We start from the raw sequence: 45360 nt of genomic DNA, 5'->3' as shown, positions 1-45360 counted from the left end.
CCCCGGGGGTGCGGGAGGTCGCGGCGGCTCTTCCATGGGCCAGGTCGAACGGCGGAGAGGGAGGGGAGCGCCGCCCGGCCGGCCCGTCAGGCTGCGCCGTTGCAGCGCGCCAGATCTTCGGCCTCGAGCGCCTTGCCGTCGGCGATGAAGCCCTTCACTTCGCCGGCCTCCTTGGCCAGGCCGGCGCACATCATCAGCGGGCGGCTGGTGCCGCGCGCGCCGACGCATTGGGTGCCTTCGCACGACCAGACGATGCCGCGGGCGACGAACTTGCCCTTGGGGGCCGGGCTCGACAGCTCGGCGCGGTAATAAGCGCCGCCGGCGGCATTCGCGATCGCGGGCAGGGCAAGGCTGCCGCCGGCAACGGCGACGCCGAGCAACGGCAGGGCGGAAAGCTTGAACATGGGGAGGTCTCCTTTTTTGCACCTTAATTAGGTTGCAAAAGGAAATTTAGTGAGTGGGTTGCGAAATGCAACTCGGGCCATATATTTTTTTGTGCGGGGACCGATTTTACGTTAGGGCTGGGCCTATGGGAAAATTACGCGAACCGCTGAACATGCTTTACGGGGACAATTGCGCCCTGCCGCTCGCGCTCGAGGCGATGGGCGAGCGCTGGTCGTTTATGATCCTGCGCGCTGCGTTCAACGGCGTCCATCATTTCGAGGAGTTCCAGCAGGAACTCAGCATCGCGCGCAACATATTGTCGAACCGGCTGTCGAAGCTGGTCGACCATGGCATCATGGCGCGCGAGGTGATGGCCGAGGATCGCCGCAAGGTGCGCTACGAACTCACCGAAAAGGGCCTCGAACTGCTGCCCGCGATGATCGCGCTCCGGCAATGGGGCGAAAAATGGGGCGCCGGTGTGCCCTCGACCCCGGTGCTCGTCGACGTCCGCGACGAACAGCCGATCGGCCCGGTGACGATGACCGCGCACGACGGCCGCTCGCTCGGCTACAAGGAGCTGGTGTGGAAGCATCGGTCCGAACTGCAACCGCTGGGACAGGCCCGCGCGCGCGCCGACGAACGGATGGCGCCGGTTGCCGCCGAATGATCGACGCGGCGCCGTTTCGCCGTTTCCCGCACCGCTGACCGCAACCCAAAGCCACCCGATGCCCTTGTTCGGTCTCTCCTCGCCAGGCCCGTTTTTCGACAACAAGGTCCGCGCCTTCTGGAATCTCCAGATCCTGGGGTGGCTCGCCTGGCTCGGACTGCGCGGCGTTTCGGGGCTCGCCAACGGTCAGGCGCTGGCCTTTCTGGTCCCGCAAACGGTGTCGGCGATCACCGGCTTCTCGCTCTCGCTGATCCTGTCGGTTTGCTACCGCACCCTGATCAGCCGCCGGCCGCTCTTGATGTGGGGGGTCAGTTTCGGCCTCGCGGGCCTCGCCACCGCGCTGTGGGCGTTCATCGACGCCTGGGTTGCGCAGATCCAGAATCCGGCGAGCGAGGCGGGTTTCACCAGCCTGCTGCTCGGCGCCGTCTATATCGACGCGACCTCGCTCGGGGCCTGGTCGGCGCTTTATTTCGCGATCAACTATTTCCTCCAGCTCGAGGAACAGAATGACCGGATGCTGAGGCTCGAGGCGCAGGCTGCTTCGGCGCAGCTTGCGATGTTGCGCTACCAGCTCAACCCGCATTTCCTGTTCAACACGCTCAACAGCATTTCGACCCTGGTGCTGCTCAAACAGTCCGAACCGGCGAACGCGATGCTCTCGCGCCTGTCGGCCTTCCTGCGCTACACGCTCGCCAACGAACCCACTGCGCAGGTGACGCTGGCGCAGGAAATCGAGACGCTGAAACTCTATCTCGACATTGAAAAGATGCGTTTCGAGGAAAGATTGCGCCCGCATTTCGCGATCGACCCCGCCGTCGCCCGCGCGCGCCTGCCCTCGCTCCTGCTCCAGCCGCTGATCGAAAATGCGATCAAATATGCCGTCACCCCGCAGGAGGATGGCGCCGACATCACCATTTCGGCTCAATTGGCCGGTCAAAATGTTCGGATTACCGTGTCGGACACCGGGTCGGGATTGTCAGTCGATGGCGCGGACCCCACCACTGGCGTCATTGCAACGGAATCGACCGGTGTGGGTTTAGCCAATATCAGAGACCGGTTGGCGCAGGCTTTCGGCGACCAGCACCGGTTCGATGCCCAATCGGGCGCTGACGGCGGATTCACGGTGATCATCGAGTTTCCGTTTCAGCCCGATGGGCAAATGACGATTGGAACCGAACGGACATGACGATCAGAACCATCCTGGTGGATGACGAAAAATTGGCGACCCAGGGCCTGCAATTGCGGCTCGAAGCGCATGGCGATGTCGAAATTGTCGACACCGCGCAAAATGGCCGCGAGGCCATCCGCAAGATCAAGACGCACAAGCCCGACCTCGTCTTCCTCGACATCCAGATGCCCGGTTTCGACGGCTTTTCGGTGATCCAGGGGCTGATGGAGGTCGAACCGCCGCTGGTGGTGTTCGTCACCGCCTATTCGGACCATGCGATCCGGGCGTTCGAGGCGCAGGCAGTCGATTATCTGGTCAAGCCGGTCGAACCCGAACGCCTCGCCGACGCGCTCGACCGCGTCCGCCAGCGCCTGACCGAAAAACGCGGCGCGGCCGAGGTCGAGCGGCTGAAGACGGTGCTCGCCGAGGTCGCCCCCGAGGCCGCCGACGATTATGACGCCGAAATCGCTCCCGACTCGCACGCCGCCGACCGCTATGAAAAGATGATCAACATCAAGGATCGCGGCCAGATCTTCCGCGTCGACGTCGACAGCATCGAACGCATCGACGCGGCGGGCGATTATATGTGCATCTACACCGCCGACAACAGCCTGATCCTGCGCGAAACGATGAAGGATCTCGAAAAGCGGCTCGACCCGCGCAATTTTCAGCGCGTCCATCGCTCGACGATCGTCAACCTCAGCCAGGTCAAGCAGGTCAAGCCGCACACCAACGGCGAATGCTTCCTCGTCCTCGGCTCGGGTGCGCAGGTTAAGGTCAGCCGCAGCTACCGCGACGTGGTGGCGCGGTTCGTGCACTGATTTTATCGTCGCCCCCGCGAAGGCGGGGGCCGCTATCGGCTTAGCGCTAGGCTGCTTGCGGCCCCCGCCTGCGCGGGGGCGACGTGCAATTAAAGCTGGTGCCCGGTCTTGTCCCGCTTCGTCGCGAGATATTGTTCGTTATATTTGTTCGTCGGCAGCGCGAGCGGGATGCGCTCGACGACCTCGACGCCTTCCTTCTCGAGCCGCGCGACCTTCTCGGGATTGTTGGTCATCAGCCGGATGCGCGGGATGCTCAGCAACTCCAGCATCCGCCCCGCGATCGCGAAATCGCGCGCCTCGACCGGGAAGCCGAGCCTGAGGTTTGCGTCGACGGTATCGAAACCCTGGTCCTGCAGCGCATAGGCGCGCAGCTTATTGACCAGCCCGATCCCGCGCCCCTCCTGCCGCAGGTAGAGCAGCACCCCCCAGGGCGCATCGGCCATCGCGTGCAGCGCGGCGTGAAGCTGCGGCCCGCAATCGCATTTCAGGCTGCCGAGCACATCGCCGGTCAGGCACTCGCTGTGCAGCCGCACCACCGGCGGATTGCCGTCGCGCTTGCCGATGACCAGCGCGACATGGTCCGATGCCTCTTCGGGCGTCCGGAAGGCGACGATTTCGGCGCTCTCGCTCGCCTCGACCGGCAGCCGCGCGCGCGCCGCGATATGCAGCCGCGCCGGGTCGAGCAACGCATCGACGTCGGCGGCGTCGCACTGGGTTTCGGCACCGCCCGCCGCGTCGCGCACGAAAAAGGCGGGGAGCAGACCCGCGTGGCGCGCCATCACCATCGCCGCGCTCGCCGCCGCGTCGCCGCCGGGCGCCACCGTCCGGAACGGCCCCTTCCACGGGTTGGCAAGGTCGAGCGCCGGATCGGCGATCGCCAGCGCCGCGGCGATGCCGCCCGCCGCCTCGCTCAGCCGCACCGGCCCGGGCGCGGCGGCGGCGCGCTGGTTGGTGAGTTTCAGCGTCACCGCGCGCTCGCCCGACAGCAGCACGTCGGTCGATGCGAAGTTGGCCAGCGCCGTATCGCTAGCGCTTTCGATCGCCAGCAGATCCAGCGCGCCGCCGTCGCCGGTCACGCGCACCGGCCACCCGCGCCGCAGGGCATCGACCGCGCGCGCCGCCCGGCGGGCGCCCCCGTCGCGGCTTGCGGCGTCGCTCAAAAATCGAACTCGGTGATCAGCGGGATATGGTCCGATGGCCGTTCCCAGCTGCGCGCCGGCTGGACGGTGCGATGCGCCACCGCTTTCGCCAGCAGGTCGGGGGTCACCCACATATGGTCGAGCCGCCGTCCGCGGTTCGACAGCTCCCAATCCTTGGCGCGGTAGCTCCACCAGGTGTAGAGCGGGGTCGGCGCCGCGATGAAGTGGCGGCCAAGGTCAACCCACTGCGACGCGGCCTGCAATTTCGCCAACGTCTCGACCTCGATCGGGGTGTGGCTGACGACGTCGAGCAGCGCCTTATGGTTCCACACATCGCTTTCGAGCGGCGCGACGTTGAAATCGCCGGTCAGCACCGTCGGCTGGTCGAGCGCGCCCGACCACTCGGTCATCCGCGCATAGAAATCGAGCTTCTGTCCGAATTTCGGATTGATCTCGCGGTCGGCGATGTCGCCGCCGGCGGGGATATAGACGTTGTCGAGCCGCACGCCTGACGGCAGGGTGACGCCGACATGGCGCGCCTCGCCATTGGCCTGCCAGTCATATTTGCGCACCTCGGTCAGCGGCACCTTGCTGACGATCGCGACGCCATGGTGCATGCGCTGGCCGTGGGTGACGATATGGGTATAGCCGAGCGACCGGAACATGTCGGGCGGAAAGGACACGCATTCGACCTTGGTTTCCTGCAGGCATAATATGTCGGGCGCTTCTTCGCGCAGGAATTTTTCGACGATGCCGATGCGGGCGCGGACGCTGTTGATGTTCCACGAAGCGATGCTGGTTGTCATGCGGTGGCTCTATCGGTGCGCGCGAGGGCGCGCAACGGCGCGGCGGCGGAATCTTCCGGCCGCAAAAACTAAACCCCCGTTCCAGGGGCGGTGGAACGGGGGTTCAAGGTCAGCGTTCGTCACGCTCTTGAATGAAGGTGCCTGGCGATCCGGTTGGGGCAACAGGGGGAAACCCAGAACCGGGAGCCGTGTTGGCGCCTTCGAGAGTTGAAATAGCCTCGCCTCCCTGTCGCCAAGCTGAACGAAAATTCGCGGCTATCGGTCGCTTTTGCAGTTCGTCGATGCTGGGCGGCGGTTGGTCCGAAAAACGGCGCCGAATCCGCGTCCCAGGATTCGGCGCCGTTCATCTTCGGCGGTAGATAAATCTATCTTAGCTGCCACGACCCCGCGAGCGGGCGCGCGGGTCGGTCCATTTGAACGCCGAATCGGCGACCGCGACGTTGAATTTCTGGTTGCTGAGGTCGATCCGCGTCCGGTTGTTCTGCGAATCGAGCGCAACCCAGCCGCGCAGGCGCAGCCCGGCGGGCGCGCTGCCGTCGCGCACGAACACCATCGTGATCGTGCCATATTCGGGGCGCTTCGGGTCCTTGACCTCGACGCTCACGACATCGTCGCTGCCCGTCGGCAACATCTTGGCATATTTGGTCAGGTCGCGGTCGGGGTCGAGCAGCGCGCCGAGCGGCGAATTTTTCACCGGCCAGCGTTGCACCTGCTTCACCTCATAATCGATCATCGTCAGCGAACTGCCGTCGCCGACGATCAGCAGCGGCACGCCCTTCTGATACTGGAACCGGATCTTGCCGGGGCGCTTGAGGGTGAGCTGGCCGGTCAGCCGCTGGCCGTTGCGGTCGGTCTGGGTGAAATCGGCGGTCATCGAGCTTGTCGCGCGCAGGTGTGACTGCACCGACGACAGCGTGGTCGACGCCGATTGCGCGATCGCCGGGGCGGCAACGCTCAGCGTCGCGACGGCGGCCGGGGCAAGCGCCAGCGCGGCGGCGCGCGTCAGGGTCAGGCGGGGGAAGGTCAAAGTCATATTGCTCTCATTCTGCCATAAGGACGGTCCGGTTCTGCCGATTCGGCGTTGAACCCGCTGTGAACCCGGCGTTCGGATGCTGTTCAAGTCGCGAGCATCGGCTTTGGTTCCGCCGATGCCCTATCGTTGCTGCCCATATTGGTCGGTCAGCACATCGCGTCGCCCGACATGATTGGGGGGGCTGACCAATCCCTCCTCCTCCATGCGCTCGATCAGCCGCGCGGCGCTGTTATAGCCGATGCGCAGCTGGCGCTGCAGCCAGCTGGTCGAGGCTTTCTGGCTCTCGACGACGATCTGGCACGCCTTGGCATACATGCGGTCCTCGGCGCTGTCGCCGCCCGCAGGGGCGCCCTCCATCGCGAAACCGCCGTCCTCGGGGTCCTCGGTGACGCTCTCGATATAGTCGGGCTGGCCCTGGCCGCGCCAATGGTCGGCGACCGCGCGGACCTCGTCGTCGGACACGAAGGGCCCGTGGATACGCGTGATCTGCTTGCCGCCGGGGACATAGAGCATATCGCCCTTGCCGAGCAGCTGCTCGGCGCCCGCCTCGCCGAGGATGGTGCGGCTGTCGATCTTGCTGGTGACGTTGAAACTGATGCGCGTCGGCAGATTCGCCTTGATGACGCCGGTGATGACGTCGACCGACGGCCGCTGGGTCGCGAGGATCAGGTGGATGCCCGCCGCGCGCGCTTTCTGCGCCAGCCGCTGGATCAAAAATTCGACTTCCTTGCCCGCGGTCATCATCAGGTCGGCGAGCTCGTCGACCACCACCACGATCTGCGGCAGCGGCGCATAGTCGAGCGTCTCTTCCTCATAGAGCGGCTGGCCGGTTTCGGGGTCGTAACCGACCTGCACGCGCCGCCCGAGCGACTTGCCCTTCGACAGCGCGGTGCGGACCTTGTCGTTATAGCTCGCCAGGTTGCGCACCGACAGCGACGACATCATCCGATAACGGTCCTCCATCTGCTCGACCGCCCATTTCAGCGCGCGGATCGCCTTCTTGGGCTCGGTCACCACGGGGGCGAGCAGGTGCGGGATGCCGTCATAGACGCTGAGCTCGAGCATCTTGGGATCGATCATAATCAGCTTCACCTGATCGGGACCGAGCCGGTAGAGCAGCGACAAGATCATCGCGTTCAGGCCGACCGACTTACCCGACCCGGTGGTGCCCGCGATCAGCAGATGCGGCATCGGCGCGAGGTCGGCGATCACCGGATCGCCGCTGATATTCTTGCCGAGGATGATCGGCAAAGCGCCGGTCTGCTCCTGGAACAGCGCGCTGCCGATCATTTCGTGCAGCACCACCGCCTCGCGATGCGCGTTGGGCAGTTCGATGCCGATCACGGTGCGGCCGGGGATCGGTGCGATGCGCGCCGACAGCGCCGACATGTTGCGCGCGATATCGTCGGCCAGGTTCGACACCCGGCTCGCCTTGGTGCCCGGCGCGGGTTCGAGTTCGTACATGGTGACGACCGGGCCGGGGCGCACCGCGGTGATCACGCCCTTGACCTGGAAATCCTCGAGCACCGATTCGAGCAGCCGCGCATTGCGCTCGAGCCCCGCCTTGTCGATCTGCCCGGTCGGGGCGGGTGGCGGTGCGGCGAGCAGGTCGAGCGACGGCATCTGATAATGGGTGAACAGCTCGGTCTGCGGCTTGGGCCGGGGTTTCGACGGCTGGGCGCGCGTCGCGGGATCGGCGATCTCGGGCGGCGCGCGATCGCTCGGTTCGGCGCGGGCGCGCGGTCGGATCACCCGCTCCATCAGGTTCGGCGCCTTGGTCGCGGTGGCGGCGGCCGGCGCCGGGGCGACGATGCGTCCGCCCTCGGCGGCGGGCAGCCGGAAGCGTGACCACCAGCCGGGCTCGAGCCGCAGCGCGCGCCAGGCGAGCCACAGGCCGGTTCCGATCAGCGTCAGAATCGCCGCAAAGCGGACCAGCGCCGCACCCGGTTCGCCGATCCGGTCGAACAGCGGGTCGATCGCGCCGCCGACGATCAGCGCGATGATCCCGCCCCAGCCTGCGGGCAGCGGCGCATTGCTGTCGGGCGTCCACAATTGCGCCCCCAGCCCGACAAGCAGGACCGCGATGAAGACAAAGGCGAGCTGGCGTTTCCAATAGGGTTGCGCCTCGCCCGTCCACAGCCGCCAGGCGATCACGCCGAGCAAGGGCAGCAACAGGGTGATGGCGACCCCGCCGACGAACAGCAGCAGGTCGGCGAACCACGCCCCCGCGCCGCCCATCCAGTTCGACGGACTGCCGCCCGCCGCCGTATGGATCGCCGCGTCGGTGCCGTCGTGGGTGATCAGCGCGAGGGTCAGGAACAGCGTGAAAGCGCCCAGCGCCACCGCGGCGCCGATCACCAGCGATCGCGCGATACTTGCCCGGAAAACGGTGCGCCAATCGGCCTTTGCGGCGACGGGCTTGCGGCTGGCCATGCTGAAATCTGTCCCCACTGGATTAACCACGGCGATATGCACATGCGCCGGACTCGCCGTCAAGCGCGGGGCGGAACGCGACTGTGGGTTATGGAAAGGGTTTCGCGCAAAGACGCGAAGAAGAAGCTTTGGGCCGACAGGCCCCTCATCCTTTCGATGGTGCGGCGGATACAGCGGTCGAATGGAATGCCGCTTCGCGGCTGGCGCAACATCTTCATGTCTTTGCGTCTGTGCGCGAAACAAAACAGAACCGACCGTGCGGCCCTGCTCCGCCGCTTTTCAAGCGCATCAATGCGGTCTAGGGCGAAAAGCCATGACCGATATCCAGCGCAGCGACGTCCTCATCTCCGGCGGCGGCCTCGTCGGCCAGACGCTCGCCCTCGCGCTCGCGCATCATGGCCTCTCCAGCATCACCGTCGATCCCGCCGATCCGCTGGCGACGATCGCCCCCGGTTTCGACGGCCGCGCCTCGGCCATCGCCAGCGCCACCTGGCAGATGTTCGAGGTGCTGGGCCTCGCCGATCGCCTCGCCGGCCACGGCTGCCCGATCCGCGCGATCAAGGTCAGCGACGGCGGCCAGTCGGGCGAACTCGACTTCGAAACCGGAGCCGACGATCCGGCGCTCGGCACGATGATCGAGAACCGCCAGCTTCGCATCGCGCTCCGCGACGCGCTCGCCGACGCCCCGCTCGCGAAGCTTATCATGCCCGCGCGGGTGGTCGACCGCGACATCGGCCCGCACGGCGTCACGCTGACGCTTGCCGACGGCAGCCGGCTCGCGGCGCCGCTGCTGATCGTCGCCGAGGGGCGCCGCTCGCCGACCCGCGACGCCGCCGGGTTCAGCATCGCGGGCTGGTCGTACCACCATCATGCGATGATCGGCGCGGTCACGCACAGCAAGCCGCACGACCGCGTCGCGCACGAAATCTTCTTCCCGTCGGGCCCCTTCGCGCTCTTGCCGCTCGTCGACGATGCCGAGGGGCGCCACCGCTCGGCCTTCGTCTGGACCGTGGCCGAAAAGGATGGCCCGGGTTTCGCCAAGCTGGGGACACGCGGCTTCGTCGCCGAACTCGAAAAACGCGCCGGCGACTTGCTCGGCACGATGGAGCTGGTCGCACCGCGCATGACCTATCCGCTCGGTTTCCACCACAGCGCGTCGATCGTCGCCGACCGGCTCGTGCTCGTCGGCGACGCCGCGCACGGCATCCATCCGATCGCCGGGCAGGGGCTCAACCTCGGCCTCCGCGATGTCGCGGCGCTCACCGAGGTGGTCGTCGAGGGCGCCCGGCTCGGGCTCGACCTCGGCGACGCGGCGCTGCTCGCGCGCTATCAGCGCTGGCGCGGGCTCGACAGCCTGATGGTCAGCCTTGCGACCGACGGCCTCACCCGCCTGTTCGGTATCCCCGGCCGCACCGCCTCGGCGGTCCGCCGCGCGGGGCTCGGCGCGGTCCAGCGCCTGCCGATGCTCAAACGCTTCTTCATGGACGAGGCGCGGGGCGAAGCGGGGGATTTGCCGCGCCTGCTGGCGGGGGCTGAGGTCTAAAGTCGCCTTCTCAACCCCGTTCGTGTCGAGCGAAGTCGAGACACCGGGCTTGGGAGCGCTACCGATGGGCATCTCGACTTCGCTTGATGCGAACGGATGGGTGGTTTGGATCGTTGCCTATTGCAGCGTCGAGCGCCCGTCTTCGCCGTCGAATCGCCCGAAAAACTGCATCAACTGCACCACCAGCTCGGCGCGCTGGTCGATCGACGTCGTTTCCAGCAAGGCCTGCTTCGCCGCCGCGTCGAACGGCGCGACCTGCGCGATGCCGTTGACGAGCGTCGCATCGTCCAGCTGGCCGACCGCGTTCCAGTCGACGACATAACCCTGCCGTTCGGCAAAGCGCTTCGCTTCGCGTTCGAGCGACGCCCGCTCGATGCTCGCAAGCGCGGCATCATCCTCGATCTCGCTCTCGATCTCGGCCTCGACCTGGCGGAATGGTGTCGTCACGTCGAGCTCGCGGCGGACGCGGAACCGCGCGACGCCTTCGAGCACCAGGTTGAAACGCCCGTCGTCGAGCGCCTCGACGTCGATGATCTTGCCGACGCAGCCGACATCATAGAGCGCGGGCGGTTCGCGATCCTCTTCGCCGGGCAGCACGCGCGGCTGGATCATTCCGATCCGCCGGTCGCGCACCAGCACCTCCTGCACCATCGCGCGATAACGCGGCTCGAAGATGTGCAGCGGCAGGTGCAGCCCGGGGAACAGCACCGCGCCGGGCAACGGAAAAATCGCGATCCGCTGTATCGTCAGGGGCGCGGCTTCCGCCATCAGCCGAATAGGATCAGCGACAGGCGGCGGCGCTGCGCCGCGACCCACGGATCTTCCAGGCCCACCGCCTCGAACAGCGCCAGCAATTTCGCGCGCGCGGCGTCTTCCTGCCATTCGCGGTCGGCGGCGACGATGTGGAGCAGATTGTCGGCGGCGGCGTCGCGCCGGCCCGCGCCGATCTGCGCCGAAGCGAGGTCGAAGCGCGCCTGATGGTCGGCGGGGTTCGCCGCGACCGCCGCCTCGAGCGCCGTCAGCTCGCCCGCATCGGGGGCATCGGCGGCCAGCGCGAAGGCGCTTTTCGCCTGCGCGATCGCGGGATCGTCGTCGATTTCGGCGGGGACCATGTCGAGCAGGCCCTGCGCGCTCTCCAGATCGCCCGCGAGCACCAGCGCGCGAATCAATCCGCCCTGCGCCGCGGCATTGTCGGGCGCGATGTCGAGGATCTGGCCGAAGATCGACGCCGCCCGTTCGCCGTCGCCTTCGGCGAGCACGCCTTCGCCCATTTCGATCAGCGGCGCGATCTCGACCGCGCGGGCGCTCGCCGCGCTTTCGATCGGCAATTGCGCCAGCAACTGGTCGAGCATCGCCTTGATCTGGCTTTCGGTGCGCGCGTTGGTCAGGTTGGCGACCGGCTGACCCTGGAAAATCGCATAGACGGTCGGGATCGACTGGACCTGGAACTGGCTGGCGATGAAGCGATTCGCGTCGACGTCGATCTTGGCGAGCAAAACGCCCTTGTCGGCATAATCGGCAGCGACCTTTTCCAGGATCGGGGTCAGCTGCTTGCACGGCCCGCACCATTCGGCCCAGAAATCGAGGATGACGAGGTTGGTCATCGACGGTTCGACGACGTCGCGGCGGAACGCTTCGACGGCGTCCTTCTCTTGTGCGTTCAGACCCAAAGTGGCCACGGGATGGATGCTCCTTGTTTTGCTGGAGCCACTTATGTGGGATTTGCACCCGATATGCCAACCCTTCGCACCTCTTTGCGCAGGAAAAGCATGAAGGGGGGTTGCCGACTCCAAAACCCGATGCTAAGCGCCCGCCTCACCCGCTGGAACCGACCAGTTTCCAGCCGCCAGAGCGGGCGTAGCTCAGGGGTAGAGCACAACCTTGCCAAGGTTGGGGTCGAGGGTTCGAATCCCTTCGCCCGCTCCAGTTTTCCGACATTTTTCAGTGACTTAGACCTCCAAGCGCACTGCGACGTTTGGTGACAAGGTGGTCTGCGTGGGGGGTTGTCCTCATAATGTCACCACTTGGGATCGTGGCATCGGAAAGAATCTGCAAGGTCGACCATAAGGCCGTCTACGAATGGGAGAGGGCTGCGGCCATCGCAGGCCGCGCCTTGGAGACCTGTCTATCGAACCTCGATGCAGTTCATAGAAACATCCAATTCCGGTTCCAGTTATCGTTGCGAATTGGTCAATCGATCGGGGATGAGATCGCGCACTTCGCAATTGTTGAAGTGTGTGACCGGGTTCCGCTACGCATGTCCAGGCGAAAGCTAAAGGTAGTGGTGCGCGCCCCGACGTGCGCTTCCTTGGCTCGGTCACCTTTTCCGCGGATTTAGGTTATGAATAATAATTGAATTATAAATTGGAAGCGGCCTGCCGCAAAACATACTTTTCACATGCGACTCATTTTAGTCGCGATGCTGGAAAGGAATGTGACATGAATACGCATGACGACATCATCGACCTCGGCGCCGCCCAGGACGAAACCCATGGTGCGCTGCCCGCGGGCCAACCGGACGTGCAGCCCGGCGATCGCTTCATCCTCGGCGGTATCAGCGCCGACGATTGATCGATGCGTGGCGTGCGGTCTCGGCACTGCACGCCACCTTCGCTCGGCGATCTTCCCATGAAAAAGCCTGCCCCCGCTGCAACGCACTGGTGCCGAACCGGCAATGGCTTCATATTTCTGGATTTGGCTTCAGACCGCTACTTCACACTTGAATCAGGCGCAGCGGATCGGTTCTCGCTCATCGTTCATCGCGGACAAGATGCCGCAGACGACGATTGGCTTGCTGAGCGAGGATTGCACAATCTCGCCCGGCCGGTGGATCGAATCTTCCCTGAAGCAATCGCACCGACGTCAAGCTATCTGGATTCTCCAGGTACGGAGAGAGCGTCCGCAGTCGATACGATACGCGCGATATACGCCTTGGCCCTGGCGCGGCGACATGTTCGAAAGCTTCGGCTGGCGCAGATTTTGAGTACCATCCCCCAATTCGAGCCGCTACCTGCGGAGGACCAACGCTCGGTCGCGCGCTGCGCGGCGGCCGCGTTTCAGCGCGCAAGGCACTATTTTTCCGGTATGGACGAATGTCTTGGCCGCGGCATTGCAATTCGCCGAGTGCTGGCCGGAAAGGGCTGCGACGCCCGGTTGGTGATCGGGGTGACCTTGCCTTTTGCTGCGCACTGCTGGGTCCAGCTCGGTTCCGCCGTGCTGACAGATCCGCTTGATGTCGTGCTTCCCTACACCCCCATTTTGATTGCCTGATGCCAGGCTATTTTCGCCTTGAAGTTCCCAGACGTTCGGATCGCAACGGCGGCAAAAGGGCCAAGGAGGACCCGTCTGCGCTCCTGCTCTGCGGCGCTCGGCTCTGGTGCGACGAACATCCGCTGGAAATTGGCGGCGATGGCTATCTGATCGGTCATCTGTTCAAGCGAGGTGCAACGAGCCGGGTGCTCGACCTGTGCGAGGCGGCGGCCGAAAAAATCCTCGCATCTGGCGGCAGATCGCTCGCGTCCGACTATTGGGGCGGCTATGTCGCAATCTTGGCGCGACCTGATGGACATATTGCCGTTTTTCGAGATCCTTCAGGATTGCTGCCCGTCTATTATCGCGAAGATGATCGATGCTTGACCCTGTCGAGCGATGCTGCGGAACTGGGCAAACACGGCGGGGTCAATTATCCTGCAATGCTGAGGTTCCTGGCCAGCGCTGGCGCGCCGAGCAGGGAAACCTGCCTCGAAGATGTCCGGCTACTGCTTCCCGGAGAAGGGCTGATAGTCGCCGGAGGCTCTCATCAGCTGGAAAGCTGGTGGTCGCCTTGGGATTGGACGCAGGTCAGGCACAGATCATATGCGGCAGCCGCCAAAGAGCTTCGCGCCGTCGCGCTCGACTGCATTGGAAGCTGGACGTCCTGCTTTGACTCGATACTCGTCGGTGTGTCTGGAGGTCTCGATTCCTCGATCGTCGCCTGCGCCGCCGCTCGCCGCGCAGCGGCACTTCATTGCCTCACGATGGTCGAAGACGACGCTATCGGAGATGAGCGTCGCTATGCGTCCATTCTCACTACGGCACTCGGCACCCCATTGCTCGAAGCGAACTACGACCTCGGAGCGGTCGATATTGGTCGCGCCGTGGCGCCGCACCATCCATGGCCTCATGCTCCTTTCTACATGCAGGCGATCGAGGCGGTGCACGACGGCCTCCGCCGCGAGCAGAAAATCGATGCATTCTTCTCGGGCAATGGAGGAGACAATATCTTCTGTTCGATCCGCAGTGCTACGCCATTCGTCGATCGCTTCATGGCGCAGGGGCCGCGCCATGGGCTCTTCGACACGCTGCGCGACTTAAGCGATTTGACGGGCGCGAGCGGTACGACCATCCTGCGACATGCCTGGGACCGATATCGTGATGTCGCTCGTCCCCCCTCCCTTCATCGTGACTATTCCGGACTTTCTTCTGCGGCGATTGCCGAACTGGAGCATCCCCGCCCTTCGCACCCCTGGATGCAAGCGCCCGAAGGCGGCCTTCCCGGCAAGGCGGCGCACGTCAGACTGCTTGCCCGCGCGCAGCGCAGCATTGAACTTTATCCCCGCCGCACCCATCCGCGCCATATCCCGCCCCTGCTTTCGCAGCCCATCGTCGAAACATGCCTGTCGATCCCGACATGGCAGTGGGTAGCCGGGGGCCGGGATCGGTCCGTTGCGCGAGCGGCCTTCAAATCCGTCGTGCCAGCCGAACTGCTTCGCCGCACCTCGAAAGGCGGACCGGGCGGCTTCATGCACCGTATCTATCAGGCAAACGCCGAACGCGCCGGCGACCTGCTTCGCAACGGCCTGCTCGCGCGCGCAGGCCTGCTCGACTTGTCGATATTGGAAGCCGCGTCCCGGCCGACCGCGCAGGGTTTCGAAAAGGCGCAGCGGGTACTCGAGCTTTGCGCGGCAGAAAGCTGGGCCCGTTGGTGGAGCGATGTCGCCCGGTCATGACGGCTCACGCTGCAGGGCGCTCGGCGGTCGCGAGCAATCCCGCCATTGCGTTGCCATCGTTGACCAGCGGTCATATGTGCTAATGGGAGCCATGTTCGGATCGCGTCGGCCGCGAAGCCAGAAATCGAACCAGGCCATATTCTCGCGCATCGCGCGCAGCCGGTTCGACGGGATGTGAAACAAATGCGTTTCGTCGGCGGTAATATCCTCGCCGGGATAGAGGCTGATCTGGGCCGGCACCTCGGCATCGCGAAGCGCGGTATAGAAATCGATCGCTCCCGCAAAGGGAGACGCCATTTGCTGCAGAACGGGCGCACAGACGGGCGCGTACTGGTGATCGAGTGCAAGGATGTCCAGTTCCGCAAGACACTGGGCGAGATGGCAGAGCAGCTCGCCGACTTCCGCGGCGAAATCCGCGCGAATGGGAAGCGCGACGAACTGCGCAAGCACCTCGATCGGGTGGGCATCATCCGGCAGCATTTGCCTCAGCTTGCCGAGTTCGTCGGACGCGCCGGTGTCGATGCGGTAGAAAGCCACCTTCTGTTTCGCAATCCAGTGCCGATGGAGTTCGCACTCGTCCGAATGGCGGATCAGGTCCAAGTCAGCAATTTCGGAGCGATTGCTTCGATTTAGGTCGCGCAGGTCTAACCTTAACTAAGACCTTCGAGCAGCTTTACCTCCTAACCCGGTACGATCCGTGGTAGTGAGTGCGAGCAACTGCTGAAAGAATGTCCGCTTCGCACCTTCGGCGCTCAAAAGCTGTCAGTCCGCAATCAGCCAGTTAGTCTATCAGACACATCGTTGCAGCGTCATTGCCGGACCGGCCCATAGCTTAACCTGGCATATCCAAACGTGGTCTCAACGCATCGCGATGAGCATTTATATCCCTATCCAGCAACGCCAGCCGTTCGTCGATGTCTTCAACCATCGTGAAACCGCCGTGTGCTACGGCGACTTGGCGCAACGTTTCGATCACCAGCAGGACAAGTCGCGCATGGCTCGCCAGATAAAGCCGCACCACGTCATCGTCCTGCTGGTCAAAGAAGGAGCCGCAAAAGATCTCTGAATCATCCCGACTGCTTTCCCATTCGAAGGTAAAGCAGGTGAGATAGATGCTCGCGTGGGACGCGGTATCGTTGATCTGCTTTTTCATGTCCTTGAGCAATGCAGAAACGTGGTCATGCTCGCGGTCGAGCCAGCGATATGCTTTGTCGGTCAACGATTTCGAGGTTTGGAGGCCACCGCCTTCATCGGCGTTCGACGTTACGTCCTCGTCGGGATGCGCCAGCATATACGCAGCCAGGGCACAGAACTCTATCAACTGGCGTGAATTGAATTCCGCCTGCGCCGTGTGCGCGCGGACGTGCGACAGGAAGCCGAGAGTCGCCGACTTCTGCACCGACAGCATCAGTGCGGCGGTTAGGAAGTGGTCGCGGTCGATGCCTACGACAAAAGCATTGAGTAACCCGATCGCCGACTGAGCCAGCTCAACAAACGACCCATATCGCTGGCCCGCGTTACGAGTCCTTGCGGCTTCCTCATCGATCAGCGCTTGAAGCGTGGTTCTTAGTTGCCCGGCGTCGCTCACGGTATCCGTGTTTAATGTCTGCTTTCGCCATTTCTACCACTGAAAGCCGACCGGCCGGAAGCGGCCACAACCGGAAGACGGAATGGTACGCTCAGCCTGTTGAAGGCGCTCATCGCCGCAATCGCGATCGTCAGGTTCACAAGATCGTTCGGCTCGAATGCTTCGGCTGCTAATGCGCAGGCCTCGTCGGACGCATGCGTCTCGCTGGCTCGCGTGAGCGAGAACGAGCGAGGACATTATATTGCCAACGGGCGAATTTGCCCTGCAATGGATCCACTGCGAGATGCCGATGGTGGCATGGAAAAGTGCCGCCTATATTCCCGCGAGAAGTGGCTCCCGTTTGCGAATCCTGATGCCGTAGCCACCTCGGCAACCGTCATGCCGGTTTCGGCCAACAGGCGACGGGCTCTCTCCAGTCTCAAAGCTCGATAATGAACCGCGATCGTCGTTCCCAGTTGGGCGGCAAACAGGCGTTCCAATTGCCGGACCGACATTTTCGCGACCGAAGCGAGTGAAGACCGATCAAGCGGCTCGCCGAGATTCTCTTCCATCGCCGACAGTGCGCGGCCCAAGCCTTCGCTGGATATCCGGTATCGCTGTCCGGGATCGGGCCGTTGCGCGCCGCCTCCTTGGCGCTGCTCGGCTTGAATATACCAGTCGCTTACCCGGCGTGCCAGCCTTGGGCCGAAATCCCGGGAGATCAGTGTGACCGCCAGATCAAGCCCTGCCAGGCCGCCAGCGCAGGTTGTGCGATCGCGGTCGAGAACGAACAGGCCGCGTTCAAGCCGTGGCGCGGCAAAGGTTTCAAGGAAGGCGGCCTCGTGCTCCCAGTGAATGGTGCAGCGATAGCCGTCGAGTAATCCTGCCCTTGCGAGTATGAAGGGACCTCCCGATACGCCCACCAGCCGCACCCCGAAGCGTGCGGCACGCCGGAGTTGGGCAAATGTGCCTTTGTCCCGGAACAATGCGGGGTTGCCGCCTGCACAGACGAACAGCATGTCGATGTCGCCCATCGATTCAACCGAACCGTCGACTGCCAAGGTTACGCCGTTCGAGGCCAGCGCCGGTCTTCCGTCGACGGAATAGTGACGCCAGATGTAATGGTCCTCGCCCGACAGGCGGTTAGCGGCGCGAAAGGGCTCGATGACCGGCGCGTAAGACATGAGAGCAAAGCCGTCGATGAGCAGATAGCCGAGCCGGGTAGGCAAATATCTCTCCGATGTCGCTGTTAGGCAATATCATGTCGCTATAAGACAAGCGGCGCTGGGCAGCAAAGCGTAAATTCCTTCTGATGGAACGGCAACGCTACTCCCTGTTCACGCTCGCGCGTCACGCGCTCACGGGGCACCGCGGCTGGAAGCCCGCGTGGCGCGATGCGGCGCCGAAGGAGCGCTATGACGTCATCGTCATCGGCGGTGGCGGCCACGGCCTTGCCACGGCCTATTATCTCGCCAGGAATTTCGGCATCACCAATGTGGCCGTTATCGAAAAGGGCTGGATCGGCGGCGGCAACGCCGGGCGTAACACCACGATCGTCCGTTCCAACTATCTGCTGCCGGGCAATATTCCCTTTTACGAGCATTCGCTGAAGTTGTGGGAAGGCCTGGAGCAGGACCTCAACTATAATGCGATGGTCAGCCAGCGCGGTATCCTGAACCTCTGCCACTCGGACGAGCAGCGCGACGCTTTCGAACGGCGCGGCAACGCGATGCGTCTTCACGGCGTCGATGCGGACTTGCTGGACCCGGCCGAGGTGCGCCGCATGGCGCCGTTCCTTGACTTCGACAATGCGCGTTTTCCCATTTTCGGGGGGCTGTTGCAAAAGCGGGCGGGTACCGCGCGGCATGACGGCGTCGTCTGGGGCTTTGCACGCGGCGCGTCGGATCGCGGCGTCGACATCATCCAGAATTGCGAAGTCACCGGCTTCGTTCGCGATGCCGGCGGCCGGGTGACCGGCGTCGAAACGAGCCGCGGCAAAATACTCACGGGCAAGGTCGGGATGGCGGTTGCGGGCAATACGTCGCGGGTGGCGTCATTCGCGGATCTGCGCCTGCCGATCGAGAGCCATGTGCTTCAGGCGTTCGTGAGCGAGGGGCTGAAGCCTGTCATCCCCGGTGTGATCACGTTCGGCGCCGGGCATTTCTACATCAGCCAGTCCGACAAGGGCGGGCTGGTGTTCGGTGGCGACCTCGACGGGTACAACAGCTACGCGCAGCGCGGAAACCTACCGATCGTCGAGGATGTCTGCGAGGAGGCGATGGCCATCATGCCGATGGTCGGCCGCGCCCGGGTGTTACGCTCGTGGGGCGGCATCATGGACATGACGCTCGACGGGTCGCCGATCATCGACCGGACGCCGGTGCCGGGCCTCTATCTCAACGGTGGCTGGTGCTACGGCGGCTTCAAGGCGACGCCGGCGTCGGGCTGGTGCTTTGCACATCTGCTGGCCCGCGACGAGCCGCATCCGGTCGCTGCCAGCTATCGGCTCGATCGCTTCGCGAGCGGGCAACTGATCGATGAAAAGGGCGCGGGCGCCCAGGCCAATCTGCAGTGAGGGCGTCGCGATGATCATCTCCTGCCCGCATTGCGGGCTACGCGACAGCAGCGAATTCTATTTCCGTGGCGAGGCGCCGACGCCTCGTCCCGACTATGAAGAGGGAAACGTCGCGTTCGCCGACCATGTCTATGGGCGCATCAATCCCGCCGGGCCGCAGAAAGAGCATTGGTATCATGCCGCAGGTTGCCGGAGCTGGCTGGTCGTTGAACGCGACACGCGAACGCATGATTTTCTGTCGGTGACGCTGGCATCGGAGCAGGGGCGATGACGCGCCTTCAGGCGGGCGGCCTGATCGATCGCACCAAGGCGGTCGACTTTCGCTTCGACGGCCGGGCGCTGACGGGCTTCGCAGGTGATACGCTGGCGTCGGCGCTTCTAGCGAATGGTGTCCGGATCGTCGGCCGGTCGTTCAAATATCACCGCGCGCGCGGCATCCTGACCGATGGGATCGACGAGCCCAACGCGCTGGTGACGCTGCGTGGCGGTGCGCGCGCCGAGCCCAATTGCCGCGCGCCGTCGGTCGAGCTGTTCGATGGCCTGGAGGCGCAAAGCCAGAATTGCTGGCCCAGCCCGAGTTTCGATCTGATGGCGGTAAACGGGCTGTTCTCGAAGATCTTTGTCGCCGGCTTCTATTACAAGACCTTCATGTGGCCTGCGGCTCTTTGGGAGCGTCTTTATGAGCCGCTGATCCGCCGCGCGGCGGGACTCGGGCGCCTGAGCGGCCAAGCCGATCCCGACAGCTATGATCGCAGCCACGCCTTTGCGGACCTGCTGGTCGTCGGCTCGGGTCCGGCCGGTCTGTCGGCTGCGTTGTCGGCGGCGCGGAGCGGCCTTCGCGTCCTGCTGGTCGAAAATGACAGCCGGGTGGGCGGTCGATTGCTTTCGGAACGCCACGAGGTCGGCGGACAATCGGGGACGGCGTGGGCTGCTGCGGCGCTGCGCGAGCTGGCCGCGAACGACCGGGTGACGATCCTGACGCGGACAAGCCTGTTCGGCGCCTATGATGGCAACAGCTTCGGTGCGGTCGAGCGCGTGTCCGACCATTTGCCGATCGCAGCCGACGGGCAGCCGCGTCAGCGTTACTGGAAGATCGTCGCGGCGCAGGCGATTTTTGCGACGGGCGCGACCGAGCGGCCGATCGCCTTTGGCGGCAACGACCGTCCGGGCGTGATGATGGCATCGGCGATCCAGACCTATGTCAATCGCTATGCGGTCGCACCGGGCAAGCGCGTAGCGATCTTTACTGTCTGCGACACGGGATATGACGTGGCGGCGGACCTCGCCGCCGCGGGTGTCGAGATCGCCGCGATCATCGATGCGCGCGGCCAGCCGACCAGGGACGTGGCGTTTGCCCCCGTCATTGCGGGCGAGGTGGTGCGCACCTTTGGCAGGAGCCTGAAGGCGATCGAGGTGCGCCGTTTCGACGGTGGCATGGAGCGCATGGCCGTCGACCTTCTGGGCATGGCGGGCGGCTGGAACCCGAATGTCGGTTTTGCGAGCCATCTGGGCAAGCGGCCCGACTGGTGCGATACGCTCCAGGCGTTCCGGCAGGGTACGCTTCCGGGCGGGATGATGTTTGCAGGCGCGGCCGACGGTGCCTTGTCGCTCGCCGACGCAATGGCGAGCGGCGAAGCTGCGGCGCGTCGGATCTGCGATGCGGCGGCGGCCGCGCAGCCGGTGGTGGTCTCGGCGCAAGCGTCGCCCCATGTCGTCAGCGACAGCGGTCAGAAATCCTTTGTCGACTTTCAGCATGATGTGACGGTCGACGACGTCCTGCTCGCCGACCGCGAAGGCTATCGTTCGGTCGAACATCTCAAGCGTTATACGACGCTGGGCATGGCGACCGACCAGGGCAAGGCGGGACAGGTCCTCGGCCATGCCGTTCTCGCGCAGCATCGCGATGCGGGGATGGCTGCGATCGGTACGATCGCAGCGCGCCCGCCGCATACGCCCGTGGCTATCGGCGCGCTTGCGGGTGTGCACCGCGGCGAGCATCTCAAGCCCACACGGCTGACGCCGACGCATCGCTGGGCGGCGGAAAACGGCGCGAGCTTCGTCAATGCGGGACTGTGGAAAAGGGCCCAATGGTTCACCCGGCCGGGCGACAAGGATTGGTTGGCGAGTGCGGTTCGCGAAGCGAAGGCGGTGCGATCGACGGTCGGCATCTGCGACGTGTCGACGCTCGGCAAGATCGAGATTGTGGGTCCCGACGCCGCGATGCTGCTCGACCGGCTCTATGGCAATATGATGTCGACGCTGCCCGTCGGCAAATGCCGCTATGGCGTGATGCTGCGCGAGGATGGCTTCGTGTTCGACGACGGTACGGTCGCGCGCCTCGACGACAATCGGTTCGTCATTACGACCACGACAGTGAACGCCGTCGCCGTGATGCGGCACATCGATTTCGCGCTGCAGGTGATCTGGCCGGGCCTCAAAGCCCATGCCTGTTCGATTACCGAAGGCTGGGCGCAGATTGCGGTCGCCGGTCCGCTGTCGCGCGCATTACTTCAGGATCTGCTGCCCGCCATTGACCTGTCGAACGAAGCCTTTCCGTTCATGGCGGCGCTCGCCGGGGAATGGAACGGCATTCCGATGCGACTCTTCCGCCTCAGCTTTTCGGGCGAACTCGCCTATGAAATCGCAGTACCGACCAACCATGGCGATGCGCTTGTTCGTGCACTAGCGTTGCTGGGCCGGGCCTATGGCTGCACCCCCTATGGGCTTGAGGCGCTTGGTATTCTGCGCATCGAAAAGGGGCATGTGGCGGGCGGCGACCTCAACGGGCAAGTGACTGCACACGATCTCGGGCTTGGGCGCATGCTCTCGAAGAAAAAGGATTTCATCGGCCGGGCGATGGCCGAAAGGCCCGCGCTCGTCGATCCGGGCCGGCAGATGCTCGTCGGTTTGAAGCCGGTCGATCCCGCGCAGCGGTTTAGCGCCGGATCGCATCTATTCCGGAAAGGAGCGGCGCAGGTGGCGAGCGAAAGCCAGGGGCATATCACCTCCGTGGCCTACTCGGGCGTGTTCGATCATTGGATTGCTCTCGGCCTGTTGGAGCATGGACCTGAGCGTATCGGCGAAACCATCGCCGCCGCATCGCCGGTGCGGGGAACCTGCATCGAGGTCGAAGTGTGTAGCCCGGTCTTTTTCGACGCAGCGGGGGAACGCCTTCGTGCCTGACCATCAGCTTTCCGCTTTCGATACCATTCTCGCCGACCTGCCGACTGCACATCCGTTCGGGCTGCGGGTCGAGGCCTTGCATGTCCACCAGACCGTAGCGACGATGGCATATCGCGGCGCCGAAGACGACACGGGCGCGGCGCTTGCGGCTTTCGCGCGCGGGGCGCCCGGAGCAACGGTATTGAAAACCGGTCCCGGAACATGGCTGACGCTGTGCGAAGAGTCGCATCCAGGCCTGGACGATGCGGCCGCGACCTTTGATCAGGGCGACGGCTATGCCTTGCTCAAACTGCACGGTCCTGCGGCGATGCGCGTCTTGCAGAAAGGCATATTTGTCGATCTGGAAACCGCCCTCGCGTCTGACGGAGACTGCGTCTGCAGCGTCATCGCCCATATCAATTTGATCGCCTGGCGGGCCTCTTCGGGCACACTGGGCGTCGCCGTCCCGCGAAGTTTTGCGGGCAGCTTCTGGCACTGGTTCAGTGCCGCGGCTGCAGCGGAGGGCCTCGCGGTCGGGCGCTAACGCCATTTATCCATGGTTTGAAACGAAGGTATCATGACCGAGAAATTCATCCTCACCATGTCGTGTCCCAATCAGCGCGGGATCGTGTCCAAGATTTCGACCGCAATTTTCCGGGCGAACGGCGACATTCTCGAAGCTGATCAGTATGATGACACGACAACGGCCAGCTTTTTCATGCGGGTCGTATTCGACCTCGCACCCGCTAGCGAAGCGGCACTGCAATCGGATCTCGGCAAGCTGGCGAATGACCTTGGCATGCAATGGGATCTTCGCCGCGACAGCGTCCGTCAGCGGGTTCTGTTGCTGGTGTCGAAGTTCGATCATTGCCTCGTCGATCTCCTGTACCGCTGGCGCATCGGCGAGTTAAAGATGGATATTGCCGGAATTGTGTCGAACCATCCGCGTGAGGTATTCGGTCCGGCGGATTTCGGATCGATCCCCTTTCACTATTTGCCGGTCACCAAGGAGACGAAGGCCGATCAGGAACGTCAGATCCGCGAACTCGTGGAGGCGGAGCAGGTCGATCTGGTCGTACTCGCGCGTTACATGCAGATTCTGTCCGACGAGATGGCGGCCTATCTGTCCGGGCGTTGCATCAACATCCACCACAGTTTTCTGCCGGGTTTCAAGGGGGCCAAGCCCTATCATCAGGCGCACAGTCGCGGCGTGAAGCTGATCGGTGCAACCGCCCATTATGTCACCGCCGACCTCGATGAAGGGCCGATCGTCGAGCAGGACGTCGAACGCGTCAGCCATTCCGACAGTCCCGACGATCTGGTGCGCAAGGGGCGCGATATCGAGCGCCGCGTGCTCGCGCGTGCGCTGTCGTTCCACCTTGAGGGCCGCGCATTGCTCAACGGATCGACTACCGTGGTGTTCAGGGACTGATATGGCGGCCGCGCTGATCGACGGCGCCGCGCTCGCGCGGCGCCTGAACGAAGAACTCAAGGTCAAGGTCGAGGCGCTTGCCGTTTCCGGGGTGGTGCCGCGCCTTGGCGTGATCCTGGTCGGAGACGACCCGGCCAGCCACACCTATGTCCGCAGCAAGAGCCGGGCGGCCCGATCGGTCGGCATCGATTCCGTCGAACATCGGCTCGACTCGAGCATTGGTGAAGCCGAACTTCTGGCGCTGGTCGACCAGCTGAACCATGATCCCGATACTGACGGTATCCTGATCCAGCTGCCGCTGCCCCGGCAGATCGACGTTACCAAGGTGCTGAGGGCCGTGCACCCTGCCAAGGATGTGGACGGTTTTCATCCGACCAACGTCGGTGAACGCGTAACGGGCGCCGGCGGGATTATCCCCTGTACCCCGATGGGCGCGATGTTTCTGATCGAAACGGTCCGTTCAAACATTGAAGGGCTCGATGCCGTGGTCATCGGCATGTCGAACATCGTCGGCAAGCCCATGGCTGACCTTCTGCTTTCGGCGGGCTGCACGGTGACGGTCGCCCATATCAAGACGGTCGGGCTGCCCGCAATCTGCAAGCGCGCCGACATCGTCGTGGTAGCGGTGGGTAAGCCGGGGCTTGTCCGCGCAGAATGGATCAAGCCCGGCGCGATCGTCATCGACGTCGGGATCAACCGCATCGTCACAAGCGACGGCGAAAAGCGCCTCGTCGGTGACGTGGCGTTCGAAGAAGCCGCGGTGGTTGCTGGAGCGATCACGCCGGTGCCCGGCGGCGTCGGACCGATGACGATCGCGTGCCTGCTGCTCAACACCTTTCAGGCGGCGCTGGGGCGGCGGGGCGCAGAGCTCCGCGCGGGCTGAAAGAGTGCGCGCCTAGTGCGATAGCCAGTCTGCGATGTCCTGCCGCGATTTGCCGTCCGACAACAGAAGCTGGACGATGATGCGCGCTTGCGCCGGCCGCCAGCGGCCCCCGTTGATCACGCCGCGCCGCGCCAGATCGATTTCGCTGCCGCCATAGGCGTAGCTGCGCGACAGGGTATGCCCCATTCCGACGCGGCTGGTGATGATCACCGGAATTGCCTGCGCGAGGTCCGAAATCGCGTCGACGGCCCGCGACGAGACGTGGCCGCCGCCGACCCCCGCGATGACGAGTGCGCCGATTTCGGCGCCAAAGAAGGCTGCGACCGTCTCGGGCTCAAGATCCAGACCGGCCTGGATGATCGGAACGGGCGGGACTGGCCCGCCAACGCGCAACGGCTTGCGGACGAGTGTCGGGCGCATCTGCAGGTCGAGCCGCCCTTCGACGATGTGGCCCATCGGTCCGAACGGGTCCGACGTAAAGGCATGGGGTCGGCTGCTATGGATCTTTCTCACCAGGTGCGGCGCGTGAATTTCGTCGCCGAACATCACGGCGGGACCAAGGCCTTCCGCTTCGCGGTTTGCGGCGACGAAGATCGCCGACGCGAGGTTTGCGGGGCCATCGGCACCGGCCGCTTCCGGACTTCGCATCGCCCCTGTCACGACGACGGGTTTTGATGTGGGCATCAGCAGCGATAGCGCGAAAGCCGTTTCTTCCAGCGTATCGGTTCCGTGCGTCACCACCGCGCCGCAAAAGCCCGCCTGCAGCCCCGCCTCTATCTGGTCGGCAATCTGCTGGACATCGGCTAGCGAGACGCTCGCGCTCGGCTTGGCGAAGAGCTCTATATGCTCCAGCCCCAGATCGGGGTGCGCCGCGCGCATAGGCGATAGCAGATCGAAACCCGCTTCCGGTGCGACGCCCTGTTCGCCTGGCTGCGCGGTCATCGCAATGGTCCCGCCCGTGGAGAATATGCCGACCGTTCGCGTCATGCTGGCGACATCGCCCATGATGCTCAGGCAGCCGGAACGGGAGCGACCGGGACCGGTTCTGTCTTCCGCTTCAGGGTTTCGGGGAGGCTGAGCCAGATGATCGCTGCGATCGAGAAGACCAGGCTGGCGATGGTCATCGTGGCCGCGAGCCCGAAATACTCCGCGATCTGACCGGTCAGAAGCGGTGCGAAGAAGCTGAAAATGCGTCCCCAGTTAAAGATCGATGCGGCGGTCGATTTCAGGTGAGGGGGATAGAGTTCGGAGAGCCAGGGTCCCCATACGACGCTGCAAGCGAGGCACGCGCCATAACCGAAGGCGACGATATTGAGGACGTCGGGACTGATCGGCGCGTAGAGATAGACGAGGATGAGCGCTGCCGCGAGGAAGAAGCCAACCGCGGCGGCGCGGCGCCCGAACCGGTCGCCGACCCAGCCCCAGAAGAATCCGCCGATGACGCTGCCTGCGAACATCCAGCTGACCGACACGCCGATCGCAGCGTCGCTGAACATGCGGACGGTCTTGAGATAGGTTGTCGCCCAGCCACTGAAGGCCTGATAAGCGAAGAAATTGAAGCCCGAGACCATGGTCAGCATGATCGTCTGGCGACGGAACTGCGGCGAGAAGAGCTCGCTGATCGGCAGCTTGCCTTTCGCGGTCGCGCTGGTGACGGCACCGCCGAACGGGATCATCCTTCGATCGTTCGGAACGGCGAGGGGAGCCAGAAATGCCAGCGCGACGGGAACTGCGCCAGCCCATAGCAGCAGGTGCCAGTCGAGCGAACGCTCGAATATGAAGGTTGAGGCCGCGCCCAGAAGTGAGACAGCTAGATAGGAGGAGCCCATGATGACCGAGGCGACGCGACCGCGAACTTCGGAACTGAAAAGCCCCGCATAGATTCCGACAGTAATCGGATACATTGATCCGGTAAAATAGCCGAGCACGAAGCGCTGGGTCAGAATCTGCGGATAGCTGGTGACAATGGTTCCAAGCGCGAGGACCGTGCCATAGCCGACCATGACCACCATCAGCGCGTTACGACGGCCAAAGCGGTCGGCGAGCTGCCCGTTGATCACTGCGCCGACCAACGCTCCAAGCGCCTGTACGCTGTAGAGCGATCCGGCCTCGGTCAGGCTGAGCTTCAGGTCGTTCGCAATATAGGGGCGAAGGACATCGACCGTATTCCATGCCCAGGCATAGAAAATATAAGCGACGGCGAGAAAGCCGAGGGCGATGAGCCGGCGCGTCAGCGACATGTCTTCGGCGCGCGGAAAGGGCCTGTTGTTGGTTTCTGTCATCATCTTCCTCCCGTCGGAGACTTTGCGATCATTTGCGTTCGAATGCAATTGGTTTGTGACAGAGATATTGCGAATATGTCGCAATAAATCAACGGAAATTGGAGGGATCTAGGTAAGATTGATACGCTATCGGCGCCTGCGTCAAAAACATCTTGTTTGATTTTTGCATTCGAAGTACAAATCAACGCCGGGGCCGCTTCGAGTCCCTTTGAGACCTAGGGGGAATCATGCACTGCACAAATCGGATGCGTTTCTGGACTGCCGGAAGCCTCACCATCGCGGCCCTGCTCTCGGCAGCGCCCGCTGCCGCGCAGGAGGCCGCACCCTCACCCGCCGCGGATACCGCAGAAGAGGGTGGCCTGAGTGAAATCGTCGTCACTGCACAGAAGCGTTCGCAGAACCTGCAAGACGTCAGTGCAACGGTTCAGGCCCTTTCCGGCGATGATCTTGCCAAGAACGGCATCAACGACGTCTCCCGCCTCGAGCAGCTTTCGCCAGGCATGGTTTTCGCGAAGGGCGGCAATGATTCGAAGATCGCGCTTCGCGGCGCGAACTCGAACAGCACGTTCGCGGACAACACCTCGATTGTCGGCTTCTTCGTCGACGGCGTCTTCAAGCCGCGTTCGTCTCAGCAATCGCGCGCCTTCTTCGACGTGCAGCGCCTTGAAGTCCTGCGCGGACCGCAGGGCACGCTCTATGGCCGCAACACGCTCGGCGGCGCGATCAATATCTACACGAACGCGCCCGACACCTCCGAGCCCGGCCTTAGCGGCAGCATCGACACGCGCTACAGCCGCTTCAATGATCTGCGTAACGAGTTGGTGGTCAACGCAGGCATCAGCGACAATTTCGCTGCTCGCTTCGCACTGCTGACCGACAACAGCGATGGCTGGGTCAAAAATTTGATCGGGCCGAACCTCGGTGTCGCGGACACCTTCTCCTTCCGCGCCTCGGCGCTCTGGAAGGCGAGCGACAATGTCGACTTCACGCTTCGCTTCACCCGCATCGCCGAAGATGGCAATCCGGCGGGCATGTTCGCCATCAACGGTGCCTGCCGCACGGTTGCGACCAACGGGCTCACCGATCCGTTCGGACCGGTCTTTGATTGCCAGAACCCGCGTCGCGGTTCGGGCGGAACGCCTGCATTCGATATGATCGACGGCCGGCCGGGCCTTTCGAACAAGGACAAGCGGACCGTCATTCGCGACTATGTCCACGACGATCGTCTGCGCGAAGCGAACGTCACGCTGGAAAGCAATTTCGATTTCGGCGCCGTCGCTCTGAAGTCGATAAGCTCCTTCACGGACTACAAGTCGCTGCTCGGCAACGATTCCGACTACAGCTCGAACGCGCACGGGCGCGAATGGGTGGAAGAAAACAACAAATCCTACTCGCAGGAAATCCAGCTGATTTCGCAGTGGGACGGCCCGCTCGAGCTTACCGCAGGCGGCTATGCGTCTTACGACAAGCTGCTGTTTTCTTACTCGTCGCTGCGCCACACGGTCGACAATCTCGCTGCGCGTCCGACAGCGACATCGACCAATGGTGTGGTTCTGCCGGTGCTCACCGGAACGCCGATCGTGTCGTTGGCCAATTCGATCAATTCGGCATCGAACAACACCCAGTTCATCAACAGCCGCTACCTCGGCATCTTCGGCGAAGCGAAATTCTCGATCACCGACGCGCTGCGGGTTATCGGCGGCATTCGCTACAACAATGAGCGCAAGCATGCGATCAATGGCAACGCCGCCTATTTCGGTAGCCTCACGCCGAGCGTCGCGCCCACGGATCCGCGGGTCATCTTTCCCTATAACCCGGCGACGGCGACGGCGAAGAGCGATGTCACGGCGACCTTCGAAAACGTCACCTGGCGTGCCGGTGCGGAGTTCGACATCAATCCTGACGTCATGCTCTATGGCACTGCCTCGACCGGCTTCCTGTCCGGGGTGATGAACCAGAACGGCACCGTGACCCAGCCGCAAAAGTCGCGCTCATACGAGTTTGGCCTGAAATCGCGTTTCTGGGATCGCAGGGCCGAACTCAACGTCTCGCTCTATGACGTGCGTTATTCGGAATTGGCTACGACGTTCCAGATTCCCAATCCGGCCAATGCGGGCTCGTTCATCACGCTGTCCTCGAACGGCGGCGTATTGAAGGCGCGCGGGGCGGAAGTCTCGCTGGCATTGCTGCCGGTGGACTCTTGGAAGATTTCGATCGGCGCTTCCTATCTCGATGCAAAATACGGGCGCTTCGGGATCAATCTGCCGGGCGGCTTCCAGGTCATTAACGGTGCGGTTCCAACCAGCCGTTTCATCGAGCTGCGCGGCGAGCGTCCGCCTTATACGCCCGAATTCACCTTCTCGATCGCCACGGGATATGATTTCGACATCGGGGTCGGCACCCTGACGCCGCAAGTGCAGTTTCGCTATAGCGACTCCTATTTCGCGCATGGCGGCCTGCCCTACGATCTCTCGGGTTTCCAGCCGAGCTTCACGCAGACCGACGTCAGGCTTTCGTTCCAGTCGGCCGACGAACGGTGGACGCTCGAAGTCTATGGCGAGAATCTCGAGAACGAGATGCTCAATCAGCGGACGCAGACCGGCGGTGACGGGCTGCAGCAGGCGAACTGGGGCATGCCGCGCAACTACGGCGCGCGCGTGAAGATCCGCTTCTAGGCCGGGCGGAAGGACTCAAAAGGAAAGGGGGGCTTTCGCCCCCCTTTTTTGTCCGGGAAATGGCGGTGGGGGCTGAGGCCCCCCCGCCGCTTTTTGTCAGTCAGCTGTCGCCTGCTTCGCGGCATTGGTGCGGGCACCGATGATCTGTGCAAGCACGGCAATCTCGTCGAACAATCGCCATTCGCGCAAAATCTTGCCGTCCTTCATCTCGAAGTGCGTTGCGCCGAGGATCTTGACCGGACTGCGCGTCGGCGGTCCATAGAGCGGTACGCCCGAATAAGTGCCATGAAGTACCCAGATCGCTGCGATGCGCTGGCCGAGTTCGCCTGACTGGCAGACAACAAGGTCGCGCACCTCGATCTTTGCGTCGGGAAAGACGGCGAGGAGGTCGATGATCTGTTGCTGATAGGGATCGATCGCCTGTGCGCGATGCAGGCGCACGGTGTGACAAACGACCTTTGGATCGCAATAATCGACGACGCGGTCGAACCGGCGCCGGTTCCAAACCGTCTCGTACATGTCGAGGATCGTCTGGCATTCTGCGTCGAAGCGTTCGGGCCGAATCCCCGACACGCCCTCGCGCGCGGGATTGGGGTAGGATCCTGCAAACGGGCCGGCGTCGTCTGCGATCGCCATGATCTCGCCCGTTACCGGAGAGGCCTTCGCAAGGTCGGCGGCGACGGTTTCCGGATCGATGCCGAGCGATTGCAATACGGCATATTCATCGCGCACCAACCATTCCTCGACCACCTTGCCGTCCTGAACTAGGCAATGCGCGATCGTGCGCGACACCCAGTTTTTCCCGGTTGGCGGGCCGTAGGTCCAATATCCAAGATTAGTCCCGGTCTTGAGGACACGATGCGAACTGATAAAGCCCATCGGTCCGCGCTGTTCCCAGACGACGTCTTCGCCTGATCCGCCGCCGCCATTCGGAAAGGCGCTCATCTTCTGAACGCTGTTCAGGATCACATGCTCGAAGTCATAGGTCTCGCCATAGGCGGTATGAACCTTGATATCGTCGGCATAATGTTCGCCGAGCCGGCCGAGGCCCTTATCGATCCAGATCTGGTCGGTCCAGGATAGGATATAATCGCGAGGGTCGCGAAACGGCGCGTAGGCAGCCTGCTTCAGGTCGGCGAGGGGATCAAAATCTGGCATCATGCATCCTCAATTGTTGCATTCGAATGCTAAACTTCTTCCCGCTGCAATTCAAGTGTCTGTGAGCCTTGCGGAGGCGCCGCGGACCAGTTCGCCGGAAAAGACTCGCTTCTCGGTGATCAGCTGGGGGTCGTCGATGCGCGCCATCAGCATATCGATTGCCGCGTCGACCATCAGATTCGTGGGCTGGCGAATCGTGACGAGATCATAGCTTGCCCATTGTCCGGGCGCCGAGCCGTCGAAGCCCACAATCGAAATGTCTTCGGGTATCCGCAGGCCCAACGCATGACGGGCCTCGTCCATGCAGCCGATCGCGAGCATGTCGTTGGCGCAGATAATGGCATCGGGCCGCGCCGGGCCCGCCGCGAGTTTGCGCATCGCCTCGCGGCCGCCCTGATAGGTGAAGTCGGCAACGACGATTTCGACGGGTTTGACGCCGGCGTTTGCCAGCCGCTCCGCGGCGCTCGACACCCGCTGCCGACTGACCGGCGAATCCTCCGGACCGGATACGATGGCGATCCGGCGATGCCCCGCGGCGCAAAGCTCGTCGACCAGCCAGCGCTCCCCTTCGGACTGGTCGCAGGAAACACTGTTTACCGGCACCTCCTCATAGGCGCGATTGACGAAAACCAGCGGAATTTCGCGCTGCGACAGCATGTCGACGTGCCGCGGAGGCAGCGTGACAGCCGCGACGACGCCGGCGACGCGATACTGCCACAGCTGGTCGATTACATGATCTGCGTCGCTTTCGTGATCGAGTGTGAAGAGCAGGGTGTTGAGTCCGCGGGCGCTGAGCGACTGCCCCAGAATCGACGTGAATTCCGGATTGAAACCAAGGTTCGCGACGACCACTGCGACGAGACTCGACCGGCGCGTGATCAGGCTCCGGGCGATGGCATTGGGCTGGTAGCCGAGCTTGTTGACCGCCTTCAGTATCTTGGCGCGGGTCCGCGCCGAAACACTGGCTCCCGGCGTGAAGTATCGCGACACCGCCGACTGCGAGACGCCGGCTTCCCGTGCAACATCGTAAGATGTGACGGGCTTCGCCTTGTCCGTTCCTTCGCTCGCCGCCTGTGTCGATCTTCGCGCCATAATCGGGTGTCCGCCATTCTGTTGCCGTCCGGCAAAGCCGGCGCCCGCTTCTTATCTTCCTCTCACTGCGAAGCAAAACATCAATTGCCACGAAGCGGCTATTGTGTGCATTCGAATGCAGTGCTAATACGAACCTGTAACCGCGACCGGCGGTGATCAGCAGCGGGGATGAGGTTCGATCATGAATGCGAAGAGCAGCGATGGCGTCAGCGCCGAAAGTCGGCTGATCCGTTACGAGGATCTGGTGCCGTGCCAGCTCGCTTTCATCGACTGCAAGCTTCCCGGATCGGACCGCAAGCTCAACTATTCGATCATCGGCCCGGGCGTCACCCAGTCCGCCGAGCAGGTCGTCAACCTCGCCGAGCCGCATGGCTTTGCTCTAGGCGTCGCGGCGATGCCGCACGGTGTCACGAACAATCTCCACATGCACTATACCGCGGAGGTATTCATGATCTATCGCGGGGAATGGACGTTTCGTTGGGGGCCCGACGGCATGGACGGCGAAATTGTCGGACGGGCCGGCGATACGCTTTCGATTCCGACCTGGATCTTTCGCGGCTTCACCAATACCGGGCCCGACGACAGCTGGATCTTCACCTTGTTGGGGCAGGATGAGTCGGGCGGCGTTGTCTGGCATCCGAGCATATTGGACAATGCGGCGGAGCACGGGCTTTATCTCACGCGCGACAATATGATGGTCGATACCGCGACCGGCGCGCCCAAGCCGGCGGATGAAGACCTGATCGTTCCACTGAGCGATTCCGATATCGCGGCGATGCGGTCCTACACCCCCGAACAGATGCGTGCGCGAATGGTCGCGGTCGACGAGCTCGTGTGGTCTGGCGCCGCCACCCTCGATCACGTCGTGCCCGGCCATGGATGCGAAATTGCGCCGGTGATTGGTCCGGGGATGTCCGAAGACCGCGACGCGGACGCCAAAATCCGCAACCCGCACGGTTTCAGCCTGGAATATATGCGTATCGAGCCCGGTCAGCAGGTCGGCCCCTTCCGGGTCTCTCCGAAACAGGTGCTTATCGTGCGCAAAGGTTCTCTCGAAGTCGTTCTTGGGCCGGAAGGAAGCGAGAGCCGCGCAAGGGCGGAGCCCTGGTCGACATATTCGGTGCCGGGAGACGCTTGGCGGACGTATCGATCGGTCGGCAACGTGCCGGTCCTGATGAGCGTGACGACCGCCGGTGACGCGCGTGCGATCATCGAATGGGACGCCGATCTGGTCGAGCAGGCTCTTACGGCCAACCTCGGGCGCGACCCGAACGGATATCTTGCGCCCGCCTCCTTGCTGCCGGAGAATTAGGACGATGCGTGTGAACAGGCTGCGCCAGCTCAAGGTTGAAGGACGTCCGATCGTCAACGCGTGGCTTTCGCTCGGGTCGGGCTATGCGGCGGAATCGATCGCGCATCAGGGATTCGATGCGGCAACGGTCGATTGCCAGCACGGCATGATTGGATTCGAAACGGCGATTGCCATGCTTCAGGCGATTTCCAGCACCGATGCGATACCGCTGGTCCGTCCGTCAGCGCTTGTGCCGTCGGAAATCATGCGGTTCCTCGATGCGGGTGCCTATGGCGTGATATGCCCGATGATCTCGACCGCGGACGACGCGGCCCAGCTCGTTGCGGCCTGTCGTTATCCGCCGGACGGATCCCGGTCCTTCGGTCCCGCGCGCGGTCTGTTGTACGGCGGGGCCGATTACCGTGACGGCGCCAATCGCGAACTGCTGGTGCTGGGGATGATCGAGACGCGCGAGGGGCTCGACAATCTCGAGGAAATTCTCGCGGTTCCGAGCCTCGATGGAATTTACGTCGGGCCGAACGATCTGTCGCTGGCGCTCGGCTATCGCCCCGAAAACGAAAGCAGTGTTCCCGAAGTCGCCGATGCAATCGAGTTGGTACGCCGCCGCACGGTCGAGACAGGCAAGATCGCAGGAATTTTCTGCTCCAACGGTGCGTCGGCCGCAATGCGTGTCGCGCAGGGTTTCGATCTCGTCACGCCGGGCAACGACGCCGCCCTGCTGCGCGGCGCCATGCGCGATGCCGTCAATGCCAGCCGGGCATGAGCGGAACCGGGCGCCCGCTACTATGCCTGGGCGGGACGCTGTGCGACGCGCGCGTTTTTGCGCCGCTTCTGGCTCGCCTGGCCCGCCCGGCTATCTTCTGGTCGCACAACGATCATGATCGCGTGGCGGCCGCGGCGACTGCCTTGCTACAAGCGGTGCCCGACGAATTTGTCGCGCTCGGTTTCTCGCTGGGCGGGTTCGTGGCGCTCGATGCGCTTCGCATGGCGCCCGGCCGGGTGGTCGGCGTGATCCTGCTCTCCGGCAACGCCTTCCCCGACGACCCGGCCAATGCCGATCTTCGCCGGGCCGAGGTTGCAGCCGGTCGCGCTGAGGGCTTGCGCGTCTGGATGGAGGGTCGCGGAGCGGCTCTTGTGTCGCCGTCCTGTCCGGCTCCTGACGATGTCGTGGACCTTATCGCCGACATGGCCGAAGCGGCGGGGCACGACGTGCATGGTCGGCAGGCGGAGATGAACATCCATCGCCCCGATTTGCGCGCCGTGGTCAACGCATCGGGCCGACCGCTCCTCGCACTTGCCGGGATGGATGATCGTGTCTGCCCGCGCCAACGCTATCTCGATCTGCAGCATGCCTCGAACGCCACGCTTAGGATGATCGCGGATGCCGGGCACTTTCTGCCGTTGGAAGCGCCCACGGCTTGTGGCGACGCGATCGAGACTTTTCTGAAAGAGCATGATCTATGATTCTGGGGTGCATCGCCGATGATTTCACGGGAGCGGGCGACCTGGCGAGCATCCTGACCGGCCAGGGGATGCGCACGAGCCTCCTGACGTCGGTCGCCGATATCGAAAGCGCGCGGGGCGACGCGGGTGTCGTTGCGCTCAAGACCCGGTCGATCGCGCCCGCCGACGCGGTGCAGCAATCTGTCGCGGCGCTCCGCGCGCTCCGCGCCGCGGGGTGCGAGCAGTTCTACTTCAAATACTGTTCGACCTTCGATTCAACTGAAGAGGGCAATATCGGTCCAGTCGCGGAAGCTCTGCTTCGGGAGATTGGCGTCACGAAAGCCATCGTTTGCCCCGCCTTTCCCGCAAACGGTCGGACGGTTTATCAGGGTCATCTCTTCGTCGGGGATACGCTTTTGCACGAATCGAGCATGCGCAACCACCCGATTACGCCGATGACCGACAGCGACATCCGCCGTTGGCTTGGCCATCAGTCCAGAGGCGCGGTTTCCCATATTTCCCACCGGACGGTAACGCGGGGCGCCGACGCTATCGCGCATGCGCTGGCCGCAGCGCCCGACGGGCTCGTCGTTTGTGACGCCGTTGCAGATAGCGATCTTCGCGCGATCGGCCGTGCGGCCAAGGATATGGCGCTAATCACGGGGGGATCGGCGCTTGCGATGGGACTGCCCGAAAATTTTAGGGCGACAGGACAGATCGCGGACAGCAAGACGGATTATGAAGCTCGGCCCGGGCCGGCGCTGGTTCTCGCCGGAAGCTGTTCGGCCGCGACAAATGCGCAGGTGGCGCGATACAGACAAGCCCGCCCCGCCTTTGCGATCGACGGCGCCGCGCTGCTGGCGGGCTATCCCGTTCTCGAGTATGCTGATGCCTTCGCGCGCGAATATCACGAGAAAGCCCCCTTGATCTATTCGACTATCACCCCCGATGCCGTAGCAAACAGTCGCGCCCAAGCGGACTTCGGGGCCGCTTCGGCAGCGATCGAGGAGCTGATGGCCGGGCTTGCGCTGCGCGCGAGGAAACGGGGCGTAACGCGACTGGTAGTTGCGGGCGGCGAAACGTCCGGCGCGGTTGTAGAGGCGTTAAGCCTCGGGGCGATGGCCGTCGGCCCCGATGTGGCTCCGGGCGTTCCGCTATTGTCAGCCGGCGGCGTCGGATTTGCCTTGAAGTCGGGCAATTTCGGTGACGAGGACTTTTTCGAAAAGGCGCTGAGGATGATGGAGGAAAATGCGTGAGCCTGGTGCGCGCCCGCGAAGAAATCTGCCATCTTGGCCGGTCGCTTTTCGATCGGGGATATACGCACGGAACCTCGGGCAACATCAGCGTCCTTCTCGACGATGGTCGGATGCTCGTTACGCCGACGAAATCCTCCCTTGGCGGCCTTGATCCGGCGGCGCTCACTCTTCTCGATCCCGCTGGGCGGATATTGGAGGGCCTTGCGCCGACAAAGGAGCTGCCACTGCACGGCGCGATGTACCGTTCGCGCGGTGCCGCGCGTGCCATCGTGCACCTGCATTCAACCCACTCGGTTGCTGCCTCGATGTTGCCCGGCCTCGATCCGACTGACGTATTTCCGCCGCTGACGGCCTATTATCTGATGAAGGTCGGGCGGACCGCATTGCTACCCTATTTTCGACCGGGTGATCCCCGCGTGGCCCAGGCGATCGACGAACTGCAGGGGACATATTCTTCGATTCTTTTGGCAAATCATGGACCTGTTGTCTCGGGCCTCTCGCTAGCCGAGGCAACGGCGGCGGTCGAAGAGCTTGAGCAGACGGCAAAACTCTATTTGCTCGTCGGGCATCGCGGAGCGCAATTGTTGAATTGCGAAGAAACTGAAGCGCTTCGGTGTAACTAGCTGATCAATGAACGCTGGCAGCAATGAATCCCCGGAGCAGTGGATTCGGCGACCGGTAGCCGACGCTCAGGATCGCCACGCGCCGTTGCCGGAGAGCTCCGTAGGTAGCTTGCATGAGGGCCGTAAGCTGCGAGGTCGAACGTCGGCAAAGCCACTTTCGAATTCGCAAGCAGACGGTCCGTTACCGGCCAATTTCGCAGGGGCTTCCGTTTGTCGATTTGCCTGACTATCGCAGCATTCATGACAAAGCGGCCCACCATAGCGGAGCGAGTGGCAGGACTGGTCCGCAGGATGGACGGGACGCCGCTTTGCGACGAATGTATCGCCGACCGGCTCGACCTTTCGTCGATCGCACAGGCGAGTGTCGCTACCAGTTCGGCGAGCGGGACCGGAGGCTTCGAGCGGTTGAGAGGCCCCTGCGGCCTCTGCGGAGAGCCAGGGCCGGTCATCCGCTACAACGGTTGAACGTCCGGAATCCGGCCGGCCAAATCGAGCGCGGCTGAATTGGGCGTGCTCTGGCGCCGCCGGGCGGCGCCAGGGGCCGCGCGTTGTTTTGGGCCGCGCGGCGCACTTGGCTCGCTATCCTTGCCGGGCGGCGGCTGGCCCCCAGGCCCGCGCGCACGCCGCCCGGCCGCGGGCTCGCCAAGAGCGCCTTCTTCTCGGGCGCTTCGCGCCGGCGTCGAGGCCCTGTGGAATGATTGCAGGGCCTGGGCGGCAATTGTCGCCCTGCTTTGCTCCAAGACATCCGGCCCTCTCCGCCGTCCGCGGTCGCACTGTGAGTCGCACCACTTTCTCTTGTGGGTCGCGGGGAAAGGCCCTTGCGGGATCTCGGCGACCGAGCCCGCCGGGACCAGACGGAGCTTCGCGCGTCGGCTGGTTTTGGGCAGCGGTGGGCAACGCTCCCTGGCCTGCCCGAGGTCACCCCCTCCTTTCGCCTGTTTGCTGGTCCGGCTCGCTTCTGGCCGTCAACCCCATGCGGGGTTCGCCCTCGCGTGCCGCTCGGTGACGGCAGCTCGCGGCCCCTTCTTCCGGCGCCATCGGGGATGTCCCCCGAGCAAGCGAAGGAGATTTGATATGCCCACCATTGCCAACCTCAACGTCAAGGCCGACGGCAGCTTCGAAGGCACGCTGGCCACCCTCAATGTCACCGCGCCGATCGCGATCGTGCCGAATGGCCGCAAGACCAAGGAAAACGAGCCCGATTACCGCATCCTCAGCCGCAAGAACGGCTTCGAGCTCGGCGCCGGCTGGAAGCGTTTCTCGCAGAGCAACGGCGCCGAATATGTGTCGGTCACCATGTCGGCCCCCGAATTCGGTACCATCTACGGCAATGTCGCCAATGCGCCGGGCGATGATCCGATGAAGAAGGTCATCATCTGGAACCCGCCGGCCTGACGGCCATCCGGCTCCGCCTTCGGGCGGAGCCGGTTTCTCTTTCTGTCGATGGACGGCCGTTTTCGGGCCGCCGTTCGGCATGTTTGGCCCGGCAGGCCCTTGGCCAACTGGGGAACTGCGCAGGGGTTCTGCCTGACGGGCCGCATGTCGCGGGGCTTCGAAAATCATGATCTGATCGGCGTGGTGGATCGCTGGTTTGGCGTGTCGGGGAGTATTCGGTCAGGCGCCGGGAAGCGGAAGCAAGGGGGCGATGGGGCGGCATGGGGGCTGCCGCATGGGCGCGGGCCATCCCCGCTCTCGATTGCCGCTGATCCCTTGGCCGAGGCCTGGCCTCCTTCAATCAACCCGTAAAGGGTCCCCACGCTGCGCTCGGGCCGCGGCTTTGCCGCGATGATTGCGGCCAGTCCCCTTCCGGCGGGGCGCCTGTCGAGCGGGAATGGCCCGCTCCCAAGGACAGGAGTTCATCTCATGCCGCTTACCACCGCCCAATTGCTCGGCTGGAACCTCGCCCGGACCATGATGACCGTGATCATCCTTATCGAAACCAGCGCCGGTTATTCTGTGATGCCGCTCGACGAATTCGATGGCGACCCCGAAACGATCGTTTGCGAATATGACCCCTTCAATCGCTGACCCTTTGAAAATAGGTCCAGATTGGGGCCGGTTCGGGTTCATCCCCGAACCGGCTTCTGCTATGCTTCGCGCGCAGGTTGCGCTGTGGAGGTGGTGGCGGGCGCGTCCGACAGGAGGACGTACATGACCCTGATGCTCATTCTCGGCGCCATCGCGGCGCTCTACTGTCTCCGGCTTCTCTTCCGCAGCGCCAAATTCGCGCTGCCGGTGTGCGCCGCGATCGCCCTCGGCTTCGCGTTGCGCGATCTCGGCTTTGGCTGGTTGACGATCCTGGGGTCGGCGCTGATCGCGGGAATCGCCGTCCTGGCTCTTGGCCGGCGTTTGGTGCGCGGCGCGGCCCCGCTCCCCGTGAAGCTCTGCGTCATCCTGATGTTCGTCGGCGCTGCGGCCTTTGCCGGCTATCAGGCCGGGACCGCGCTCGCCATCTTGGGCGGGCTTGAAGCGGGTGCGGAGCATGGCCTCGCTTTCCTGTCGGGCCTTTTGACCGGCTATGCGAGCTGGCGCGACCTTGTGTCACCTGTGGTTTCAGCCGAGCGACAGGCCTTGTCCGTCTAGGCCGACTTCCCCCCTCCATCTTCGCTCTCCTTCCCGGCCGATTGCCGATGGTCCGTCCGGCGGACCTCCCGTCGCGATCTCTCGACATGCGCCATCTGTCAGCGGAACGCTTTGCTGACCGGCTCGGCGCAACGTCGCGCACCCGTCTTTCTTCCCCCGGCGTGCCGCCGTTCCTCGCGAAGCAAGAAAGACGGGTGCGCGCCGTCCTCCGCTTTGCTCCGGGCCCCTGGCTGCACCGCCGGTCCCCGCTGACCTTCGCTGCGCATCGAGACCGCGATGGTGCGGTCCGAGCCAAGGAAGGAATGCATCATGGCCAAGATCGGCACATTCAAGAAAGTCTCCGGAGAGTTTCGGGGGAGCATCGTCACCCTCTCGGTGCAGGCGAAGTCGGTTCGCATCGCGCCCGAGGAGAATCCGACCGGCAACGCCCCCAGCCACCGCGTCTTCATCGGCGACGTCGAAGTCGGCGCGGCATGGGAAAAGCAGACGCAGGACAAACGCCCCTATCTGTCGGTCAAGCTCGACGACCCCAGCTTCACGGCGCCGGTCTTCGCGCAGCTCTTCGCGGGCGAAGGCGATGAGCATGACCTCGTCTGGAATCGCCAGGCGCGCCGCGGCGACTAACGCTCCGATCCCGCCCGGCGCTGCCGGGCGGGATACCCATTTCTGGGGATGTGACTCCCCGCCTCATGGAATTGGCGGCCTGGCTGCCGTCGCCAAATCTCGTGCCCTGCACGGAGGCGCGCATGGCGGAGGAAGCGAGGGACGAAGGGGGCGGCAAGGCCTGGCTCGATTTCCGGTCCCGCTGTCACGATGGAGAGCCTCGTCAACAAGGGGCTCACCCGTGCCGAGGCCCGCGATCCGTTGAGCTATGACAGGGGCGATGTTGTGCGCTTCACCCGCGATTATGCCGACAAGGGCGTAGCGCGCGGCGACGCCTATCGTGTCGAGGCGGTCGATCCGGCCAAGGCTGCCATTGCACTGAGGTCCGAGGATGGGCGCGAGGTCGATTGGCGGCTTCGGCAATGGGGCGCCGGCAAGGTGCAGGTGTTCGCGCCGCAGAATATTGACCTCAGGACCGGCGACAGCATCCGCTTCACCCGCAACGATCGCGACGCCGGGCGGATCAATGGCGCGCGGGGCGAGGTGATCGCGGTGGACGAGCAGGCGCGGACGGCGACGGTGCTTGGCGCGCGCGGTCAGGTACAGACTCTCGACCTCGATGCCGTGCGCGACCGGCATATCGCCCACGCTTATGTCGATACCGCTTTTGCCGCGCAGGGACGCACCGCCGATCATGTCATAATCCACGCGGACAGCAAGGCGACCAATCTGGTCGACCAGAAAAGCTTCTATGTCGGCATCTCGCGCGCAAAGGAGTCGGCGACGATCGTCACCGACGATCGCGCAAAACTGACGTCGGCGATCAATGAGCGCGCCGGGGCCGTCCAGACCGCGCTCTCACAGGCACCTGCCGCCGGGGCCGGCATGGTGCAATCAGCCATCGCCGCGCCCGCTGCTGACAAGGCGATCAGCGCCGCGGTCTCGCAAGCGGCGACGTCGCTGCCCGGCATGGGGCTTTAGCTCTTGCCAAAGCTCGCGGTTCTTTGACGAAGAGTTGCCGAACGGGAGCCGCCGAAATCAACCATTCTTTGCGTTCGGTGGTGGTCATTCATCGCCTTCCGCAAAATATTCCATGAGGCGGTGCCCGAGATCGGGGTCGAGCAGAATGAAATTGCGCCGCCCATCGGTCCGGTCGGCCTCGCGCGTGACAAGGCCGGCGTCGGTCAGGCGCTGCAGGAGCCGGAGCGCGCTGCTCATCGGAAGGCCCGACGAAATGCAGAGTGAACTGGTGGAAACGGGTTTGGCCTCGGCCTCATGGATGAACAGCTCGACGAGCATGTCCCAGGCCGGTTCGCCGAAGAGGCTGGGCGTGCCGACGAGCTGCCGACGGAGCAGCCGCCGTCGGGCGGCGCGCTGTGCGTTCGCCAGCGCGCGCGGGGCATCGGGCGCGCTGTGCCAGTTGCCGGATCTGTCGCATAGAAAATGGTCGGGCGCAGGGGAGTAGAGAAGCGCGGTCCCTTGTTTGAGGATGGCCCGGTGGCCGCGCAGCGCGACGACGATATGTTCGAGCAACTCGATTTCGAGCGCCCGGCCTATGGCCGCCAGCCGCGCTGTTGTCGCCACGTCGGCCTCGCTCGGTGTCGGATCGCCGCTCGGATGATTGTGGACAAGAATAATCGCGGCGGCATCGAGTTCAACTGCGCGCCGGAATATCGTGCGGGGATAGATTGCGACATGGCCGATGGTGCCCTGCTGCAATTGTTCGTCGGCGATCAGGCGGCGCGCCGGGTCGAGAAACAGCACCCTGAGCGTTTCATGCGGCAAAGCGCCCATCGACAATTTGAGATAGCGAAGCAGTTTCGGATTGGCGGGATCGATGCCGCGGTCGTCGAGGTCGGCCCGCAACGATTGGATCGCGGCCGCCTGCGTTGCGCAAAGCAATGCGCTGACCGCGCTGTCTTTGCCAAGCGTTCTCGCCAGCGTCTCCGGGGACTGCACGAGGATGCGCGCGAGCGTGCGATGTTCCGCTAGCAGAGCCTCAGCTATGGCCGCGCTATTGTCGGGCTCGATGACGGCGACGAGATTTGCCAGGACGGCTCGCTGTCGCCGCGCGCCAGCCGACGCTGGTGACGCCAGGTTGCGAGGATGAGAATCGCCGGGACCGGCCACGACGTCGCCACCTGCATCGTGAGATAGGCCGCGGGATGAAGGCCCACGTCGATCATCCGGCTGGTGTGCGCCAGCAACGGGGCAATGTGCAAAACGGCGACGCACATGGGCCAGAATCGATGCGCAAAAAGCGCGAGGATGATCGTCGCCGTCGCGCCGAACAGGTCGATCGCAAGATGGCCGCTGTCCAGCGACAGGAAATTCGGCGGGACGAAGGCGTGGAGCAATTGGTCCAGCCCCACCATCGCCGCCGCGATCGCTGCCATCACACGTTCCGGGCCGCCTCCGCGCCAGGCGGCATAGCATATGGCAACCGCCAGAAATCCAAGGAACAATGCGATGCGCATGAACCAAGACTTTCATGGCGGTGCCTGCCCGTCAATCGGCGTCAGGCCGAACCGGCTTGGACGCCGGTTACCGTCCCGGCGATCGACGGACATTCGTGAAGGTCATAGCCCGCGGTCTCCCGGCCGATGTCGGCGAGTTCACCATGGACACGCAAGATTTCTCCGCTGACGCCGACCAGCGCGACCTGCGCCTTCATCAATCTCCGGATCGCGGCCTGTCCTTTGACCGCGGGCACTCCGACCGTATCGCGCCGGGCGGTGACGACACTTGTCATCAACGAGGATAAGGCGATGAGCGCATCGTCGATGCGCACTTCGGCCGCAGGGACATCGCGGATGAGACGTGCGGCCGTGATGGTGATTTCGTTGGACATGACTTCTCCTCTGCCGGAAGCCAGTGCTCCGGCCATTGCTGATCGACTGTGCGAAAGGGTCACCCGGAAAGGAGGCGCGTCAGTGTTTCACCGATCGTCACCGCCGCAAGAACGAGAATGACGAGGGCGGCCAGCATCGCCGCCATGATCCCGCCCCGGTTCAAGCGACGATGATTGTGCCTCCAGAGACCCTTGGACGGCGGGTCGGCCACGATGTCGTTCAGCGCCAGCGGGGCCGGCTCGCCGTCCGGGAAATCGGATGGCACGAGGTCAGTGCCCGGCGGTAGTACGACCGGATCACATGGTATCCGGTCGTAGGTCTGGCGCAGCCGGGCGTAGATGAGTGCGGCCTCGTCGCGATTGGCGGCGCCGAGGATATGCCGGGCAGTGGTGATCCTCAGATCGACTGCCTGCTTCGATATTTGGAGGCGGCGCGCGATCTGTTTCGAGGTCTGGCGCTCGAGCAGCAAATCGAGACATGCGCGCTGTTTCCCGGTGAGACGCGCCCAGCGCAAAGGCTCGTCCGACGGCTGCGACCCCGAATCAGTCATTGTTACACTCTTGTCATAATCGCGCGCGACGCAAGTTGTCGCGCCCGCGTTTCGGGCTGGACCGGTTCTCGAGATCGCCGGCACTTACGCCATCGCCTGTCTTTCATCGCCACGCTGCGACGCGGCGAAAAGCTTGTTGAATCCGGCGCTTTGCTGCGTCTCTTACTCATCCCCGTCGAGCGGGGCGCCCTTGCCCCGCGTCAAGAACCGGGGACCCGATGGGCGCAGAACCGATCCGGCTGGAGGCACGTCATCGCAGCGCACGCATGCTGCGCACGGCGACGGGCGGCAGATCTTCATCGAATTCGGCGACGGCATCGCCAAAGGCGACATGCCGCCGCTCTTCGCTGCCGGAGAGAAGGGCGAAGCCGAGCTTCTGAATTACCGGGTCCACGGTCGTTACATGATCGTCGATCGGCTGTTCGAGCGCGGGGAGCTCCGCATGGGCGCCGGGCGTGCGGCCCGGCGCGTCATCATCGAACGCGCGGGACGCGTGCGGGGGCGCTCGTGAGCGCGCCGGAACGCGAGGAGGAGGCAGGTCTGGAACCTGCCGCCGCGCCTCCTGCAGGAGAGGAGCCGTTCCGGCTTGGCGCCGAACCGCCACAGGTGATGCGGCTGTCGCGTAAGGCCCTCGCGATCCTCGGCGGCGCCTCTGGCATCGCGATCGGGGGCGCGCTCCTCTATGCGTTGCAGCCGACGAAGCCCAAGGTCGCCGAAAATCTCTATGACAGCGACCGACCGAACAAGTCGGAGCTCGTGACAGGCGCGCCGGGCGATTATGGCAAAATTCCGAAGCTCGGCGAGCCGCTGCCTGGCGATCTCGGCCGACCGATCCTTGCCGCGCGCGAAAATGGCGAGACCGTTCCGGTGTCCCCGATAGGCGCTGCACCTGCGCCCGATCCGCGCATAGCTGCGGCCGAGCAGGCCCGCGCGCGCGCCGCGCAGGAACGCGAAAGCGCGCGTTCCAGTCAGCTCTTCCTCGGCGGAGCGGCGTCGGTCGCTTCGCCCCTGCCTGGGCTGGGGGCCGCCTCGCCGCAGCCACTCCCCCCACACGCCACGGCAAATTCAACGGCGGCGGAGAAGCGCTTGGGGTTTCTTGGCGGCGGCGGACGTCCGGCGGAGAGCAGCGCGCGCGTACTCGGACCGTCGTCGCCCAATATCGTGCAGGCAGGCAGCGTCATCCCGGCAGCGCTCATTACTGGTATCCAGTCCGATCTTCCCGGACAGATTACGGCGCAAGTGACGCAGAATGTCTATGACAGCCCGACGGGGCGCATCCTCCTCATTCCCCAAGGTGCAAGGCTCGTCGGGGAATATGACAGTGAGATCGCGGGTGGGCAAAATCGTGTCCTGTTGGCGTGGGATCGTCTGATTTTCCCCGGCGGACGATCGATTGCCCTCGACCGGCTGCCGGGGGGCGATGGTTCCGGCATGGCCGGCCTTGCCGACCGGACCGACCTTCATTGGGGCCATATGCTGAAGGCCGCGCTGCTCTCGACGCTGCTTGGCGTCGGCGCCGAGCTCGGCGCCAGCGATGAGGATCGTATCGTGCAGGCGGTGCGCGGCGGAGCCCAGGACAGCATAAATGAAACCGGGCGTCAGGTCGTGGAGCGGCAATTGCGCGTGCCCCCCACGATCACCATCCGCCCCGGCTTCGTCCTACGTGTCATCGTGACCCGCGACCTCATTCTGGAACCAATGAATGGAGACGGACGATGACAAAGCTGCGTTTGGGGCCTGTCGCGGACGAGAAGCCGGTCAAACTGACGATCGAACTTTCGGGACGACTTTTCCGTGAGCTGTCAGAGTATTCAGCCGCGCATGCTCGCGAAACGGGATTGGCCGAGCCGCTTTCGCCGGAGCGCATCGCTCCCCGATCATCGAGCGCTTCATTGCCGGTGACCGTACGTTCTATAAACAGCGCAATCGCATCGAGCGGGTGTTCGGTCACCTCAAGATCAACCGCGCCATTGCCACCCGATACGATCAACTCGCCAACAGCTTCCTCGATGGTCCACATCGCCACCGCCAGATGCTGGCTCAAATTTGTCCACGCCGCCTAGCAGCTACGCTGCCCAATCCCCTTCGTAGGCACCACGAAGCACGGCTCCCCAAAGCGGACACAGCCGTCCGATCGAAGCGACTTCCGCATGCTATCTGCGAGCAGTTCCAGAGACCCTCTACCGGCTCGCGGTCAGTGCCTTAGGTCATCGACTCGTTATGTCGCAGCCAAATCCTGATTGAGGCGAGTTGGACTGAGGCTAGGAAATTGTCGGCGCGTTTATCGTATCGCGTGGCGACGGCGCGGAAGTGTTTGAGTTTGCTGAAGA

General features: G+C 63.8%; 45 protein-coding genes, 1 tRNA gene and 1 pseudogene. 28 read left to right on the top strand and 19 right to left on the bottom strand.

The window, feature by feature from the left end:
- Nucleotides 1–86: 86 nt before the first annotated feature.
- A complete protein-coding gene (locus ACREB7_RS08715) occupies nucleotides 87–404 on the bottom strand; it encodes a CC_3452 family protein (protein ID WP_431591876.1) in 318 nt (105 codons plus the stop codon).
- A 125-nt stretch (nucleotides 405–529) separates the two neighbouring features.
- On the opposite strand from ACREB7_RS08715, the gene ACREB7_RS08710 reads away from it, so the two are divergent.
- Genes ACREB7_RS08710 through ACREB7_RS08700 form a run of 3 tightly spaced genes read left to right on the top strand, consistent with a single transcriptional unit; the run spans nucleotide 530 to nucleotide 3040 of the window.
- The gene (locus tag ACREB7_RS08710) at nucleotides 530–1051 is read left to right on the top strand and encodes a winged helix-turn-helix transcriptional regulator (RefSeq protein WP_431591875.1); all 522 of its coding nucleotides are present in this window, start codon (nucleotides 530–532) and stop codon (nucleotides 1049–1051) included.
- 58 nt (nucleotides 1052–1109) lie between these two features.
- Complete coding sequence (locus tag ACREB7_RS08705) at nucleotides 1110–2237, top strand: sensor histidine kinase (RefSeq protein ID WP_431591874.1); 1128 nt, start codon at nucleotides 1110–1112, stop codon at nucleotides 2235–2237.
- Complete coding sequence (locus tag ACREB7_RS08700) at nucleotides 2234–3040, top strand: LytR/AlgR family response regulator transcription factor (RefSeq protein ID WP_431591873.1); 807 nt, start codon at nucleotides 2234–2236, stop codon at nucleotides 3038–3040. The genes ACREB7_RS08705 and ACREB7_RS08700 overlap by 4 nt, the downstream gene beginning before the upstream one ends.
- Nucleotides 3041–3129: 89 nt before the next feature.
- Here ACREB7_RS08700 and ribA read toward each other — a convergent pair whose 3' ends face one another.
- From ribA to ACREB7_RS08680, 4 genes are all read right to left on the bottom strand, one after another.
- Nucleotides 3130–4200: a GTP cyclohydrolase II gene (gene ribA / locus ACREB7_RS08695; protein ID WP_431591872.1), complete on the bottom strand. Its 1071-nt coding sequence runs from the start codon at nucleotides 4198–4200 to the stop codon at nucleotides 3130–3132.
- Complete coding sequence (locus ACREB7_RS08690) at nucleotides 4197–4985, bottom strand: exodeoxyribonuclease III (protein WP_431591871.1); 789 nt, start codon at nucleotides 4983–4985, stop codon at nucleotides 4197–4199. Before ACREB7_RS08690 ends, ribA begins: the two co-directional genes overlap by 4 nt.
- A 370-nt stretch (nucleotides 4986–5355) precedes the next feature.
- Nucleotides 5356–6018, bottom strand: a complete 663-nt coding sequence (locus ACREB7_RS08685; RefSeq protein WP_431591870.1) for a LolA family protein — start codon at nucleotides 6016–6018, stop codon at nucleotides 5356–5358.
- Between the two features lie 120 nt (nucleotides 6019–6138).
- Nucleotides 6139–8451, bottom strand: a complete 2313-nt coding sequence (locus tag ACREB7_RS08680) for a DNA translocase FtsK (protein WP_431591869.1) — start codon at nucleotides 8449–8451, stop codon at nucleotides 6139–6141.
- Nucleotides 8452–8764: 313 nt separating this feature from the next.
- Here ACREB7_RS08680 and ACREB7_RS08675 point away from each other — a divergent pair, with 313 nt between their 5' ends.
- Nucleotides 8765–9994, top strand: coding sequence for an FAD-dependent monooxygenase (locus ACREB7_RS08675; RefSeq protein ID WP_431591868.1), 1230 nt, complete (start codon nucleotides 8765–8767; stop codon nucleotides 9992–9994).
- A gap of 117 nt (nucleotides 9995–10111) precedes the next feature.
- Here the strand turns inward: ACREB7_RS08675 and ACREB7_RS08670 are convergent, their stop codons facing one another.
- Both ACREB7_RS08670 and ACREB7_RS08665 read right to left on the bottom strand, forming a co-directional pair.
- Nucleotides 10112–10762, bottom strand: coding sequence for an LON peptidase substrate-binding domain-containing protein (locus tag ACREB7_RS08670; protein ID WP_431591867.1), 651 nt, complete (start codon nucleotides 10760–10762; stop codon nucleotides 10112–10114).
- A complete protein-coding gene (locus ACREB7_RS08665; RefSeq protein WP_431591866.1) occupies nucleotides 10762–11673 on the bottom strand; it encodes a tetratricopeptide repeat protein in 912 nt (303 codons plus the stop codon). The genes ACREB7_RS08670 and ACREB7_RS08665 overlap by 1 nt, the downstream gene beginning before the upstream one ends.
- Before the next feature lie 172 nt (nucleotides 11674–11845).
- Here ACREB7_RS08665 and ACREB7_RS08660 point away from each other — a divergent pair.
- The 4 genes from ACREB7_RS08660 (at nucleotide 11846) to ACREB7_RS08645 (ending at nucleotide 14982) form a co-directional block, all read left to right on the top strand.
- Nucleotides 11846–11920, top strand: a tRNA-Gly gene (locus ACREB7_RS08660).
- Nucleotides 11921–12433: 513 nt separating this feature from the next.
- The gene (locus ACREB7_RS08655) at nucleotides 12434–12565 is read left to right on the top strand and encodes a hypothetical protein (RefSeq protein ID WP_267960734.1); all 132 of its coding nucleotides are present in this window, start codon (nucleotides 12434–12436) and stop codon (nucleotides 12563–12565) included.
- A gap of 57 nt (nucleotides 12566–12622) precedes the next feature.
- A complete protein-coding gene (locus tag ACREB7_RS08650; RefSeq protein ID WP_431591865.1) occupies nucleotides 12623–13264 on the top strand; it encodes a lasso peptide biosynthesis B2 protein in 642 nt (213 codons plus the stop codon).
- Nucleotides 13264–14982: an asparagine synthase-related protein gene (locus ACREB7_RS08645; RefSeq protein WP_431591864.1), complete on the top strand. Its 1719-nt coding sequence runs from the start codon at nucleotides 13264–13266 to the stop codon at nucleotides 14980–14982. The genes ACREB7_RS08650 and ACREB7_RS08645 overlap by 1 nt, the downstream gene beginning before the upstream one ends.
- On the opposite strand, the gene ACREB7_RS08640 is transcribed toward ACREB7_RS08645, so the two are convergent.
- The 3 genes from ACREB7_RS08640 to ACREB7_RS08630 all read right to left on the bottom strand — a co-directional run bounded on the left by ACREB7_RS08640 (nucleotide 14977) and on the right by ACREB7_RS08630 (nucleotide 17778).
- On the bottom strand, nucleotides 14977–15582 hold the full coding sequence (locus ACREB7_RS08640; protein ID WP_431591863.1) for a hypothetical protein: 606 nt from the start codon (nucleotides 15580–15582) through the stop codon (nucleotides 14977–14979). The two genes, ACREB7_RS08645 and ACREB7_RS08640, sit on opposite strands and share 6 nt — an antisense overlap.
- Before the next feature lie 232 nt (nucleotides 15583–15814).
- Nucleotides 15815–16570, bottom strand: coding sequence for a hypothetical protein (locus ACREB7_RS08635; RefSeq protein WP_431591862.1), 756 nt, complete (start codon nucleotides 16568–16570; stop codon nucleotides 15815–15817).
- 236 nt (nucleotides 16571–16806) lie between these two features.
- Nucleotides 16807–17778 carry a GlxA family transcriptional regulator gene (locus tag ACREB7_RS08630; RefSeq protein ID WP_431591861.1) on the bottom strand — a complete coding sequence of 324 codons (972 nt, stop codon included), beginning with the start codon at nucleotides 17776–17778 and terminating at the stop codon, nucleotides 16807–16809.
- Nucleotides 17779–17861: 83 nt separating this feature from the next.
- Here ACREB7_RS08630 and ACREB7_RS08625 point away from each other — a divergent pair, with 83 nt between their 5' ends.
- From ACREB7_RS08625 to ACREB7_RS08600, 6 genes are read left to right on the top strand one after another with little or no spacing between them, the layout of a single operon-like run.
- On the top strand, nucleotides 17862–19124 hold the full coding sequence (locus ACREB7_RS08625; protein ID WP_431591860.1) for a sarcosine oxidase subunit beta family protein: 1263 nt from the start codon (nucleotides 17862–17864) through the stop codon (nucleotides 19122–19124).
- Between the two features lie 10 nt (nucleotides 19125–19134).
- Nucleotides 19135–19395 (top strand): sarcosine oxidase subunit delta, encoded by a 261-nt coding sequence (locus ACREB7_RS08620; protein WP_431591859.1) that lies wholly within the window; start codon nucleotides 19135–19137, stop codon nucleotides 19393–19395.
- Complete coding sequence (locus ACREB7_RS08615) at nucleotides 19392–22307, top strand: sarcosine oxidase subunit alpha family protein (protein ID WP_431591858.1); 2916 nt, start codon at nucleotides 19392–19394, stop codon at nucleotides 22305–22307. Before ACREB7_RS08620 ends, ACREB7_RS08615 begins: the two co-directional genes overlap by 4 nt.
- Nucleotides 22300–22830 (top strand): sarcosine oxidase subunit gamma family protein, encoded by a 531-nt coding sequence (locus ACREB7_RS08610; RefSeq protein ID WP_431591857.1) that lies wholly within the window; start codon nucleotides 22300–22302, stop codon nucleotides 22828–22830. The genes ACREB7_RS08615 and ACREB7_RS08610 overlap by 8 nt, the downstream gene beginning before the upstream one ends.
- A 33-nt stretch (nucleotides 22831–22863) precedes the next feature.
- The gene (gene purU, locus ACREB7_RS08605; protein WP_137889235.1) at nucleotides 22864–23718 is read left to right on the top strand and encodes a formyltetrahydrofolate deformylase; all 855 of its coding nucleotides are present in this window, start codon (nucleotides 22864–22866) and stop codon (nucleotides 23716–23718) included.
- 1 nt (nucleotide 23719) lies between these two features.
- Nucleotides 23720–24601, top strand: coding sequence for a bifunctional 5,10-methylenetetrahydrofolate dehydrogenase/5,10-methenyltetrahydrofolate cyclohydrolase (locus ACREB7_RS08600; RefSeq protein ID WP_431591856.1), 882 nt, complete (start codon nucleotides 23720–23722; stop codon nucleotides 24599–24601).
- A 12-nt stretch (nucleotides 24602–24613) separates the two neighbouring features.
- On the opposite strand, the gene ACREB7_RS08595 is transcribed toward ACREB7_RS08600, so the two are convergent.
- Nucleotides 24614–25588 (bottom strand): asparaginase, encoded by a 975-nt coding sequence (locus tag ACREB7_RS08595; protein WP_431591855.1) that lies wholly within the window; start codon nucleotides 25586–25588, stop codon nucleotides 24614–24616.
- A 23-nt stretch (nucleotides 25589–25611) separates the two neighbouring features.
- Nucleotides 25612–26967 (bottom strand): MFS transporter, encoded by a 1356-nt coding sequence (locus tag ACREB7_RS08590; RefSeq protein WP_431591854.1) that lies wholly within the window; start codon nucleotides 26965–26967, stop codon nucleotides 25612–25614.
- Nucleotides 26968–27128: 161 nt separating this feature from the next.
- Here ACREB7_RS08590 and ACREB7_RS08585 point away from each other — a divergent pair, with 161 nt between their 5' ends.
- Nucleotides 27129–29558 carry a TonB-dependent receptor gene (locus ACREB7_RS08585; RefSeq protein ID WP_431591853.1) on the top strand — a complete coding sequence of 810 codons (2430 nt, stop codon included), beginning with the start codon at nucleotides 27129–27131 and terminating at the stop codon, nucleotides 29556–29558.
- Between the two features lie 96 nt (nucleotides 29559–29654).
- Here the strand turns inward: ACREB7_RS08585 and ACREB7_RS08580 are convergent, their stop codons facing one another.
- A complete protein-coding gene (locus ACREB7_RS08580) occupies nucleotides 29655–30719 on the bottom strand; it encodes an ester cyclase (protein WP_431591852.1) in 1065 nt (354 codons plus the stop codon).
- A 48-nt stretch (nucleotides 30720–30767) separates the two neighbouring features.
- The gene (locus tag ACREB7_RS08575; protein WP_431591851.1) at nucleotides 30768–31808 is read right to left on the bottom strand and encodes a LacI family DNA-binding transcriptional regulator; all 1041 of its coding nucleotides are present in this window, start codon (nucleotides 31806–31808) and stop codon (nucleotides 30768–30770) included.
- Nucleotides 31809–31989: 181 nt separating this feature from the next.
- On the opposite strand from ACREB7_RS08575, the gene ACREB7_RS08570 reads away from it, so the two are divergent.
- The 10 genes from ACREB7_RS08570 to ACREB7_RS08525 all read left to right on the top strand — a co-directional run bounded on the left by ACREB7_RS08570 (nucleotide 31990) and on the right by ACREB7_RS08525 (nucleotide 40609).
- On the top strand, nucleotides 31990–33120 hold the full coding sequence (locus ACREB7_RS08570; protein ID WP_431591850.1) for a hypothetical protein: 1131 nt from the start codon (nucleotides 31990–31992) through the stop codon (nucleotides 33118–33120).
- A gap of 10 nt (nucleotides 33121–33130) precedes the next feature.
- The gene (locus ACREB7_RS08565; RefSeq protein ID WP_431591849.1) at nucleotides 33131–33883 is read left to right on the top strand and encodes an HpcH/HpaI aldolase family protein; all 753 of its coding nucleotides are present in this window, start codon (nucleotides 33131–33133) and stop codon (nucleotides 33881–33883) included.
- The gene (locus ACREB7_RS08560; protein ID WP_431591848.1) at nucleotides 33880–34584 is read left to right on the top strand and encodes an alpha/beta fold hydrolase; all 705 of its coding nucleotides are present in this window, start codon (nucleotides 33880–33882) and stop codon (nucleotides 34582–34584) included. The genes ACREB7_RS08565 and ACREB7_RS08560 overlap by 4 nt, the downstream gene beginning before the upstream one ends.
- Complete coding sequence (gene otnK, locus ACREB7_RS08555; protein WP_431591847.1) at nucleotides 34581–35819, top strand: 3-oxo-tetronate kinase; 1239 nt, start codon at nucleotides 34581–34583, stop codon at nucleotides 35817–35819. Before ACREB7_RS08560 ends, otnK begins: the two co-directional genes overlap by 4 nt.
- On the top strand, nucleotides 35816–36442 hold the full coding sequence (gene otnC, locus ACREB7_RS08550; protein WP_431591846.1) for a 3-oxo-tetronate 4-phosphate decarboxylase: 627 nt from the start codon (nucleotides 35816–35818) through the stop codon (nucleotides 36440–36442). The genes otnK and otnC overlap by 4 nt, the downstream gene beginning before the upstream one ends.
- Nucleotides 36443–37516: 1074 nt before the next feature.
- Nucleotides 37517–37837 (top strand): DUF736 domain-containing protein, encoded by a 321-nt coding sequence (locus ACREB7_RS08545; RefSeq protein WP_058456001.1) that lies wholly within the window; start codon nucleotides 37517–37519, stop codon nucleotides 37835–37837.
- 468 nt (nucleotides 37838–38305) lie between these two features.
- Nucleotides 38306–38470 carry a hypothetical protein gene (locus tag ACREB7_RS08540; protein WP_431591845.1) on the top strand — a complete coding sequence of 55 codons (165 nt, stop codon included), beginning with the start codon at nucleotides 38306–38308 and terminating at the stop codon, nucleotides 38468–38470.
- 123 nt (nucleotides 38471–38593) lie between these two features.
- On the top strand, nucleotides 38594–39025 hold the full coding sequence (locus tag ACREB7_RS08535; protein ID WP_431591844.1) for a hypothetical protein: 432 nt from the start codon (nucleotides 38594–38596) through the stop codon (nucleotides 39023–39025).
- Nucleotides 39026–39334: 309 nt separating this feature from the next.
- Nucleotides 39335–39649 (top strand): DUF736 domain-containing protein, encoded by a 315-nt coding sequence (locus ACREB7_RS08530; protein ID WP_431591843.1) that lies wholly within the window; start codon nucleotides 39335–39337, stop codon nucleotides 39647–39649.
- A gap of 189 nt (nucleotides 39650–39838) precedes the next feature.
- Nucleotides 39839–40609: an ATP-binding domain-containing protein gene (locus ACREB7_RS08525; RefSeq protein ID WP_431591842.1), complete on the top strand. Its 771-nt coding sequence runs from the start codon at nucleotides 39839–39841 to the stop codon at nucleotides 40607–40609.
- A gap of 84 nt (nucleotides 40610–40693) precedes the next feature.
- Here the strand turns inward: ACREB7_RS08525 and ACREB7_RS08520 are convergent, their stop codons facing one another.
- Genes ACREB7_RS08520 through ACREB7_RS08505 form a run of 4 tightly spaced genes read right to left on the bottom strand, consistent with a single transcriptional unit; the run spans nucleotide 40694 to nucleotide 43030 of the window.
- Complete coding sequence (locus tag ACREB7_RS08520; RefSeq protein ID WP_431591877.1) at nucleotides 40694–41587, bottom strand: JAB domain-containing protein; 894 nt, start codon at nucleotides 41585–41587, stop codon at nucleotides 40694–40696.
- A 44-nt stretch (nucleotides 41588–41631) separates the two neighbouring features.
- Nucleotides 41632–42105, bottom strand: coding sequence for a hypothetical protein (locus ACREB7_RS08515; protein ID WP_431591841.1), 474 nt, complete (start codon nucleotides 42103–42105; stop codon nucleotides 41632–41634).
- Between the two features lie 41 nt (nucleotides 42106–42146).
- Nucleotides 42147–42479: a hypothetical protein gene (locus ACREB7_RS08510; RefSeq protein WP_431591840.1), complete on the bottom strand. Its 333-nt coding sequence runs from the start codon at nucleotides 42477–42479 to the stop codon at nucleotides 42147–42149.
- Between the two features lie 59 nt (nucleotides 42480–42538).
- Nucleotides 42539–43030: a LuxR C-terminal-related transcriptional regulator gene (locus tag ACREB7_RS08505; RefSeq protein WP_431591839.1), complete on the bottom strand. Its 492-nt coding sequence runs from the start codon at nucleotides 43028–43030 to the stop codon at nucleotides 42539–42541.
- Nucleotides 43031–43220: 190 nt separating this feature from the next.
- On the opposite strand from ACREB7_RS08505, the gene ACREB7_RS08500 reads away from it, so the two are divergent.
- Genes ACREB7_RS08500 through ACREB7_RS08490 form a run of 3 tightly spaced genes read left to right on the top strand, consistent with a single transcriptional unit; the run spans nucleotide 43221 to nucleotide 45093 of the window.
- A complete protein-coding gene (locus tag ACREB7_RS08500; RefSeq protein WP_431591838.1) occupies nucleotides 43221–43541 on the top strand; it encodes a TrbG/VirB9 family P-type conjugative transfer protein in 321 nt (106 codons plus the stop codon).
- A complete protein-coding gene (locus ACREB7_RS08495; protein WP_431591837.1) occupies nucleotides 43538–44749 on the top strand; it encodes a TrbI/VirB10 family protein in 1212 nt (403 codons plus the stop codon). The genes ACREB7_RS08500 and ACREB7_RS08495 overlap by 4 nt, the downstream gene beginning before the upstream one ends.
- Complete coding sequence (locus tag ACREB7_RS08490) at nucleotides 44746–45093, top strand: DUF2274 domain-containing protein (RefSeq protein WP_431591836.1); 348 nt, start codon at nucleotides 44746–44748, stop codon at nucleotides 45091–45093. Before ACREB7_RS08495 ends, ACREB7_RS08490 begins: the two co-directional genes overlap by 4 nt.
- Before the next feature lie 139 nt (nucleotides 45094–45232).
- Here ACREB7_RS08490 and ACREB7_RS08485 read toward each other — a convergent pair.
- Nucleotides 45233–45360 (bottom strand): annotated as a pseudogene (locus tag ACREB7_RS08485) (IS5/IS1182 family transposase); the annotation flags it as partial.

It is taken from the genome of Sphingopyxis sp., from assembly GCF_050725615.1.
GTDB lineage: Bacteria > Pseudomonadota > Alphaproteobacteria > Sphingomonadales > Sphingomonadaceae > Sphingopyxis.
Note: the sequence above shows the minus strand (reverse complement) of the source record. Positions and strands in the feature narration are given on the sequence as shown.

Bases quoted from the DNA above. Each gene is read 5' to 3' on its own strand.
- otnK (WP_431591847.1), top strand. From the start codon at position 34,581: ATGATTCTGGGGTGCATCGCCGATGATTTCACGGGAGCGGGCGACCTG.
- ACREB7_RS08510 (WP_431591840.1), bottom strand. From the start codon at position 42,479: ATGTCCAACGAAATCACCATCACGGCCGCACGTCTCATCCGCGATGTC.
- ACREB7_RS08525 (WP_431591842.1), top strand. From the start codon at position 39,839: ATGGAGAGCCTCGTCAACAAGGGGCTCACCCGTGCCGAGGCCCGCGAT.
- ACREB7_RS08600 (WP_431591856.1), top strand. From the start codon at position 23,720: ATGGCGGCCGCGCTGATCGACGGCGCCGCGCTCGCGCGGCGCCTGAAC.
- ACREB7_RS08710 (WP_431591875.1), top strand. From the start codon at position 530: ATGGGAAAATTACGCGAACCGCTGAACATGCTTTACGGGGACAATTGC.
- ACREB7_RS08530 (WP_431591843.1), top strand. From the start codon at position 39,335: ATGGCCAAGATCGGCACATTCAAGAAAGTCTCCGGAGAGTTTCGGGGG.
- ACREB7_RS08535 (WP_431591844.1), top strand. From the start codon at position 38,594: ATGACCCTGATGCTCATTCTCGGCGCCATCGCGGCGCTCTACTGTCTC.
- ACREB7_RS08575 (WP_431591851.1), bottom strand. From the start codon at position 31,808: ATGGCGCGAAGATCGACACAGGCGGCGAGCGAAGGAACGGACAAGGCG.
- ACREB7_RS08505 (WP_431591839.1), bottom strand. From the start codon at position 43,030: ATGACTGATTCGGGGTCGCAGCCGTCGGACGAGCCTTTGCGCTGGGCG.
- purU (WP_137889235.1), top strand. From the start codon at position 22,864: ATGACCGAGAAATTCATCCTCACCATGTCGTGTCCCAATCAGCGCGGG.
- ACREB7_RS08670 (WP_431591867.1), bottom strand. From the start codon at position 10,762: ATGGCGGAAGCCGCGCCCCTGACGATACAGCGGATCGCGATTTTTCCG.
- ACREB7_RS08515 (WP_431591841.1), bottom strand. From the start codon at position 42,105: ATGCGCATCGCATTGTTCCTTGGATTTCTGGCGGTTGCCATATGCTAT.
- ACREB7_RS08685 (WP_431591870.1), bottom strand. From the start codon at position 6,018: ATGACTTTGACCTTCCCCCGCCTGACCCTGACGCGCGCCGCCGCGCTG.
- ACREB7_RS08645 (WP_431591864.1), top strand. From the start codon at position 13,264: ATGCCAGGCTATTTTCGCCTTGAAGTTCCCAGACGTTCGGATCGCAAC.
- ACREB7_RS08650 (WP_431591865.1), top strand. From the start codon at position 12,623: ATGAAAAAGCCTGCCCCCGCTGCAACGCACTGGTGCCGAACCGGCAAT.
- ACREB7_RS08675 (WP_431591868.1), top strand. From the start codon at position 8,765: ATGACCGATATCCAGCGCAGCGACGTCCTCATCTCCGGCGGCGGCCTC.
- ACREB7_RS08585 (WP_431591853.1), top strand. From the start codon at position 27,129: ATGCGTTTCTGGACTGCCGGAAGCCTCACCATCGCGGCCCTGCTCTCG.
- ACREB7_RS08625 (WP_431591860.1), top strand. From the start codon at position 17,862: ATGGAACGGCAACGCTACTCCCTGTTCACGCTCGCGCGTCACGCGCTC.
- ACREB7_RS08490 (WP_431591836.1), top strand. From the start codon at position 44,746: ATGACAAAGCTGCGTTTGGGGCCTGTCGCGGACGAGAAGCCGGTCAAA.
- ACREB7_RS08540 (WP_431591845.1), top strand. From the start codon at position 38,306: ATGCCGCTTACCACCGCCCAATTGCTCGGCTGGAACCTCGCCCGGACC.
- ACREB7_RS08620 (WP_431591859.1), top strand. From the start codon at position 19,135: ATGATCATCTCCTGCCCGCATTGCGGGCTACGCGACAGCAGCGAATTC.
- ACREB7_RS08715 (WP_431591876.1), bottom strand. From the start codon at position 404: ATGTTCAAGCTTTCCGCCCTGCCGTTGCTCGGCGTCGCCGTTGCCGGC.
- ACREB7_RS08560 (WP_431591848.1), top strand. From the start codon at position 33,880: ATGAGCGGAACCGGGCGCCCGCTACTATGCCTGGGCGGGACGCTGTGC.
- ACREB7_RS08705 (WP_431591874.1), top strand. From the start codon at position 1,110: ATGCCCTTGTTCGGTCTCTCCTCGCCAGGCCCGTTTTTCGACAACAAG.
- ACREB7_RS08545 (WP_058456001.1), top strand. From the start codon at position 37,517: ATGCCCACCATTGCCAACCTCAACGTCAAGGCCGACGGCAGCTTCGAA.
- ACREB7_RS08700 (WP_431591873.1), top strand. From the start codon at position 2,234: ATGACGATCAGAACCATCCTGGTGGATGACGAAAAATTGGCGACCCAG.
- ACREB7_RS08595 (WP_431591855.1), bottom strand. From the start codon at position 25,588: ATGACGCGAACGGTCGGCATATTCTCCACGGGCGGGACCATTGCGATG.
- ACREB7_RS08615 (WP_431591858.1), top strand. From the start codon at position 19,392: ATGACGCGCCTTCAGGCGGGCGGCCTGATCGATCGCACCAAGGCGGTC.
- ACREB7_RS08690 (WP_431591871.1), bottom strand. From the start codon at position 4,985: ATGACAACCAGCATCGCTTCGTGGAACATCAACAGCGTCCGCGCCCGC.
- ACREB7_RS08680 (WP_431591869.1), bottom strand. From the start codon at position 8,451: ATGGCCAGCCGCAAGCCCGTCGCCGCAAAGGCCGATTGGCGCACCGTT.
- ACREB7_RS08570 (WP_431591850.1), top strand. From the start codon at position 31,990: ATGAATGCGAAGAGCAGCGATGGCGTCAGCGCCGAAAGTCGGCTGATC.
- ACREB7_RS08580 (WP_431591852.1), bottom strand. From the start codon at position 30,719: ATGATGCCAGATTTTGATCCCCTCGCCGACCTGAAGCAGGCTGCCTAC.
- ACREB7_RS08655 (WP_267960734.1), top strand. From the start codon at position 12,434: ATGAATACGCATGACGACATCATCGACCTCGGCGCCGCCCAGGACGAA.